This is a genomic window from Pedobacter sp. AC212 (assembly GCF_979258625.1).
Genome location: NZ_OZ409870.1, coordinates 3863990 through 3921660 on the forward strand (window position 1 = coordinate 3863990; position 57671 = coordinate 3921660).

Here is a 57671-nt window from a genome sequence, read left to right on the forward strand (position 1 = left end):
AAGCACCATAAGTTTTGTTTCGGTTTGCGAATACAAGATCGAGCCACTCGGTTTTGTACACATTGATTGAGGAGTTGAACATAGCTATTGATTTTTATAGCATGATGTAGCAAATTTCACAATTCCATAAACAAACTGAAAATTCCATTTTCTTTACGAATAATGAAAAATTCGATTTGAAAAACATTTTTTTATTTCATTTTCAATAAAATTGCGCTAAAACTTACGATTGTTTTATAAAAAACAATAAAATATACTATTTTTGACAAAAAACATAACAAATTAATGAAAAGCTTAAGAACCATCGCATTAAAAGAGGCTCAAAACAGAATTTCGCCAGAAGTAAAATCACCATCTGCAAAAATTTCTGATTTTTTTGGCGCTAATGTATTTGATAAGAAAAAAATGAGAGATTTCTTATCTAAGGACGTGTATGAAAAATTAATCTCATCTATTAATCAAGGTGAATTAATTAATTCTGACGATGCTAACCAGATTGCAACTGCAATGAAAGCATGGGCTATGGCTGCTGGAGCAACACATTACACACACTGGTTCCAACCATTAACAGGTACAACTGCTGAAAAACACGATTCATTTTTTGAGCCTAGTGGCGAAGGTGCTATAGAAAAATTTGCTGGTAGCGCTTTGGTTCAACAAGAACCGGATGCATCAAGTTTCCCTAACGGCGGTATCCGTAATACTTTCGAAGCTCGTGGTTACACTGCCTGGGATCCATCATCTCCAGCCTTCATTATGGAAAGCAAAGCAGGTAAAACCCTTTGTATTCCTACCGTTTTCGTATCCTACACTGGTGAGGCTTTAGATTATAAAGCTCCATTATTAAAAGCATTAGCTGCACTTGATAAAGCTGCTGTTGATGTTTGCCAGTATTTTGATAAAAGCATTACTAAAGTAAATGCTTCTTTAGGTATTGAACAAGAATATTTCTTGGTTGATGAATCATTGTTTAATGCCCGTCCTGATTTATTGTTAACTGGTCGTGCTTTATTCGGACACATGTCTGCTAAAGGCCAACAGTTGGAAGATCATTATTTCGGATCAATTCCTGAGCGTGTTTTCACCTACATGGTCGATTTCGAAAATGAAGCCCTAAAATTAGGTATTCCTTTAAAAACCCGTCACAATGAGGTTGCACCTTCTCAATTCGAATGTGCTCCAATTTATGAAGAAATAAACCTGGCCATCGATCACAATCAATTATTAATGGATTTGATGGAAAAAGTTGCTCGTCGTCACCATTTCCGTGTTTTATTACACGAAAAACCATACGCTGGCATCAACGGTTCAGGTAAACACAACAACTGGTCGTTAATTACTGATACTGGTAAAAACTTATTGGCTCCGGGCAAAACGCCTAAAAACAACTTAATGTTTTTAACTTTCTTCGTAAATACGATTAAAGCAGTGAGCGAACATGCAGATTTATTACGTGCGAGTATTGCTTCGGTAAGTAACGATCACCGTTTAGGTGCTAACGAAGCGCCGCCAGCAATTATCTCCATCTTTTTAGGTTCTCAATTAAACGATGTTTTAGATGAAATTGAGCACTCACGTATCAGCAAAAAAATCAAAGAAGATAACGCACTTTGGTTAGGCATCCCTAAAATTCCACAAATTTTGTTGGATAATACCGACCGTAACCGTACTTCACCATTTGCATTTACAGGTAATAAATTTGAGTTAAGAGCGGTTGGATCTTCAGCTAACTCTTCGGCTCCAATGACGATCTTAAACGCAATTATGGCTGAGCAATTGGTTAAATTCAAAGCTGAAGTTGATAAATTGATCAAAAAAGGTGATAAAAAAGACATCGCTTTATTAACGGTAATCAAAAAATACATCAAAGAATCTAAATCGATTCGTTTTGAAGGTAACGGATACAGCCAGGAGTGGGAAGATGAAGCTGCAACACGTGGTTTATCAAACATCAAAACTACACCGAAAGCTTTAGATGCTTATTTAACTGAGAAATCTGCAAGTTTATTTGAAAGTACAGGAATTTATAGCAAACGTGAAATCCATGCCCGTCATGAAATCATGTTAGAGAATTTCTACAAAAAATTACAAATTGAAGCTCGTGTAATGGGCGAAGTGGCCAATACTGCCATCATTCCTGCTGCTATCGCTTACCAAAATTCTTTAATCGAGAATGTAAAAGGGTTAAAAGAACTTGGCGTAGAAAGTAAATCTTCTCTTGATATCGTTAAAAAACTTTCTGAGCATTTAGATATCGTTAAAACCAATATCGATGCGATGTTAGAAGAACGTAAAGTAACCAACAAAATCGAAGACACTCGTGAGAAAGCAATTGCTTACGATGAGAAAGTTAAATCTTACTTCGATACTATCCGTTACCATGCTGATAAATTAGAGCAAATTGTTGACGATAGCGTTTGGCCTTTACCAAAATTCAGAGAATTGTTATTCATGAAATAGATTTTAAGCCGTAAGGTTTAAGGTATAGGGCGTAAGGTGTAAACTTTACGCCCTTTTTTTGATCATGATTTTTTGGATTTAAGGATTTTAAGATCGTTTTCTTTAACATTGGCGTTTTGTTTAGCCCCCACGTCTTGCTGAACTTGATTCAGCATCTTTCATGTTTTATGCCCAACGCTTGTTCGTGCTATCAAGTTCCTGAAACAAGTTCAGGACGACGACCGTTCATAGTGAGTTAAATCTAAACGAAGAAAATCATTATTTTAAACGCTAAAAACTTCTGACTCCCGACTTCTGACTCCCGACTTTTTCCCTTATCTTTGCGCCAACATGAGTGATAACAGGTACAATCAACGTGGCGTTTCTGCCTCAAAAGAAGATGTGCATAATGCCATCAAAAATATCGACAAAGGAATTTTCCCAAAAGCATTCTGCAAAATCATTCCCGACATTTTAAGTGGCGATGAAGATTTTTGTAATATCATGCATGCCGATGGTGCCGGAACAAAATCATCTTTGGCTTATGTTTATTGGAAAGAAACAGGAGATATCTCTATCTGGAAAGGTATTGCCCAAGATGCAATCATCATGAATATTGATGATTTGATTTGCGTGGGCGCCACTGATCAGATCCTCTTATCATCTACCATCGGACGAAATAAAAATTTAATACCTGGAGAAGTAATTGCTGCTGTAATTAACGGTACAGAAGAAATTCTGGCTGATTTAAGGGAACAAGGAATTTCTATTTATTCTACCGGTGGCGAAACTGCCGATGTTGGCGATTTAGTAAGAACCATTATTGTAGATTCTACGGTAACCTGCCGCATGAAACGTGAAGATGTAATCAGTAACGATAACATTAAACCAGGTGATGTAATAGTAGCTTTAGCCTCTTACGGACAAGCAACCTATGAAACAGAATACAATGGAGGAATGGGTTCTAACGGATTAACCTCTGCTCGTCACGATGTTTTTGAAAAATCTGTTGCCAATAAATATCCTGAAAGTTTCGATCCTGCTGTACCTTTTGATTTGGTTTTTTCAGGTCAAAAGCAGCTAACTGATGAGATTGAAATTGAAGGTTTCGGTAAAACTACTGTTGGTAAGCTCGTTTTATCTCCAACACGTACTTACGCACCTGTGATTAAAAAAATATTAGCACAATATCGTAAACAAATTAATGGAATTGTTCATTGCAGTGGTGGCGCTCAAACAAAAGTGCTCCATTTTATCAACGATGATATCCATGTGATTAAGGACAATTTATTTCCTGTTCCACCCCTATTTAAGCTAATCCAAGAACAATCTGGTACAGATTGGAAAGAGATGTATAAAGTTTTTAATATGGGTCATCGCATGGAATTATATGTTCCACAAGAAATTGCAAAAGATATTATAGAGATTTCTAAAAGCTTTAACATTGATGCGCAAATTATTGGTCACGTTGAAAAAGGAAGCCAAAAACAGGTGACCATCGAAAGTGAAAGAGGAACTTTTATCTATAATTAAGAAATAGCTAAGCATGGCGCTTGAAAAACCAAGCGCCATTTTTGATTTCTTTAGAATTGTAATTTTACATCCATTGATAAATTATAATTCTTATCAAGATTTAAATTGAACTTACCATTAAACTTCCAATTCAAATCCAGCCTCGAATTTTGCATCGTAAACTTTAAAACAAATCAACCATTCATCTTTAACAAGTTGAGGAATAAAATCACGGAAAATCTTTTCAAATGAATGAAATTCGATATTGGGTTTGGCTACAATAAGATACATAGATTCTGATTGAACAATAACTTCCTCTACCCACATTGGCCAACGATCTTTTATCAGTTTGGGTAATTTTAGAAACTGTTGTCCTTTTAAAAATTTGCCGATTGATTGTACAAATTGTTCATCAAGTTTTTGGTCGCTCAGGTTTCGCCAATCTCCGTTAATCAATTCTATCTGACCCAATATTTCATCATCATTTAAAATTAAAAATGATTGCTGGTTTTCTTCTTGTAGCAAGAGATAGGCACAGAAACCTAAACTTTCAGTTGGGTCTTCGTGAATATAATGAAGCTTGATCATAATGAAGGATTAATAATTTTTCTAAAGGTGAGGTTGATTCTGGGTTTCATATATCGTTTAGATTTCGCAATCCGATGATCCCACTTTTGCTGTAAATCACCTTTCATCAAAAGCAATGAGCCATGTTCTAATTTAATAGAATATTTTTCTGAGTGGTTTGCTTTTAGGCGAATATCAAAAGACCTAACCTGTCCAAAAGACAAAGATGCAATCACAGGATGCGAGCCCATTACGGTTTCATTATCGCTGTGCCAGGTTACAGAATCCTGCCCATCTCTATAATAATTAAGCAATACCGAATTAAAGGTGATGCCGGCAGTAGGTTCTACCATAGCTTTTAACTGCAATAGTTCATCAGTCCAACACAATGGAATCGATTTACCTAAGGCTGCATAATCCAACTGTTCTGCATCACCATACCAGGCAGATAACCTGGGAGTAGTAATTTCTTTATCATAATAGCGCACTACTTTTTGTACCCATGGCGTATTCTCTATTAAATGAATCAAAAGTGAATCGCTTTCCCTTTTTCCAATAAAGTTATTTTTATAGGTTAAAATATCCGATGGCAAGCCAATGGATTGTCCTGCTTCAGCAAAAAAACTTAACTGTTCCATAACGTATACAAAGGTGCAAAACTTTTTATAAATTACTAATATTTTTAGCATTATATTTGCCTTTACTAAATTCAAAACAGAAGGTTGATTATGGAAAAGAAATCTAAACAGCACTTAATTGAAGATTTAAAGAAACAAATTTTAGGTTTGCAGGGCTATAGCACATTAAGCATTCAAGAAAATAGTTTACCTAAATTGAGTTTGTTTGCAAATGCATTTCCGAATAAAAATTTCCCACTGGAGGGCATTCATGAATTTATTGCTCTTGAAACCGAAGATACAGCGGCAAGTGTTGGCTTTATAAACGCATTACTTTCTGCATTAATGGAAACCGGTAGTCCATCAATCTGGATTAGCAGTTCCAGAAATCTTTTTCCCCCTGCTATGCAGCGTTTTGCATTAAAACCCGATCAGATTATTTTTATCGATCTCAATCATCAAAAAGAAATATTATGGGTTTTGGAAGAAGCCTTAAAATGTGAAAACTTAAGCGCTGTGGTCGCAGAAATTCCTGAGCTTAGTTTTAGCCAATCTCGCCGGCTACAACTGGTAATTGAAAAAAGCAAAGTACCCGCTTTTATTTTACGAAATAACCCACAGCAGGTCAACAACACCACTTGTTTGGCCCGATGGCAAATTAAGCATTTACCCAGTTTGTTGCCCGATGGCATGCCTGGTGTAGGTCATCCTTCCTGGTCGGTAAATTTACTTAAAGTTAGAAATGCACAGCCTGCAAGTTTTGAGGTGGCCTGGAACGGTACCACATTTCAACACATTAACCAGGTTCAAAAAGTTCTTCAACCTCTTAAAAAACTTCAGGCAAGTTAATATGGAAAAGCGTTTTGCAAGTATATGGTTTCCGTTTTTACTAACGGACTGGCTTTGTATCCGCCGTCCGGAGCTAAAAAAACACGCTTTCGTTTTTACTGCGCCTGTACACGGTCGCGTTATAATTACCGCCTGTAACGCTTTAGCAGCAAGCCAGGGCATACTAGTGGGCATGCCTTTGGCTGATGCCCGGGCACTGGTACATGAGATTGAGGTTTTTGATGATAAACATAACCGAAATATCAAACTTTTAAAAGGACTGGCAGAATGGTTCATCAGGTATACGCCCTGGGTAGCCATTGATGCTCCGGATGGACTTGTGCTTGATATTACCGGATGTGCGCATTTATGGAACAATGAAACGCATTACCTTGCCCAGATAAGTAATCGCCTGCTTGAAATTGGATATACCACTAAATTGGCCATTGCCGATACCATTGGAACTAGCTGGGCAGTTGCTCGTTTTTCAAGCCAGGAAAACATTGTTCCCGCCAGGAAACAATATTATGCTTTATTGCCACTGCCAGCGGCATCCCTCCGGCTGGAGCAACCAACCATAGAGCGTTTGAATAAACTTGGCCTGCAAAAAATAGCGCAATTTATTCAAATGCCGCGAAGTGTGTTGCGCCGCCGGTTTGGAGAAAATTTATTAAATCGCATTGGCCAGGCCATTGGTGATTTACCTGAAGTTTTTGATCCTGTAATAATTATCCCTGAATATGAAGAAAGATTTCCTTGCCTTGAACCCATAAGAACTGCTACCGCGATAGAAATAGCCATTAAAAAGCTACTGGAACAAATTTGTACCCGATTAAAAAACGATGGGCTCGGTTTACGCAAGGCAGAATTAAAAGGTTTCCGTATAGATGGAAAAATTATCCGTACAGCAATTGGAACCCATCAAAGCAGCAACGATGCTGATCATTTATTCAAACTGTTTGCTTTAAACATTGATAAACTGGCGCCAGGTTTAGGCGTAGAACTTTTTACCTTATCAGCAAGCAAAACTGAACCTGTAGTACAGCCACAGGAAAAATTATGGCTTACTAAATCAGGGCTTCAAAGTCCATCACTTTCTGCTTTACTAGATCGGGTAGCCGGAAAAGTGGGACCGAAAGCTATTCGCCGCTTTATTCCTGAAGCCAATTATTGGCCGGAACGTGCTATAAAAAAAGCAGATTCTCTTACTGAAAACAATGATTTACCCTGGCATAATCCATTAGGCAGACCGATCCAATTGCTGCATCAACCAGAACATATTCAGGTTACTGCTCCAATTCCAGATTATCCTCCTTTGTTATTTATTTACAAAGGGAAACGTCATTCCATTAAAAAAGCAGATGGACCTGAGCGGATAGAGCGTTCATGGTGGCTTGAAAGCGGAGAGCACCGCGATTATTATATTGTAGAAGATGATCAGGGTTGCCGTTATTGGCTATTTAGGGCAGGTCATTATTCCGCCCAGAATTCGCGTTGGTTTATTCATGGTTTTTTTGCTTAAATAGTTATGGAATATGCAGAACTTCAAATCACCAGCAATTTTAGCTTTTTAAGAGGTGCTTCACACCCCGAAGAATTGGTAGAAGAAGCCGCAAAAATGGGCTATTCTAAAATTGCCATTACTGATCATAACACGCTGGCCGGTATTGTTAGAGCACATGCCTCAGCTAGAAAATATGAGATCAGTATTATCCCGGCTTGCCGACTGAACCTACAGAATGGCCCAAGTTTGCTTGCGTACCCTACAAACCAGGCAGCCTATGCTAGATTATCAGCACTGCTGAGTCTTGGCAACCTCCGTACCGAAAAAGGAAGCTGTTTGCTTTACAAATCCGATGTGTATCAACATTCATCGGGCATTTTATTTGTCGCCATTCCTCCTGATACTTTATCTGCAAATTTTGATTTTGAAACCGATTTCCAAAATTATTTGGCAGAATATAAACACAACCTCAATGATCAGCTTTATTTAGCTATTTCCAGGAATTATCAGGGCGAAGATCAAAAGCGGATGTTTCGTTTAACAGCGCTTGCTAATCAATTGAAAATTCCTTTAGTGGCAACCAATGATGTGTATTACCATACGCCAGAAAGACGCGAGCTGCAGGATGTGTTAACTTGTGTTCGTGAGAAATGCACTATTCATGCTGCCGGTTTTCATTTGTTTAAAAATGCAGAACGACATCTTAAAACTCAAGAAGAGATGTTAAGGCTTTACCGGCAATATCCACAAGCGCTTCAAAACGCCGTACATATTGCGCAAACATGTCAGTTTAGTTTAGATAGCCTCAAATACGTATATCCTGAGGAGATAACCAATGGAGAGCGTTCTCCTTTTGAAGAATTAACCCATTTAGCGTGGAAAGGTGCGCATGAAATTTTCGGTGAAAATTTGCCCCAAAAAATTGTAGACAACATTACCTATGAACTGAAATTTGTAAAGGAAATGGAATATGCTTCTTATTTTCTTACCGTTTATGACATTGTGAGTTTCGCCCGCGGGCAAAAAATTCTCTGTCAGGGTCGCGGTTCTGCTGCAAATTCTACCATTTGTTATTGCCTGGGCATAACCTCGGTAGACCCAACAAAATTCGATTTGCTTTTTGAACGTTTTGTTTCTTCGGCCAGGAATGAACCACCAGATATAGATGTAGATTTTGAGCATGAACGCCGTGAGGAAGTGATTCAATACATCTATAATAAATATGGCAGAGATCGGGCCGCGATTGTTGCAACCGTTACCCAACAGCGACAAAAAGGAGCCATTAGAGATGTTGGCAAAGTGATGGGCTTGTCTGTTGATACCATTAACCGGCTATCGGCATCCATTTGGGAGTTTACCGATGAATGGTTTGAGGGGAACAGATTAACAGAGCAAGGGCTTAATCCTAATGATCCACTATTAAGAAAAGTACTTTCACTTACCGCACAAATGATGGGTTTCCCTCGTCAGCTGGGGCAACATACAGGCGGCTTTGTAATTACGCAGGGTAAACTGACCGATCTTTGCCCAATATTGAATGCCCGCATGGCTGATCGAACCAATATTGAATGGAATAAAGATGATATTGATACACTGGGTTTTTTAAAAATAGACATACTGGCTTTAGGTATGTTAACCTGCATTAGAAAAGGTTTCGATTTAGCAAAACAACACTACAATCTCGATCTTTCTATGTCTAAAATTAACGAATACGATGATCCGGAAGTCTATAAAATGATTAGCCATGCAGATACCATTGGCGTATTTCAGATAGAAAGCCGGGCCCAACAATCTATGTTACCCAGATTGAAACCAGAATGCTTTTACGATCTGGTAATTGAAGTGGCAATTGTACGTCCTGGTCCTATTCAGGGCGACATGGTTCATCCTTATTTGCGCAGAAGAAATAAAGAAGAAGTGATAGAATATCCTTCAAAAGAACTGGAAGAAATTTTAAATAAAACTTTAGGAGTCCCACTTTTTCAAGAGCAGGCGATGAAAATTGCCATTGTAGCTGCCGGTTTTACCCCTACCGAAGCCGATGAATTGCGAAGAAGCATGGCAACTTTTAAACTGAAAGGTATGGTTACGCAGTTCGAGAAAAAATTAATCTCTGGAATGGTAGCTAAAGGTTACGATGAAGAATTTGCAAAACGAATTTTTAAGCAACTGGAGGGTTTTGGAAGTTATGGATTTCCAGAAAGTCATGCTGCAAGTTTTGCGCTCCTGGTGTATGTTTCCTGCTGGTTAAAATGCTATTACCCCGATGTATTTGCAGCGGCTTTATTAAATAGCATGCCCATGGGATTTTATCAGCCAGCCCAAATAGTAATCGATGCCCGAAAGCACAATGTGGAGGTTCGCCCGATTGATATCAACTACTCTTATTTCGATAATACACTGGAAGAACTGGCAGGGAAATATCACGCTTTGCGTTTAGGTTTCAGGCAAATTAAAGGCATTAGAACAGAAGATATTGAAGCGCTAACCACGCATCGGATAAAGCATTACCAGAATATTCATCAACTGTTGGATGTGGGTGTATCTTTAGCCACAATGGAACGTTTGGCAGATGCTGATGCTTTTCGTTCTTTAGGTTTTGATCGGCGCCAGGCTTTATGGGAAGTTTCCGCCCTGGCCGATAGACCAATTGCACTCTTTAAAGATCAGGCAGCAGAAAGTCAGCTGGAAAAACAAACGTCCCTCCCGCTCATGTCTACCTCCGAACATGTGATTCAGGATTATGCTTCTACTTCACTTTCAATAAAAGCACATCCGGTAAGCTTTGTACGGGAGCAATTGAATTTGTTAAGGGTATCAGCCAATAAAGATTTAGCAGAAATTAAGGATGGAACAACAGTAAAAGTTGCCGGACTCGTATTGGTGAGACAAAGACCTGGAACAGCCGGTGGAGTTTGTTTTATTACTATTGAAGATGAATCAGGATTTTCAAACCTGGTTGTTTTTGAAAGCTTATTTGAAAAATATAGAAAAGAAATTTTACAGGCCAGGTTACTGATGGTAGAAGGAAAATTACAAACAGAAGGTGAAGTGATCCATGTTATTGTAAAACGTTGCTTCGATCTTACCCCGTTATTAAGAAAATTAAGCAAGGAAGAAAACGATCATTCGTCTTTATTAACACTTTCCCGTTCTGATGAAAAAACAGCTCCTTTCCCTGTCGAAAATAAAAGAACTCAGGTACGCAAAACAGAACAGGAAATTTGCATTCCGCAAGCCCGTAATTTTAGATAAGAATAAACGCTCAAAATTTAAGGCAAAAAAAACCTCTACTTGATGGTAGAGGCTTTTACTTACTTTTATTCTCTTTCTACAAACTTATGGAAAGTACTTTCTTCTCCATCAGCCTTCTTTTCCTGATAAAGAAAGTCGAGCTTGTGATCATCAAATACTTTAAAGAAATTCTCCCAGTCGGTTTCTTCCAAATCACTGCTTTTACTATTTTTAGGGAAATGAATTCTTAAAAGTCCTCCGCCTTTTCCATCATCTGTATCTGCAACTACTCCAGGTACGCCATCATGTTTTTCTACCCACTTTTTAATGGTATCGTGGTCATGGGTTTGTTTTGAACTGCTCATATCGTTGTATTTTAGTTTACATTATATGTATATACAATTCTATTGGGTAGAAAAAGTTTTGAATTTTAAAAGTCTTGTAAAAAATAAAGCCCCGACTTTTCAGTCAGGGCTTATAAATTATTATTTAAATTAAGTATTAGTTAAAGTTATAACGAATACCAAATTGCATGTAGTAAGTAGAAGAAATCGTTTGAGAAGTACCAAATGTTTCGCGAACAACATCTCCACTTGAACTCGCTAACCTAAATGTTGGCCTTGTGGTGTTGTTTACAGCACCAGTATTTGTTGGAACTAAAACTGCTGCGTTATTCACGAAATTAACATTACCCCATTTACGGTTTAATAAGTTACCCACATTGAAAACATCAGCGGTAAATTGTACTGAATTTTTTGTTTTACCTACGTTTTTAAAAACTTCTTGAACTAAACGAAGATCAAACTGATTTCTCCAAGGTGAAGTAGCAGCATTACGTTTTGCATACTCACCTCTGTGTGCGCTTAAATATTTATCTTGAGCGATATAGGCTTCAAAAATTTCACTTTGTTGAGCAGCTGTGTAGGTTTTTGCACTTGGTCCACTTCCTACAGTTTGCGCCACGAAAGTAATTTCGCTTGCATCTCTTGGAATATAGATTAAATCATTACCATTAACACCATCACGGTTAATATCTGCACCATAAGTATAAGAGAATCTACCTTGTTGCGCTCCTTCATAAAATACAGAAACAGATGTAGCTAAATTTTTCAAAAATTCTTTACGGTAAGATACACTTGCAATGATACGATCAGGGGTTAAGTTATTCGAATAACTTAATGTAGGCTCATTTGGGTTACCAGATGTTTGTGGAATAGACCATAAGTTACCCAACTGATCACCTGCTCCATCACCATAATTACGTTGATCTGAACGGGTATAAGCAATCATTGCTGATACTCCACTGCTAAATTGTTTTGTTAATTGTGCAGTTGCTTGCCAAGTATAACCACCTTTTGCATTAGTCATTTGGTAAACATTTAATGCACCTGAACCATTAGTAGTTGGAATACCTCCAGCATTAATATCTACAACTTGTCTTGCTGATACCGAATTCGCATATATTGGTCTAGTATCAGGATATCCTGAAATCGCAAGATTTATAGGGTTTTCTAAATTGATGTTTTTAGCTACAGCAACATTCAAATCTCTTCCATAAATACCTTCTAATGTACCTACGATACCCCATGGTAATTTAGCATCAATTGCAAAACTTGATTTCCAAGTTTGGGGGAATTTTAAATCTGGAGACATTACACTAATTGTTCCAGGAATAGTTGTTCCAGCTGGAGGTCTTGTTGCGGTTAACAAATTAGGTGCAATGTTAGGATTAAACAAAGGCACTGTACCACCATTTAGACTTGAATAAACTTGAGAATATTGTAATAATCCAGCATCACTAGATTGAGAAACAATCCATACAAATGGCACACGACCAGTAAATATACCAGTTCCACCGCGTAATTGTAATGAACGATCTCCCAATACATCCCAGTTAAATCCGAAACGTGGGGAGTATGAAAGTCTGTTTTCAGGTAAAACACCAGTATCTACTTTCTGACCGCCTGCAAATGTTTGAGCAGCCACTAAAGGGTGAGTACGAATTTCATCAGCCTCAGGATAAGTAGCCTGTTCAATACGCAAACCAGCTGTTAATTTTAAACGGTCTGTAACCGAAAACTCATCTTGTAAATAAGCTGAATATTGAGCAAATTTAAAGCTCGGGAAAGCTTGTGAACCATCGGCAGTTAATGGATAAGTAACTGAATACTGTAGTGGCATTCTGTTATTCACGAAATCATCCCAAGTTCTGAAAGTATAGAAACCTGTACCAAAACGTTGAAAACCATTTTTTGTGGTACTAAACTCAGCTTGTAAACCTAAAGTAATGTTATGTTTACCTAAAGCTAAACTTAAATCATCACTGTAAGTATAACCCTTCACATCACGTAAGTTTCCGTAAGTAAATGGCTCGTAACCAAAAGTTGTTAACACATTACCTCCTGTACTTCCTGTTTGCGTTCCATCCAAAATATCAACCAAAGGGAATGGAGAACTATCAGAATTTCTAGGATCGTTTTGATGAGAATAAGTTACACGAGCTACGTTTGTAATTTTACTTCCAAAGTTTGAATTTAATTCAGCTACTGCAGAATATAAGTTAGCCGCTTGGTAGTAATTTGAGTTTTCAAATGGCAAACCAGCCTCACGCTGATTTCCAGATCTTGAATTTAGATAGCCTAAGTTACCCGTTGCACCAGAATTGGTAACTGAAGTACTTGCTGAAAATGGTGATTGACTTTCTACTTGGTTATAACGCACACTGAAACGGTGGCTTTTAGAAATATTCCAATCTAAACGGGCGAACATTTTTTCGTTATCACTGATGTTTGAGTAACCTTCATAACCGCCAGTTTGATATCCATATCTTGTATTCAAATACGAAGAAACTTCATTTAAAAACGATGCATCGGCTCTAACTACGTTAGGGTTAGCCGGATCGTAAGGATTAGAAGGAGTAGCAGCTAAACGCTGTGTTCCAGGCTGTTCAGTTCTTTTCTTCTCGTAGTTAACGAAAAAGAATAATTTATCTTTAACAATTGGACCACCTAAACTAAATCCATAATTCTTCTCATCTAAAGGTTGAAGATTTTGAATTCTAAAGCTTTCGCCAATTCTTTTTCCTTGTTGTTCTTCACCACGCATGGTGTAAAAGGCATTACCAGAAAATGAGTTAGTTCCTGAACGAGTTACAGCTGTAACTGAACCACCAGTAAAACCAGTCTGGCGAACATCAAATGGTGTAACATTGATTGAGATTTGCTCTAATGCATCAATTGAGATTGGCGAACCACCTGCAGGAATATTCTGGCCGATACCAAATTGGTTGTTAAAGTTCGCACCATCAACCGTAAAGTTGTTCGAACGGTAATTACCACCACCAATTGATTGTCCATTAGCCTGCGGCGTTAAACGAGTTAAATCATTTACACTACGCGAAATGGTAGGCAATGCTTGAATTTGTTGCTTTCCGATTACAGTTGATGTTCCATTTCTATTTGAATTTAAGATGCTGTTCGTGCTTTGACCAACCACTTTAACTTCAGCTAATGTTGAACTATTATCAACTAACACTAAGTTAAGTAAGTAAGGCTCACCTAATTTCAAATAAATGTCTGATAATTTTGCAGGCTTATAACCCACGAAACTAATTTCAACCGTGTACGGACCACCAACACGCATACCGCCTATGGTAAATCTACCATCAGCGTTTGTAGAAACCGTGTAAACGGAACCTGTTGGCGTGTGTGTAGCTTTAACGCTTGCACCTGGCAAGGCACCACTAGCATCCTTAATTGTTCCTGTCATTGATGATGTGGTTACCTGTGCACTAGCACCGAAAGTAAAACCTACAACTGCAACAATAACGAGTACTAATCTTAAAAGTAAAGATTTGTTCATACTTTGTTTTTTTAAATGTTTTTTGTTTGTTGAATAATAATCGGGGGTGATTTTATTGGCGCAAATGTACTTAATAAAATTTAACACATTTTAACATCCAATGTTAAATTATCGTTAAGCATTCCAAAACTTTTCAACAATTAACATCATTAATAAGTCCTTTAACTTTCACTTTATCAATCGTTTGTAAGCAACATTGAATTTTTCTTAAAGAATCACATATAATCTTGCCATTATCGAATCAAAAAAAGGTCGATTGCTGAATTTCACAAAAAAAGTATTTAAACATTTACACCTTTAGCCCTTTAAATCTTACAAATTGTTGACTAATACCGAATGAAGCGATTAAATTATCCCGAAAAATAATATTCGGACTATGGATTTATTACTTAGCCTTCAAAAGCTCGTTTTTATATGATGATTTAACATTTTAGAGATCTTTTTTAACGATAATTCAACCAGGTTATGAAAGTAATATGTCAAATTCCGAATTTTGACACGGGATCTCATATTCATCAGTGCCAATTAACATTTTTTTTTTAGTTTTGGGGATTATAAGAAACAAAAGTTTTTTAAGTGTAATGCTGATATAATTTATTAAAGCGAGGGAAATCTGTTTCAAAGAGCCTTCTCCTAACCGGGAGATTACCAACAATAAAACAGCTTAAAAGAAATCTTTTTAGATATGAACAGTTCATAATTAAATCGCAAAACATCACTTTGTGATGTTTTAATTATGAAAAGTTCCATCTGACAGATAAAAAATAAAATAAAAAAAACAGATGAATTACGACGTTATTGTTTTAGGCAGCGGCCCAGGTGGCTACGTAGCTGCAATCAGAGCTTCACAATTGGGAATGAAAGTTGCAATTGTAGAGCGTGAATCATTAGGTGGTATTTGTTTAAACTGGGGTTGTATCCCAACGAAAGCATTATTAAAAAGTGCTCAGGTTTTCGAATATATTAACCATGCTGCAGATTACGGAATTACTACAGCGGGTGCTACAGCAGATTTCGCAGCAGTTGTAAAACGTAGCCGCGGCGTAGCCGATGGCATGAGTAAGGGCGTTCAATTTTTAATGAAGAAAAATAAAATTGACGTAGTGATGGGTATCGGTAAATTGAAACCGGGAAATAAATTAGAAGTTAAAGGTGCAGATGGTTCTCAAAAAGAACTTACAGCAAAAAATATCATTATCGCAACTGGTGCTCGCTCAAGAGAATTGCCAAACTTGAAACAAGACGGTAAAAAAATTATCGGCTACCGCCAGGCAATGGTTTTACCAGAATTACCAAAAAGTATGGTTGTGGTGGGTTCAGGCGCTATCGGTGTGGAGTTTGCTTATTTCTATGCTACAATGGGCACAAAAGTAACTATCGTAGAATTTATGGAAAACGTTGTTCCGGTAGAAGACGAAGATGTATCTAAACAATTATTGCGTAGCTTGAAAAAAGTGGGTATCGATGTAATGACCTCAGCTTCGGTTGAATCAGTTGATACTGCTGGCGCTGGCTGTAAAATTTCTGTTAAAACGGCATCAGGCATGCAAACTATTGAGGCTGATATTGTACTTTCTGCAGCTGGTATTGTAGCAAACATCGAGAACATCGGTTTAGAAGAAACCGGAATCAAAACTGAAAAAGGTAAAATCGTTACCGATGAATTTTATAATACCTCAGTAAAAGGATATTATGCTATTGGCGATGTTGTTGGCGGCCAGGCATTGGCACACGTAGCATCTGCCGAAGGCATTATTTGCGTGGAAAAAATTGCTGGTCAGCATGTAGAAGCCTTGGATTACAACAACATTCCAGGTTGTACTTATTGCACTCCAGAAATCGCTTCAGTGGGATATACTGAGAAAGCGGCTAAGGCAGCTGGATACGAATTGAAAATTGGTAAATTCCCATTCTCAGCTTCAGGTAAAGCAAGTGCAGCTGGTGCAAAAGATGGTTTTGTAAAATTAATTTTTGATGCCAAATATGGTGAATTATTAGGCGCACACATGATTGGTGCTAACGTTACTGAAATGATCGCAGAAATTGTGGTTGCCCGTAAATTAGAAACCACTGGTCATGAAATGATAAAATCTGTACATCCTCACCCAACAATGAGTGAGGCCATTATGGAAGCTGCTGCAGATGCTTACGGTGAAGTTATCCACTTGTAAGTCGGGACTCCTTAGTCTTTAGTCTTTAGTCAAAATACGAAAACCCTTTAGTTAGTTCTAAAGGGTTTTTGTATTTTTAAAACTTAATAGCCAACTCACATCTTGATACCAAATACTTGATACTAAATACTAGCAGATGAAACTCCATACTATAAACACAGGTCTATTTAAATTGGATGGCGGCGCCATGTTCGGTGTTGTTCCGAAAGCAATATGGCAAAAAACCAATCCGGCAGATTCGAACAACCTTTGCACATGGGCCATGCGCTGTCTTTTAATTGAGGATGGCAATAGGCTTACCTTGGTTGATACCGGAATTGGCGATAAACAGGATGAAAAATTTTTTAGTCACTATCATTTGCATGGCGATGATTCAATCACGACATCACTGGCTAAATTGGGTTTCGGATTGGATGATATCACCGATGTATTTTTAACACACCTGCACTTTGATCATGTAGGCGGCGCCATTAAGCGGGAGAATGACAAGCTATCCCCTACTTTCAAAAATGCTCAGTATTGGAGTAACGAAAAACATTGGCAATGGGCTGTAGATCCAAATGCCCGCGAAAAAGCATCATTTTTAAAAGAAAATATCCTACCTATTCAAGAAAGTGGTCAACTTCAGTTTGTGGAAGAAAACGAAAATATAGAATGGCAGTCCAACATTAACATCTCTTTTGCTTACGGCCATACCGATGCGATGATGTTGCCGAAAATAAAATATAAGGGAAAAACCATCGTTTACATGGCCGATCTTTTACCATCAGTTGGTCATTTAGCCCTGCCCTATGTGATGGCTTATGATATGTTTCCACTGCAAACATTGACCGAAAAACAGGCTTTTTTAAATGAAGCTGTCAATAACGACTACATTCTTTATTTAGAACATGATCCTTTGAACGAGTGCTGTACTTTACAAAGAACTGAAAAAGGGATACGGGTGGATCAAACATTTAAATTGAGTGAAATTTAGATGATTAGGCCAGCAAAACCAGGTGATGCAGATGCGGTAGTCCCATTAATTGTTTTGGCGATGGATGAACTGGCTGCTAAGTTTGCCAACTCTAGTGATCCAAAAGTGATATTCGAATTATTTAAACATTTCTTTCAGCAGAACGGAAATCAATACAGTTACGAAAACACAATAATATATGTGGAGGAAGACAAAGTTCTTGGTGCATTAAATGCCTACAATGGCGGCGATTTACTTGCATTGCGAAAAGGTTTTCTAGAATATTTGGCAGAGAAGCACAATTTAAAAAACTTTGAACCGGAGCCGGAAACTCAATCAGGAGAGTTTTATTTCGATACCTTGAGCGTTGTTCCAGAAGCACAGGGAAAAGGAATTGGCAAAGCATTAATTCAGTCAGGTATAAACTGGGCCTCGGCGCTCGGACATCAGAAGGTAGGTTTACTGGTAGAAAAACAAAACCTGATTGCACAAAACCTGTATAAAAAGTCTGGCTTTAAAAAGCAGAATACTCAGAAATTTATGGGTGGCGAATACGATCATCTTATTTACGATATTTAAATGAACAGCTTGATGTCAATTCGAAAATTTATTTTTGTTTTTATTTGTATTTAATCTAAATAATGCCAATTTTTGCAATACATGGAAAAAGCTTGTATTGATATTAATGAACTGGTTAACGTATTCTCAAATGCACATGGCTCTGTTTATCAATCAGATAAATTAAATTGCTTTTATGTTGATTTTGGCGGGAAGTTTGCCAAATACAATTGCATGTCGCTACAAAAATTAAAAAAGGTAGTGGAGCAAATCGACATCGAAGAGCTTCTACTAAATACACACCGGGCTGATTTCGAGTTGGTAACTTTTAATGGTTGCGAGCATATTTACCTCTTAAATGCCTTGGAAATTGTTGCTTTAAAAGATTTATTACAAGGCGCATTTACCATGTTCAAACTCAACCACCTGCTTAGCGATTGTCTTTATAGATTAGTTTATTAAATCATTGGCTTAATCGTCAGTGGCTTATTTGTTTTTTATTCATTGAATCAACCGTCTTTAGTATATTTCTGATTAATCAATTGGTGCTTTATATTTATTATACAGTAGTTGATTTTCTTCTTTATTTCTAGCAATTATCTCTTCACATTCTTGCTTAGCTAGTCAATCTCTAATATTCCGACCTCCATTTTTGCGTCTTCATCCTTAACTTTGTTCGTTGCGCTATCGGGCTTTCGCTCAAAATCAAAGCACTATCTCACTGTCTTCCAATCGGTATCCGTTAAACGTTATTCAGCAACACACACCAACAATTGTCATTATTTAAACTCATTACAAATAACTTATTATCAGCAATTTAGACTAATTTCATATAGCAAATAAATAGTATAATTGAACAATTTCGTTTTACATTTGTATTGTTATTAAAGCACAGAAATTATGAAAGATCTAATGCGTATAAAGTGTTTAATATCTCAGGATATCGAAACACTTTTAAATCAGCAAATAAAAAAAGAAGCTCACTCTTCATCACTATATTTATCAATGGCCTCTTGGTGTAACCAACAAGGCTACGATTTCTCGGCAGATTATTTCACAAAACAATCTGAAGAAGAAAGAATGCACCAATTAAAATTGTTCAAATACGTTTTAGATATGGGTGGCAATGCAATCTCTCCGGAAGTTACAGGAATTAAAACTGACTTTGCAGGTTTTAGAGAAGTATTTGAAGATGCACTTGAGGCAGAAATTGCAATTACGCAAAGCTTTAAAAATTTAGCGGCTAGATGCCATAAAGAACAAGATTTCGTAACTATGGAATTCTTGAACTGGTTCTTAAAAGAGCAACGTGAAGAAGAATATAAAGCACGTAGAGCGCTTGAACTATTCGAAGTGATTGGTGAAGAAGGAACTGGAAGATGGGAAATAGACAAACATGTGAACAAAATCACCTATTCGGAAGATTAATAATAACAATCAACAAAACATATCTTTAAAAGACTATCTTGATTAACCTCAAGATGGTCTTTTTTTTTGCGCATTATTCCCGCAACTAAAACCTTATTAAAAAAGAAAGCTTCCAAGTGATCACTTGAAAGCTTCTTTTAGTTTAGTTTGTTTGGTTTTATGTTGATTATGAATAAGTCTGAAGAGTTTTATAAAAAAAGCGCCGTTGCCAGCGCTTTTTTTAAACCAAATATATAATAATAATTAACGAGCATCACAAAAGTACAAACTTTCTTCATATAAGCAAGCAATATTTATAAATAAATTAAATTATTTAATAAAAAACACAAAACATCATCAAAAAACAGATAAAAATATTACCTAAAAACACAACAAAACGTTTAAGTATAATTTTTTTATAACAAAAACACATTTTTTACTTTCAAAATCATACTTTAACAAAATATTTAAGTCAAATGATAGAAAATTTTATAAAAAATTACTTAAATCATCCCCAAACTTATGATGAAATGTTTTTAAATAGTGACACTTACAGAAATCACTATTCAAACTTCATTGATAATTTCTCTAAAGAATCTCTCGAAAACCTAAACAAAAAAGAAGAGTTGGCAAAAAAACTCTTCATGAGCCAGGGTATTACTTTCACCGTGTATGATAGCGGTGAAGGAATTGAAAAGATTTTCCCTTTCGATATCATCCCCCGTATCATCACCTCGAGTGAATGGTCGTTTATTGAAAAAGGAATTAAACAGCGTTTAAAGGCTTTGAATCTTTTCTTAAAAGATGTGTATAGCAATCAATTTATCATCAAGGATCAAACTGTACCTATCAATGTAATTTATTCGTGCCCACACTTTTTAAGAGAGATGCACAATGTAAATGTACTTCACGACATTTATATTCACATTGCTGGCATTGATCTGATCCGGGATCACGACGGCACTTTCTATGTACTTGAAGATAATCTGCGCACCCCATCTGGCGTGAGCTACATGCTGGAAAATAGGGAAATAACGAAAAGATTATTCCCTGATTTGATTCCGCAATGCGGCGTAAGAAGTGTAACCGAATACCCAGCCATCCTTTACAAAAACCTAATGGCGCTTTCGCCAAGAGCGGTATCAAACCCTACAATTGTGCTTTTAAGCCCGGGCATGTACAATTCTGCTTACTACGAACACACTACCCTAGCCCGATTGATGGGTGTTGAATTGGTAGAAGGCCGGGATTTAGTGGTTAAAAACCAGAAAGTTTTCATGAAAACCACTACAGGCCTGCAGCAGGTTGATGTAATTTATCGACGGGTAGATGATGATTACCTCGATCCGCTGGTATTCAACCCGAACAGCGTTCTAGGCGTAGCCGGCTTAATGGGCGCTTATCGAAAAGGCAATGTAGCCATAGTGAATGCTGTTGGAAATGGCGTTGCTGACGATAAAGCAGTTTACACCTACGTGCCGGACATGATTAAATATTATTTGAACGAAGAACCCATACTAAAAAATGTACCCACCTACCAGCTGAGCAATCGCGATGAATTGGATTATGTTTTTCAGAACATCAACACGATGGTGATTAAAAAAACCAATGGAAGTGGCGGTTACGGCATGTTAATGGGGCATGCAGCTTCGGAACAGGAAACAGATGATTACAAACTAGAGATCCTAAAAGATCCACGCAATTTCATCGCTCAGCCAACAATAAGCCTGTCATCTGCCCCCTGCTTTATTAACGGAAAACTGGCACCAAGAAGAATCGATTTACGTCCTTTTGCACTAAATGGACCGGATGGAATTTCCATTGTTCCCGGTGGATTAACTCGGGTGGCCCTGAAAGAAGGCTCTTTGGTGGTAAATAGTTCGCAAGGTGGCGGCAGTAAAGATACATGGGTTTTAACTTCTTAGAATAAAAATATGTTAAGTAGAGTAGCATCAAGCTTATATTGGTTGAGCAGGTATGTGGAGCGTAGCGATGGTATGCTTCGCATGCTAAAAATAAATTATGCCTCATCGCAAGATACCATCCAGGAATTTACCTGGAAACCCGTGATCAGGATTTTTTCTGCTGATGATGAAAACGAACTGTTAAATATTCAGCACGATAGTAGAGCCGTTATTGAATATCTATTGTTAAACCGTGAAAACCCAAATTCGATTTTAAATATTGTAACGCTGGCCAGAGAAAATGCAAGAAGCGTACAAGAGCACATTCCGAAAGATTTATGGCAATGTTTAAACGAATACTATCACACCGTTAAAGACGAAAAGCTATTGTGGTATGTACAAAAAGATGATCCAATTACAGCCCTGGATATTTTGATTAAGCAGGTAATGCTTTACCACGGAACGGCAGATAGCGCTATGGAACGTGGCGAAAGTCGAAGTTTCATGAAAATCGGGAAACATTTGGAAAGAAGTATTCAATCTGTTGATATTTTGGACATTAAATTTAGCTCCATTAGCGACAATCCCGATTTGTTAACGGATATCGCTTACTGGAAACATTTACTTTTATCTTTAGGTGGTTATGAGCTTTATTTGAAAACCTATCGACAAGGATTTGACGCTAAAAATATTATCGAATTGGTGATGTTAAATAACGATTTTCCTCGATCGGCGCTTTACTCTATGCATAATATCGAGCGGTATTTTAACAGGTTAAAAAGCGAAAGCAATATTGAGCATTACAATAACTTGTCGTTTAAAATAGGTCGGTTGAAAAGTATGATTACCTATAGTTCGGTTAACACAATGGAAGAAGAGCAGTTGCATGATTATTTAACTGAAATCCGGGCTGAACTTTTTGGCATCGGAAACCTTTTAAACGAATATTATTTCGCAAATTCATAGTATTAAATAATCATCCCGATAGATAATAATAACCAACATCACTATGCCAATTTTTAAAATTAAACATATCACCAATTACAAATACGAGTCGCCAGTTCGGGATAGCGCCAATCAGATCATTTTGTTTCCTATAAAAGACGATTTCCAGAAGGTGGTTAAACACGACCTTAATATTTCAGGTAGCCCGGAGATTGAAATTTTTATAGATTATTATGGAAACGAGGTGGGAACTTTTACTCAAAATGAACCCCACACACAGTTGAAAATATTTTCAAAGGTTAGTGTAGAAACTTTCGCTAAACCATTGCCTCAAGATGACATGTTTAGCAGCGAACAGTGGAATAGTCTAGAGACCATCAAATACGAAGTGCCTTATATTGATTATCTGAGGCAAGAATCTTTTAAAGGAATAACTCAACTGAAAGAAACCGCTTTATCCATTAAAGCAGCAGAAGATACGCCATATCAAACGGCAGTTAAATACTGTGCACACGTTTTCAGCAACTTCGAATACATTAAAGGAATTACTGCGGTAGATACCACCATTGAAGAAATTCTGAAATTAAAAGCCGGTGTTTGCCAGGATTTTGCGCATGTGCTTACTGCTATGCTAAGGTTAACGGGTATCCCATCGCGATATGTAAGTGGATACATTTGCCCGAACAGAGACGGCATGCGTGGTGAAGGCGCAACCCATGCCTGGGCAGAAGCTTATTTGCCAGAATATGGCTGGCTAGGCCTCGACCCTACCAACAATTGCATCACCAATGAAAATCATGTTCGTTTGGCAGTTGGCCGAAATTTTGCCGATTGCTCACCTGTAAAAGGGGTTTATAAAGGTGGTTTTGAGCATATTATGGAGGTAAATGTATCGGTAGGTTATAACGATGAAGATTTTAACGACAATGAGAATTACTTCCAACCCAAAGAAGTAAATTATACCAAACCATCAGGATTAGCAACTACCGTTAGAAAGCAAAACAGCTACCAGCAATATATGGAAGCCATGCAGCAACAGCAGCAACAGTAGGGATCAGGATTTTCAAGATTTAAGGACAAGGCAGGATCGACAGCATAAAACAATTTGTTCATCTGATTGATCTCTGCGTTTTAGACGTATTCATCCGATGAATTCATATAATTAAATCTTTGTTTTGCTTGCATTGAAATACCATCATTAATGAGTCATTAGAGGAATATCGGCAATTTGCTTATATTCATCCGATGACTTTTTTATTAATCGAAAAATAATATGAGCAAAATTAAAATATTAAGCTTAGCTGCATTGGGAATCGCTCTCATTTTCGGCTGTAAAGAAGAAAAAAAATCTACAAGCTTAGGCCCCATAAGTCCAGAAACGATAAAACAGCACATTGCTGTTTTAGCTGATGATTCACTGCAAGGCAGGCGCCCATTCACGGTCGGAGAAACTAAAACTGTAAATTATATTTCGTCGGCACTAAAAACAGCCGGGGTAGAACCTGGCAACAATGGCAGTTACATTCAAAAAGTGCCCATGGTCGAAATTACTTCTACCACATCAGAAAGAATGGAAATAACTGGCGGGAAGGAAAAACTGACATTTAAAGCGGTTGATGATTTCGTTGCATTTACCAGACGAGAACAGGATACCATTCAATTGAAAAATTCGCCGCTTGTTTTTGCCGGCTTCGGTATTGTGGCACCAGAATTTAACTGGAACGACTACAAAGATCTGGATGTGAAGGGTAAAACTGTCGTGGTATTAATCAGTGATCCTGGTTTTAACGCAAAAGATAAAATGTATTTTAGGGGCGACACCATGACTTATTATGGCCGATGGATGTACAAATATGAAGAAGCTGCAAGGCAAGGCGCTGCTGGAGTAATCATTATACATCAAACGGAACCCGCTAGCTACGGCTGGTCAGTGATTACCAATAGCAATACGGGTGCAAGGTTATATCTCCAGGCTGCCGACAAACACAAATCAAGATGTAAACTTGAAGGCTGGATGACGGAACAAGCGGCAACAAAGTTACTGGCTAATGCTGGAATCACCGGAGATATTCGTGAGTATGGCCGAAAAAAGGATTTTAAAGCTGTTCCGCTAAACCAAACGATAACTGTAACTTTAAACAATAAATACAAATATTCCACTTCGCAAAATGTGATCGGAATTATTAAAGGAAGTAAGCGACCAGAAGAAACGATTATTTACTCCGCGCATTGGGATCATTTCGGCATCGGACCGAAAGTTAATGGCGACTCTATGTACAATGGCGCTGTAGATAATGCAAGCGGTGTTGCAGCCATGCTGTCTATCGCCAAAGCTTTTCAGGAATCAACAGAAAAGCCAGAACGATCTGTTGTATTTTTAGCAGTGACTGGTGAAGAACAAGGTTTGCTAGGGTCAGAATATTATGCCTTAAACCCAATCTATCCATTAAATAAAACGGTAGCCAACTTAAATATGGATGCGCTAGGTTTCTATGGCGAAACCAAAGACATTTCTATTAAAGGAAAAGGTCAAAACGAAGTGGAAGACTATATCGTCAACTTACTCAATGATAATAATTTGGAAGCAGTGGGCGACACCCGCCCAAGTGCCGGAAGCTACTATCGTTCTGATCATTTTAATTTTGCAAAAGTGGGTGTACCTGCAATCGATATTGTGAATGGTTTCAATAGCAAGGAACATGGCGCTAAATGGGGACAAGAACAAAGACTGGGCTATAATGAAAAACATTACCACCAACCTTCAGATGCTTACTCGCCACAAATGAACACGAAAGGCTTTGCGCAAATTGCCAACATCCTATTTACTGTAGGTTACAAATTAAGCAACGAGACTACTTTTCCGCAATGGAAAGCCGGATCAGAATTTAAAGCAGCAAGAGATAAGTCAATTAACAGTTTGTAGTTCGCAGTTTCAATAACTGAAAATTGGATACTGCTAATTGTTAACTGATACTTTTTTCTTAAATTTGCGCCTTTTACAAATAACAATATGATTAAGAGACAGCAAATTAAAGATTTATTAAAGTCGACAGCATTTGACACAGAAGTAACGGTTATGGGATGGGTTAGAACCTTCCGAAATAATCAATTCATTGCCTTAAATGATGGATCTTGCATGGGCAATATCCAGGTTGTAGTTGATTTTAATAATTTACCAGAAGAGCTGTTAAAAAGAATAACCACCGGTGCAGCTATCTCTGCAACTGGTAAATTGGTCGAGTCGTTAGGAAAGGGCCAATCGGTTGAAATCAAAGCAACAACGGTTGAGATTTTGGGAGATAGTGATCCTGAAAAATTTCCATTGCAACCAAAAAAACACAGCTTGGAGTTTTTACGTGAAATTGCCCACTTGCGTTTCCGTACCAACACTTTTAATGCCGTATTCAAAGTTCGTCATGCTTTGGCTTTTGCGATACACCAGTTTTACAACGAGCGTGGCTTTGTTTATATGCACACGCCGGTTATTACTGCCAGTGATGCAGAAGGTGCGGGAGAAATGTTTAAAGTAACCACTTTAGATTTCGACAACACTCCTCGTACTGATGAAGGGAAAGTCGATTTTTCACAGGATTTCTTCGCCCGTGCCACTAACTTAACCGTTTCTGGTCAGCTGGAAGGCGAGTTGGCGGCAATGGCGTTCGGACAGATTTACACCTTCGGTCCTACTTTTAGAGCAGAAAACTCAAATACTACCCGCCACCTGGCTGAGTTTTGGATGATTGAGCCTGAAGTGGCTTTCGCTGATTTGGAAGATAACATGCAACTTGCAGAAGACATGATGAAGTATGTAATTAAATATGCTTTGGATAACTGCAAAGAAGAGCTCGAATTTTTAAACACACGTTTAGCTGAAGAGGATAAACAAAAACCTCAGAATGAGCGCAGTGAATTTAGTTTGTTGGAAAAATTGGATTTCTGTTTAGCTAACGAATTCGAACGTTTAACTTATACAGAAGCGATTAGAATTTTAAAATCATCTAAACCAAACCAAAAGAAACAGTTCAAGTATTTAATTGATGAGTGGGGAGCTGATTTACAAAGTGAACACGAAAGATATTTGGTGGAGAAACATTTCAAAAAACCAGTGATCTTAACCGATTACCCAGCTGATATTAAATCTTTTTACATGCGTCAGAATGAACCAGATGCTGAAGGCAGAAAGACTGTAGCAGCTATGGATATTTTGTTCCCGGGCATTGGAGAAATGATTGGTGGTTCGCAACGGGAAGAACGTTTAGATCGTTTAACAAAACGTATGGAAGACATGAATATCCCACAGGATGAGTTGTGGTGGTATTTGGATACCCGTCGTTTTGGATCGGCACCACATGCAGGTTTCGGTTTGGGCTTCGAACGTTTGGTATTGTTCGTTACCGGGATGACAAACATCCGCGACGTGATCGCATTCCCTCGTTTCCCTAAAAACGCAGAGTTTTAATTGAAGCTTAAAGGATAAAAGCATAAATCCATTGATGTGAAAAATCCGTTTGAAATGTTCAAACGGATTTTTTTTTACTACTATCAATTATCAATGGAGCGCAGCGGAAGGGAGAAATCTTTGTACCTGGAAACTCTTATTTAAAAGATTTCTCCGCTTCGGTCGAAATGACGACGGATAGGATAAATTAACTTTTCTGGTCGTAGCATCTCGCTAAGACCTAACATTAAATACCGAACAATCATACTTTTGAGTCTTAGCGAGATGCAAATAATCAGAACAATAGCATCAATCCCATCTATGGCATCCGTCATTTCGAATGGAGCGCAGCGAAACTGAGAAATCTTTGTACCTAGCAAGTCCTATTTAAAAGATTTCTCCACTTCGGTCGAAATGACGACGGATAGAAAGACTTAACTTTTCTGGTCGTAGCGTCTCGCTAAGACCTAACTTTAAATCCCAAACTATCATACTTTTAAGTCTTAGCGAGAGGCTAAGACTGGAATGAGAAACAGTAGCATCACTGCCTTCCATCGCTTTCGTCATTTCGAATGCAGCGCAGAGGAACTGAGAAATCTTTGTACTTGGCAAGTCCTATTTAAAAGATTTCTCCGCTTCGGTCGAAATGACGACGGATAGCAAGCTAATTTATCTTCATCCATCAAAACGCTATTCGACAAAAACCATCAAAAACAAAAAAAGCCAAGTTTTAAAAACTTGGCTCCCTATTAAATTCAAATATATAGCTAAACTATATCCCTTCTTCACTCATGGTATCATTATAAGAATTAGCATGTTGATAATCAACAGCAGAAACTTTATAATCGGTTGGTGCAAAACTTTTTGATGTGCTCAGTGCCATACCCAATTCAAATCGTGTAGGATAAGGGGTTTGCAGCAAACTTCCGGCAGGAATATAGGGGAATGTCTCCAAATAAGACTGCATCACATTCTGGCTTACCCTCCTGTTAATATAGGCACGACTTAACTGAGAAGGTTCGCGAAGTCCTGCAGCGCCTAACAATTCGACCGCACTGGCTACGGTTAGGTTATGAAAGTTTTTCACCCTTACAGTTTTGTCTTCTACAACCAAACCTTTCATTAAACTTTGATCTTGCGTGGCCACACCAGTTGGGCAAGTATTGCTGTTACACTCCAAAGCCTGAATACAACCCAAAGCAAACATCATTCCGCGGGCAGCATTACACATATCTGCACCTAATGCGATGTTTTTAACCAAATCAAATCCGGAAGAAACCTTTCCTGAAGCAATAATTTTAATGTGCTTTTTAAGGTCAAAACCATTCAACACATCATAAACAAAAGCCACACCCTCTCTCAATGGCATACCTACCGAGTTAGAAAACTCTTGTGGCGCAGCACCTGTTCCACCTTCACCCCCATCCACGGTAATAAAATCTGGATAAATACCAGTTTCAATCATCGCTTTGCAAATGGAATAAAACTCGCTCTTGCGCCCAATACACAATTTAAATCCAACAGGCTTTCCACCAGAAAGATCTCTTAACGTTTTTACGAATTCTAAGAGCCCGATTGGGGTATTGAATGCGGAGTGAGCTGGCGGTGACAATATATCTTTACCCTGTGGAACCAAACGAATCCGTGCGACCTCTGGTGTAACCTTTTTTGCTGGCAACATCCCGCCATGGCCTGGCTTCGCACCTTGTGATAATTTAATCTCCACCATTTTTACCTGGTCAGTTACCGCTCTTTCGGCATAGGCTTCATAATTAAAAGTACCATCCTGATGGCGACAGCCAAAATATCCTGTTCCTATTTGCCAGATCAGATCGCCACCTGGCTGGCGATGGTAGTCGCTGATTCCGCCTTCACCTGTATTGTGTGCAAAGTTGCCCATTTTGGCACCACCATTCAATGCTAAAATCGCATTCTGGCTTAAAGAACCGAAACTCATTGCCGATATATTATAGATACTTGCTGAATATGGTTTCTTACAATCAGGTCCACCCACCAGCACACGTGGATCAGAATTAAGCTCGTGATGAGAAATTGCAGCAATACTATGGCTTAACCATTCGTAACCATTATCATAAACGTTAAGCTGCGTTCCAAATGGAATAGTATCGTTGTCTTTTTTAGCACGTTGATAAATCAAAGACCTGTTTAGCCTGTTATAAGGCGTGCCATTCGTATCACTTTCCACAAAGTATTGATAAACTTTTGGTCTTAATTCTTCCATGAAATACCTCAACCGCCCAAATACCGGGTAATTTCTTACAATACTATGTTTGGGTTGATATAAATCATAAACACCGAGGATTACAAAAGGACCGGTGAAAAGGAAAGTCCACCATAAAAACGGATGATAAAGGCCCAACATAATGGTAAGGGCAACTAAAAATGCTGCAATAGCAACGAAAGCTTTTCTCATGTCTTGTTCAAATTAGGTATAATATCTACACTGCAGAATAATAATAGCTGAATTTTCTACCTTGTAAACCAATCTATGTTCTAAATTTATTCTTCGAGACCACCAACTCGAGTAATGATGTTTTAATGGTTCAGGCTTTCCTGTGCCTTCAAATGGTGTACGTTCAATTTCTTTTAATAATGCATTGATTTTTTTCAGAATAGCTTTATCAACCTTTTGCCAATACAGATAATCCTCCCATGCAACATCAAGAAATAATTTATTCATCATCAAGCAATTCTTGTGGTTTGGCTAAGCCTTTTTCATAGTCTCTTAAACCCTGCTCTAATCGCAAAGCATTTTTTGGACTTCTTAATAAGTAAAAAGTTTCCTGCATGCTATCATAATCTGCTTTTGATAATACAACCACATCTTCGCCCTTTGCACGTGTTACAAACAAAGGAGTGTGATCAGAAAAAACTTTATCAAGGTAGGTTTTTAAACTTTGCCTAAATGAGGTATAGTTTGTGATTTCCATTTTTATTCTTTAATGCATCAAAATTAAAAATAATAAAATGGCTGTACAAATTTTTGTACATATTTAGAACTTTTATGATTAGACCATCTTGTAAACAACTAACGTCATTATTTGTTATTTTTACGCTATGCTTATTAAGATCTATCCAGAAAATCCAAATGAAAAGGCCATCGAACAAGTGGTTGAAGTGCTTAAAAAAGGTGGTTTGATTATCTATCCTACGGATACCATTTACGGTTTAGGTTGTGATATTACCAATCCTAAAGCGATCGAAAAAATCGCCAGGATAAGAGGTATCAAACCAGAGAAAGCTAATTTTTCTTTTATTTGCCATGACCTGAAACACATTTCTGATTACATTAAACCGATTGACAACACGACGTTTAGGGTATTGAAAAAAGCGTTACCTGGCCCCTTTACATTTATTTTCAATGCCAATAATAATGTACCCAAGTTATTAAGCTCTAACAAAAAAACCGTTGGTATTCGGGTGCCAGATAATAATATCGCTCGCTGCATTGTAAAGGAACTGGGCAACCCCATTTTATCAACCTCAATTAAAGATGATGACGACGTGGTTGAATATTCAACAGATCCTGAATTGATCCATGAGAAATATGAGAACTTAGTTGATTTGGTAATTGATGGAGGCTTTGGAGACAACGAAGCTTCAACAGTAATTGATTGTACCAACGGCGAATTTGAAGTTATTCGTGAAGGCAAAGGCAACATTGAAGATTTTCTATAAACAACATTTCGATCTGAGCGTAACGTATTAAGCAGACATAAATTATTCCATATAAAATCTATTTTTCCACATTCTAGCGAATTAACATTAAATTAAACTGACTATTAGGCTTTTGCATATACATTTGTTCTAAACAAAACAAACTATATGAAAAGACCTTTACTTCTCATTTTATTCCTTTTATTTTCCTTTCCAATTTTCGCTCAGGTAACTTTGACAACATCTCCGTATGTTGAAAATTTTAATGGAATTGGAGCTGGATTACCTAATGGTTTCAGCATTAGATTGAGCTCTAATGCAACGAGTTTGGGTACAGCAGTGGCATTAACTACTGCTCCGACTGCCTGGAATAACGCAACAGGCGCCTTTAAAAATTTTGCTTCAGCAACTGGCTTAACTCCAGCAAGTAGCACCACAGATCAAAATGCTGCAACAAACCGCAGCTTGGGAGTTAGGCAAACAGGTGCTATTGGCGACCCGGGAGCAGCATTTGTATTTCAGATTGCAAACACCACAGGGAAATCGGCACTCAAATTAAGTTTCGATTTACAATCTTTAGATAGTTCTTCGCCAAGAGCTGCAGCCTGGGTGATAGATTACGGTTTTGGAACAAGCCCAACAACCTTCACCCCTGCTACGAGTACCGGAACATTAATTACCGGCGGAAGTACATTTTCAAGCAATGCCATCACAGTAGATTTTGGTGCAGCTTTAGACAATAATGCCGGGCCAGTTTGGATCAGGATTATTACGCTTAATGCAACTACCGGATCTGGAAACAGACCTTCGTCCGCAATAGATAATTTTAACCTCACATTTACTTCAGGTGGTGCAGTGGTACCAACACTTGCCGCTAATCCAAATAATATTTCATTTGGCAATCAAAACGTAGGTTCAGTTTCTGCATCCCAATCTTACACCTTAAGCGGAGCCAATTTAACAGGAAACGTTGGTGTGAGTGCGACTGCTCCATTTTCCATCTCGAAAGACAATAGCAACTTCAGTAACTCGCTTAGCTATACCGCTGCAGAAGTTAGTGCATCTCCGTTAGTTTATGCAAGATACAGCCCTACAGTGGGCGGTAGTACAACTGGCAATATCGTAAATACAAGTACTGGCGCATCAACCGTTAATGTTGCGGTAACTGGAACTGGGCAAACATCAATTTTAACTGTTGATAAAACCTCATTGGACTTTGGCAACCAGAATGCAGGTACAAATTCTGCTCCGCAAACCTTTGTTTTAAGCGCTGCAGGCTTGACTGATGCAGTAAATCTGACTGCAACTGCACCTTTTACCTTATCAAAAGACAATGTAAGCTTTAGCGCTGGCATTAGTTATTCGGTATCAGAATTATCTACAAGTAAAACAGTTTATGCTCGTTTTAGTCCCACAGCAGCAGTGCTTTCAAATGAAAATATTTCGGTTTCAAGCACAGGTGCTGGCACGCAAACTATCTCGGTAACCGGAACGGGAACAACACCGCCGGCCGCCCCCACCCATGTTGTGATTTCGGAGGTATATGGTGGCGGAGGAAACGCAGGTGCAACTTATAAAAATGATTTTATCGAACTCTATAATCCAGGCAATGCGGCAGTAAGTTTGGCTGGCTGGAGCGTACAATATGGTGCTGCAACTGGAACATCATGGCAGGTTACGCCATTAACAGGCAGTATTCCAGCTAAAGGATTTTTCTTAATTCAACAGGCAGCTGGTGCTGGTGGAACAACTAATTTGCCAAGCCCCGATGTAACGGGAACCATTAATATGGCTGGAGCGGCGTTCAAAGTAATTTTGAGTAACGCGACTGCACCTTTAGCAGGCGCAAATCCTTCCGGCACAGCCGTTGTAGATAAAATTGGTGTCGGTCCTACTGCAACCGGATTCGAAGCCACTCCTACTGCCGTACTGACTAATACCACATCAGCAGAAAGGAAAGCGACCGCAACGTCTACTGCAGCTACTTTGGCACTTGGTGGCCCAGAAGAATTTGATGGAAACGGATTTGACTCAGACAATAACAGCACCGATTTTGTCATTACAGCACCAAATCCTCAAAACTCAAGTGTAAAAGAACCGACGGGCGCTAATCATGTGGTGATTTCTGAAATTTACGGTGGCGGAGGTAATTCGGGTGCCATTTACAAGAATGATTTTATCGAACTATATAATCCAACTTTATCAGCAGTAAATTTAACTGGCTGGTCTGTTCAATATGCAAGTTCAACAGGTACAAGCTGGCAGCTAACCACACTTGCGGGAAGCATTGCCCCGAAAAGTTTTTATCTCATTCAGCAAGGTGCTGGAAGTGGCGGCACGACGAATTTGCCCACACCTGACCGTATTGGTACCATTAACATGGCTGGTGCCGCCGGCAAAGTTTTATTAAGCAATGTATCCACGGCGCAAACCGGCGCAAGCCCTACCGGAACACAAATTGTTGATTTTGTAGGTTTTGGAACGGCTAATGCCTTTGAAGGTTCTGGTCCAACAACTGCTCCATCAAATACTGCATCCATTGAACGCAAGGCAACGGCAACTTCTGATGCGACAACATTGGGCATTGGAGGAACCGAAGAATTTGCTGGTAACGGTTTTGATAGTGATGATAATGCCTTTGATTTTGTGGCGAAAGTGGCGAATCCTCAAAATTCGACGGTAACCGAACCCGCTTCAACTTCTGGCCCTTACTTAATCACTACGCCGAAAACCCTGGCATTTAGTAATCAGGCAATTAATACAATTTCAGCATCAAAAAGCTATGTTTTATCTGCCGGAAATTTAACTGCCGCAACTACACTTACCACAAGCGCACCTTATGCGATCTCAAAAAACAACATCACTTTTACGAATACCTTATCTTACACTGCGGCTGAATTAACTGCCAACCAAACGGTTTATGTGAGGTTTAACCCAACGGTTGCCGGCAATACCACTGGGGCAATTTTGCACACCAGCTCGGGTGCTACCGCTGTTTCTTTGGCACTTTCAGGACCGGCGATTGATCCAAATCAAACCGTTTTTAATTTCGAAAATTGCACAACAGTTGGAAGTGCTGCATTATCTGACGGTTTTTACCAATATAGCGTTACGGGACCACAAACCTGGGGCTGTACAACTACTTTCGGTCACGATGCAAATGATGCTACCGGTACGGCAAGCGCTGGAAATGCCTTGCAAATAAATGGTTTTGCCAGTGGAAATATCCTGAATGAAGATTGGTTGATTTCTCCAGCACTTAATTTATCAACTATGAATTATGCGGTGCTTTCCTTCTGGACAAGATCGGCCTTCGCAGGAGATAAATTCCAGCTAAAAGTTTCTACCAATTACACTGGAAGTGGAAATCCTGCTTTGGCGACGTGGATTAATTTAGATGGCAAGTTCCCGGAAACAGGTTCTGATATCTGGACAAGATCAGGAAACATCGATCTTTCAGCCTACAAAGCTACTCCGGTATATGTGGCTTTTGTTTACAATTCTACCACTTCATCGGCAAGCCGCTGGACAGTTGATGATTTTGCAGTGGTTAGTTCAAATGCTCCTCCACCGGTAGATATCACCACTTCGACAACGAGTGTTAATTTTGGTTTCCAGGCTGCAGGCACAACCTCGACAGAGAAATCATTTACATTTTCTGCAGGTAACTTAACGGGAGATGTTACGGTTACTGCTCCGGCCAACTTTAGTATTGCAAACAGCAGTAATGGTACTTTCGGCTCAACATTAACCTATAATAGGGCCGCAATTAACAACACTTCGCCTACTGTTTACGCCAAATTTTCGCCTACAGCGTTTAACACCACTTATTCTGCCAATGTAAATATCACTACATCAGGTTCGGCTACGAAAATGGTTAACCTGGCTGGAAATACTTTCGATGTGGCAAATACTTTAGAAGTAGTGAACTGGAACATTGAATGGTTCGGTAGTCCGGCACAAGATCCGGCAAACGATACACAACAGGCAGCGAATGTGAAGACAATAGTCAATAATATCAATGCAGATGTTTATGGCTTCGCCGAAGTGGTGGATACCACTTTATTTAGAAATACCGTTTTGCCTGCCGGATATAACGTTGTTTTCAGCTCGTTCGGTTCTTATGCTGATAATAAACAAGATATTGATTATCCGTTGGCACAAAAGCTGGCTTTTATGTACCGTACCGATCTGTTAAAACCGATTAGAACCTTTGGTGTACTGGAAGACACCTACAATCCTTCTATCCCATCAACGAGTGTAGATGGAACACCTTACAAAAACTGGTCATCTGGTCGTTTTCCTTTCGCAATGGAAGCTGAGGTAACCATTAACGGCAAAAAGGAAACGGTTTATTTTATTGAAATCCATGCAAAGGCGAACACAGGAACTCCGGCCGAACAAATTGATTCTTACAACAGAAGAAAAGGTGGAAACCTGCAATTGAAAAACTGGATCGATGCTAATTTGGCTGGCAAAAAGGTAATCATTTTAGGCGATTTTAATGATGTACTTAATCCAGATAAAACCATCGCACCTATGCCAGCTGGAACAGGAACTTCGTATTCTGATTTTACCCTGGATGCCGCCAATTATTTTCCTATTACCTTGCCTTTGAGTTTAGCCGGCAAACAATCTACCGCAGGTTTCAATACAGTGATAGATAATGTAATCCTCACAAAAAGCCTGAATTTAAATTATATACAAGGAACGGCAGAAGTTTTGGATGCCGTTAAAAATTTAGTAACCAATTATAGTTCAACCACAACGGATCATTATCCAATCAAATCAAGGTATCTTTTCGGGAACGGCGCTCCTACCCTGAGCCCAATTGCCAACCAATCATCTTGTTTCACCACAACGAACAAAACAATTGAAGTAGGCGGAATATCTGCTGGTCCGGAAACTACACAAACTACCACGCTAAGCATCGCTTCTGATAACCCAAGTTTATTCGATGTGTTAACAATTGCGGCCAGTGGAGTGGATAAAGGAACCATCACTTATCGTTTTAAAAATAATGTAAATGGTTCGGCGAATATTATAGTGACCGTAACAGATAATGGAGGAACCGACTATGACGGCATCAATACAGTAAGCAGAACGTTTAAGTTGACTGAGCTTCCTGCAGCTACAGCTACCATTTCCGGCAATACTGCAGTTTGTTTAAATGGCACTTCACCAGCAATTACATTTACGGGTGCAAATGGTACAGCACCTTACACCTTTACTTATAATCTAAACGGTGGCGCAAGCAGAACGGTGAGCACTACCGGAACAAATGCTTCTGTTACGGTATCGGTTCCAGTGAATACAGCCGGAAGCTTTGCCTATAATTTATTAAATGTTACTGATGTAAACTGTGGTCAGGCGCAAACGGGAACAGCTACCGTAGTGGTAAATCCGCTACCAGTAGTTGCTATCACAGCGAATAAAGCGCTTTCTATTTCTAAAGGTGATGCTTTAATTCTTAGTGCAAATGGTGGAAACCAATACAGCTGGACAGGTGCCGATATCATCAGCGGTCAGGCGAGTTCATCCGTAACGGTACGCCCTAGGCAAACAGGAATCTACAGAGTAACCGCTACCAATTCAAGCGGTTGTGTGAGTGATCAAACCATCACTATCACGGTTGTAGATGATTATAAACTGGAAGCCAGCACAGTAGTTACCCCTAATGGCGATGGATATAATGATAAGTTTATCGTGAAAAACATCGATTATTATCCAAATAACACGGTTAAGATTTTTGACAAAGCGGGTCGCATTTTATACACTAAACAAGCCTATGCCAATGATTGGGATGGAACAGTAAACGGAAGTCCGCTGGAGGAAGGAACTTATTACTACATTATTGATTTAGGTTCTGGAATCGGCACTTTTAAAGGTTACATCAATATTATTAGAGACTAATTACAGACATGAAAGCAATTACAAAAAACATAAAGCAAATGCGTCTCGTAACGTTTCTATTTGCAACTGGTTTATTTATTTTCAGCACAGCGAAGGCTCAGATTTTACCTTTAAATGCTCAGTATTTTCAAAACCGCTACCTGGTAAATCCATCAATGGCAGGTATTAACGAAGGTTTTAATATTAACGGGAGTTTCCGCAAACAGTGGTCGAACATTCCTGGCGCACCCCTCACGCAGAGCGTAACTTTAGATCAGCAAGTTGGTAAAGTAGGTTGGGGTGTTAACGTTTATAACGAAAAATCTGGCGGTTTACAACGCACAAAGGCCGTTGGAACTTTTGCCTATCACTTGCCACTAAGCGACAACGAACAGCAACTGAATTTTGGTGTTTCCTTTGGAGTAAGCAGAGATCGATTAGATTTAAGCAGTATCAGAAATAGCGATATTAACGATCCATCAATTGCCCGTTTCAACGATCGTGGCTCTTACCTCGATGGAGATTTCGGCGTTTCCTATACCTCCAAAGGATTAACAGTAGAAGGTGCCGTTCCAAATATGCGCTCTGTTTTTAGAAAGGATGATTTAAACTATGCCAATAAACCTACTTTCTATTCAGCTATAGGATATAAATTCAGCCTTGGTGAAGGAATGAACGGCATCAGTCTGGAGCCAAAAGGGGTTTTCAGAGGAATTAAAAACTATAAGAATTTGTGGGATGCGGGTGTAAATGCCAACTTCGCAAACGATAAACTGTATGTAATGGCCATGTATCATAACACACAAAATGCAACGGTCGGCTTCGGCGTAAACTACAAATCGTCTCTATATTTTATGGCCTATTACAACACAGCAACTTCAGCGATTAGCGGCTACACCGATGGCGATTTTGAGGTGAACATTCGGGTAAATATCGGAAAGAAAAAATAAGTAGAATAGTATAAACAAAAATTTTAGCCACAGATTCGCAGATTTAAATCTAAGAATTTGTGGCTTTTTTAGTTTATTCTTTGCCAGTGAAAGGTAGAAGGAACCAGGAACTTTTCGCTAAAAGGAACCCTTACAAAGCAGACTCCTCTACTCCTCGCTATTGCCATCCTGCTTTGCGGCATAGGAAATGATGGAAAGAGAAGCAGGTGAAACTTTTGCCCAAACGTTCAAAATCCGAATGACTAAAACAGAGGTCAGTTCTATTCTTCATCGAACCTAATCCGCTGTTGCAATTAAAGTTTCGCATGGCTTATCCGACATCAGTTCCAAGCCTTGATTTTTTTGTTAATTTTTGATCAAGCAAAAAAATAAAACCTTCTGTTTCAAACCGAAGCAAGATTTAGTACGAGCAAGCTTCAATCCCCTTGTCAACCCTTTATTTTTAGAATAACTTTTTTCAATTAAGCTTACCAATGGAGACACAGTGAACACAGGATTACAATACCCTGAAAAACTGATTGTTACAAAATTTTATTATATTTATTTCCTATTAACTATCCAGTTATGAAAAAAATAATTCTTCTAAGTTCAGTGGCAATAGCATGTGGAGTCTTGTTTGCAAACATCTTTAATTCGATGGTTATTGCGGCTGCCACCGACGGTGATATTCCAAATTCTGTTCTGGCTGCGAAAGCATTTTTTAAGACTGTAAATCCTGGAAATTTTTTCAAAATATTTTCACCTGCAAGTCAGTTGCTGACTTTACTATCACTCCTCATCTATTGGAAAAATTCAAAAAATATGAGATTACTTCTTGGAATCGCTTTGATTTTCTATGTTTCAGGAGATATTTTTGCTTTTACTTATTTCCACCCGAGAACCGATATAATGATGTCGCAGCCAACTCCAGACACTGAAACACTTAAAAGATTATCCTCTGAATGGAGCAGCATGAACTGGGTGAGATCAACTGTACTTCTTATAGGCGTTATATTCTCTTTTGCAGCGGTCGATAAGTTTTACTCTTTGAAAAATAAGTTTCCTAATCCTTAAATCATATCTTTTTACGATTTCGTTAAGATTGAATAACATTTCAAATAAAGATTGTTCAGGCTTTAATTGTATCTCTATTTACATAATTGCTATTTTTTCAAATAAATCGAAAACTACTCACGCAATAATTAGCTTTGCTATTACAGCACCACTATGGCAAAGAATAGAAATACAATACCCCTTGAAAATATAACTTTTAAAGAACGCCTTTCATCGTTAAAAAATCTACCAAGTTTGTTTAAGCTGGTTTGGCAAAGCAGTCCGAGTAAGACAATCATTAGTTTCATCCTTCGGATATTTCGTTCGGCCATGCCAGTTGCCCTGCTTTATGTTGGCAAACTCATTATAGATGAAGTGGTAGCGTTAAGTACCAGCGCCGCAAACGGCGATATGCAATTGCTTTGGGAACTGGTAGGATTACAATTTTTACTGGCGATTTTGAACGATGCACTGGGCAGAATGATTAATCTAACGGATAGCTTGCTTGGCGACCAGTTTTCGAATTATACTTCCATTAAAATAATGGAGCATGCAGCTACGCTCGATCTGGATCAATTTGAAGATTCGGTATTTTACGATAAGCTTGAACGGGCAAGGCAGCAAACAGTGGGGAGAAGTGTGATGCTTTCTCAAGTGATGAGCCAGATACAGGATTTAATCTCAATGGCTTTTCTTTTAACCGGTTTAATTGCTTTTAACCCCTGGTTAATTCTTCTTTTAGTGCTTGCAATTATCCCTTCCTTTCTTGGTGAATCTTATTTTAATAGCAAGAATTATGCATTGTCTCGCAGTCAGACACCAGAGCGCAGGGAACTCGATTATGTACGTTACCTGGGTGCAAGCGATGAAACGGCAAAGGAAGTAAAGATTTTTGGCCTCGCTGATTTCATTATCGACAGATTCAAAACTTTGTCTGATAAATTTTATCAGGACAACAGCAAGTTAGCGGTGCGCAGATCTATTTGGGGCACATTTTTCTCCATCTTAGGCACTATTGGTTATTATGCGGCCTATGGATTTATTGTTTACGAAACTGTTACCGGAAAATCGACGGTGGGTAACCTTACTTTCCTGGCAGGTTCATTTCGCCAACTGAGCAGCTTGATGGAAACGATGCTTTCCAGATTTACAATGGTTTCTCAAGGCGCCATTTATTTACAGGATTTCATTGATTTTTTTGAGATCAAGCCGAAAATTACCAAACCAGAAGCGGCGCTGCCTTTTCCAAACCCCATAAAATCAGGTTTTGTATTTGAAAATGTAGGGTTCCAATACCACAATAGCGATAGATGGGCGAACAGAAATTTAAGCTTTGAGCTCAAACCCGACGAAAAATTGGCCCTGGTTGGAGAGAATGGTGCAGGAAAAACGACCTTGGTTAAACTCCTGGCCAGACTGTACGATCCTAGCGAAGGTCGTATTTTATTGGATGGAAAGGATTTGAAGGCTTATGATTTAGACGACTTAAGGCATAACCTCGGCATCATTTTCCAGGATTACATCCGCTATCAAATGACTTTTTATCAAAACATTGCGGTCGGCAATATTAAGGAAATTGAAAATGAACAGTTGGTCAAAAATGCTGCGCAACTTAGTTTGGCAGATGAGCTTGCAAAGAAGCTGCCGGGAGCTTATCAGCAATGGCTAGGCAGGAAATTTAACGATGGAGTTGAACTCTCGGGCGGCGAATGGCAAAAGGTTGCGCTTGCCCGGGCATACATGAAAGATGCGCAAGTATTAATTTTAGATGAGCCGACCTCTGCATTGGATGCACGTGCAGAATATGAAGTCTTCCAACGTTTTGCACAACTTACTACAGGAAAATCAGCGGTTTTAATTTCACATCGTTTCTCTACTGCAAGGTTAGCTGACCGGATTTTAGTGTTAGAGAAGGGAACGTTGCTCGAGTCGGGAACGCACGAGCAACTCTTGAAAGCGGGAGGCAAGTATGCGGAACTGTTTAATTTACAGGCCTCAGGTTATAAATAAATCCAAAGAGTTTGCCAGTAAAACAAGAACTTATATTTTCATTTAAATCAAATTATTCCATAGCCAGAAACTAAGTTTTCCTTATTTTTGTCATCATGCCGAAACTAATCAACCTAGCCGTATTTCAACGTTTTTTCCGCTCCGGACAAGTTGGCGGTTTCTTATTGCTAATTTGTGTAGCCATCTCCTTACTGATCGCCAACACAGCATCGAAGGAAAGTTTTGAAGCTTTTTTAGAAACCAAGCTCGGGTTTGGCCATGTTAATTACAGCATTCTTGCCTGGATTAATGATGCTTTAATGGCCATATTCTTTTTACTTGTGGGGCTGGAAATTAAACGTGAACTCGTAGAAGGCGAACTATCTTCATTAAAAAACGCAGCACTTCCGGTAATTGCTGCGTTAGGCGGCATGCTGGTTCCAGCTGCAATTTATGCAGTATTTAACAAAGGAGCCGAAACTGCTAGCGGTTGGGGCATCCCTATGGCCACGGACATTGCATTTGCGCTGGCCATAATAGCCATGCTTGGCAAAAACGTACCCGCTAGCTTGAAGATATTTTTAGCGGCTTTGGCTATTGTTGACGATTTAGGCGCAATCTTAGTAATTGCCATATTTTACACCAACCAAATTCATTTTGAATACTTGGCTATGGCCGGCGGAATTTTAGTATTATTAAGTTTAATGAATTATTTCGGTGTAAAAAGCCTGATCTTCTATCTTATCCCAGGAATCTTTCTTTGGTACTTTATCCACCACTCCGGCATTCATGCTACCATCGCTGGAGTACTTTTAGCATTCACCATCCCTACAAACGAAACGGATGTTTTATCTCCTTTAGAAAAGTTAGAGCACGCCTTAAGCGTTCCGGTAAATTACCTGATCATGCCAATCTTTGCCCTGGCAAACACCAACATCACCTTCGAAAAAGAGATGATTAAAGGACTAGTTTCGCCTTTAGGCCTGGGCATTATAGTGGGTTTATTTGCGGGAAAAACCATCGGCGTGACGTTATTTTCCTGGCTGGCCGTAAAACTTAACTTTGCCGATTTACCCACCGGAGCAGGCTGGAAACATGTTTTAGGTTTAGGCATGTTGGCAGGCATCGGTTTTACAATGTCGATATTTATCGCACTGTTATCTTTTAGCGATGCCTTGCATGTATCAGAAGCGAAGTTCGCCATATTAACCGCTTCGGTTTTATCAGGCGTAGTGGGTTTTGTGTTTTTGAAATCGTTGAAGAAAAGTGAAGACTAAGCCGAAGGAAATAATCAGCGTTTAAATCGCTTTAAGATCCCCGCCTACGCGAGGATGACGATTCGTAGAAAGATTTCTCAATCGAAAAGCTCATTTCGCCTGCCTGCTGCAGGCAGGAAATGACGAGTGAGCGAATGAAGTACTAAGAACTTCGACGTCTGCTATTGATCTTCCACCCGGCTATCCGGCATAGGAGACAATGAAAGGAGAAAACGTCAAAGCTTTTGCACAAACTTTCAATACCCACCTTGACAAGGCATCGCGTATTCTGCGATTCTTCATCGCAGCTTGTTATGCCGCAAATTAAGCTTTTACGAATTTATCCGACATTGGATCCAGGCCTTGATTTTTCGCTTCTTTGTTATCAAGGACAAAGAAGTAGGCCGCCGCCAATGAGGCGAAGAAAATCAAAGGCGAAGCCTTTACATCATTTTAGTATCCTTCAACTACGCTCAGGATGACGATGAAGGGACAGATTTCTCAATCGCGAAAAGCTCATTTCGCCTGCCTGCTGCAGGCAGGAAATGACGAGTGAGCGAATGAAGTACTAAGAACTTCGACGTCTGCTATTGATGTTCCACCATGCTATCTGGCATAGGAGACAATGGATAGATAAAACGTCAAAGCTTTTGCACCAACTTCCAATACCCACCTTACCAAGGCATCGCGTATTCTGCGATTCTTCATCGCAGCTTGTGATGCCGCCAATTAAGCTTTGACGAATTTATCCGACATTGTCTCCAAGCCTTGATTTTTTGCTTCTTTGTTATCAAGAACAAAGAAGGAGGCCGCCGCCGATGAGGCGAAAGAAAATCAAAGGCGAAGCCTTTGGATCGCTTTAAGATCCCCGCCTACGCGAGGATGACGATGGATAGAAAGATTTCTCAGTCGCGAAAAGCTCATTTCGCCTGCCTGCTACAGGCAGGAAATGACGGACGAGCGAGTTTATCTTAGGGTAGAAAACGTCAAAGCCTTTACATCGCTTTAAGATCCCCGCCTACGTGAGGATGAAGATGAAGAGACAGATTACTCAATCGCGAAAAGCTCATTTCGCCTACCTGCTGCAGGCAGGAAATGACGACCTAATTTATTATAAACATGCGCTGTAGCACGGAGGGTTTAATTCCACCCCCCGCCTAAAGCATGATAAATATTCACCACCGCATTTAGCTGCTGTTTCTTGGTTTCTATCAATTCCAATTTAGATTGCAACGCATCCCTTTGGGTCATCAAAACCTCGAAATAATCAGCTCTGGCCGCTCTAAATAAATCATTTGAAATCTCTATGGATTGCGTCAATGCCACAACCTGTTTTGATTTTAAATCGTAGCTTTTCTGAAGATTCGAAATATTGGAAATTTGATTTGCCACCTCGATATATCCATTTAAGATGGTTTTTTCATAATTGAAAACAGCTTGTAATTGTTTAGCATTTGCTGTTAAATACTCTGCCTTAATCGCATTGCGATTGATAAGCGGACCCGCTAAATCTCCGGCAAGGGAGTAAATCAACGATTCGGGTGTACGTAATAAATAAGAAGGATTAAATGCCTGATAACCGATGCTCGCAGAAATCCCCAATGAAGGATAGAATTGTGCCTTCGCCACTTTAACATCTAACTTTGCTGCTTCCAAATCGTATTCGGCTTGTTTAATATCAGGTCGGTTAGCCAGTAACTGAGCCGGTAAGCCCGCCTGAATAGTAGGTGGAACCAATAAACTAAAAGCATTTCGATCTCTAACAATTGGCTGTGGAAAACGGCCCAATAGATAATTGATTTTATTTTCACTTTCGGTAATATCTTGCTGAATGTCGAATTCTAAACTTTTGGAACTCAACACTTCGGCTTCAAATTTACGTACGGCAAGTTCAGTAACTCTTGTAGCTTGTTTTTGAATTTTCATCAGTTCAAGCGCATTGCTTTGAAGGGCAATATTTTGCTTAACAATTTCCAGCTGATTATCCTGTGCTAGCAATTCGTAATAGGTATTGGCTATTTCTGCAATCAAATTGGTGATGACGAAATTCTTTCCTTCAACCGTAGACAGATAGCGGTCGACTGCGGCTTTCTTGGAATTGCGAAGCTTATGCCAGATGTCGGCCTCCCAATTGGCCTGTAAACCAAATGCATAATCGGGCAGCACTTCTGGTACTCCTTTACCCGGAGTAATTTCCGTTGAGGCATCGCCGGCACCAGAACTGGTGTATCGGCCAACTTTATCTAAACCAGCACCTACCCGATAACCAACTGTAGGAAACAATTCACCTTTTTTGGCCTTAATTTCATTTTTAGCCACTTCAATCTCCTGCAGGGTGATATTTAGTTCCTGGTTATTTTTAAGGGCGGTATCGATCAGGCTTACCAGATTTGGATCGGTAAAAAAACTACGCCACTGTACCGCTCCTGTATTGGTACTATCTAAGGATGTATTAAAACTAGCCGGTGTATTTTTATTCTCATTACGTTGGGCAAAATCTGGCACTTTACAAGCGTTGTAAGTGGCAACAGTGATAGCTAACCCAAGTATTTTATAAATTTTTTGCTTAAACATTATCTTCAATTTCTTCAGTTAACGGATGTTCTTCTTCAATTTTAATTAACTTGTGTTTGGCTGCGATGGTACCGAAAATGTAGTATAATCCTGGAATTACGATCACGCCGAATATGGTTCCGAACAACATCCCTCCTGCTGCTGCAGAACCAATGGTTCTATTTCCAATTTTACCTGGGCCGGAAGCAATCATCAAAGGAATCAAACCTGCAATAAATGCAAAAGAAGTCATCAAAATAGGTCTGAAACGTACGCTTGCACCTTCCAAAGCGGCTTTCAAAACGGTTGCACCCTGACTATGCCGCTGCGTAGCAAACTCTACAATCAAGACTGCATTTTTCCCCAACAATCCGATCAGCATCACCATGGCTACCTGAGCATAAATGTTATTTTCTAACCCCAACAATTGCAGGAACAGAAACGCTCCGAAAATACCAGCAGGCAAAGATAAAATTACCGAAAGCGGCAAAATGAAGCTTTCGTATTGTGCGGCAAGGACAAGGTAAACAAAGCCTAAACAGATCAAAAAGATATACACCGCTTCATTACCTCTGGAAACCTGATCTTTGGAAATCCCAGCCCAATCGATACCGAAGCCCCTTGGAAGCGTTTTAGCAGCAACTTCAGTGATGGCATTAATTGCCTGACCCGAACTGTAGCCGGGTGCAGATTGTCCACTAATTTCGGAAGCATTGTACATATTGTGACGCGTAATTTCAGATAATCCATACACTTTTTCCATCTTCATAAAAGCCGAAAACGGAACCATTTCATCACGATCGTTTTTCACAGAAAGCTTCAAGATATCTGCTGGCAACGCTCTGTATTGTGGCAAAGCCTGAACCATCACTTTATATTGGCGGTCATATTTAATGAAACTGGTTTCGTAATTACTCCCCACGAAAGTAGAAAGGGTATTCATTGCATTATCAATCGTTACGCCCTTTTGCTGCGCTATTTCATTATCAATGTTCAACATATACTGAGGAAAACTTGCGCTGTAGAAAGTAAATACCGATGACAGTTCTTTCCTTTTATTAAGCTCTTTTACAAAATCATTTCCAACCGTTTCCATGCGTTTGTAATCGCCACTTCCCGCTTTATCTAATAAGCGAAGTTCGAACCCTCCTGCGGCTCCGTATCCTGGAACTGCCGGCGGCTGGAAAAATTCAATAGTAGCACCAGGAATAGACTTTGCTTTTTCTTCCAGTTCTTTTATAATTTCTGATGCAGAGTGTTTACGGTCATTCCAATCTTTAAGGTTGATTAAACAGGTTCCGGAATTAGAGCCAGTACCTTCCGTTAAAATTTCGTAGCCTGCCAGCGATGAAACTGATTTTACACCATCTATATCTTCACATAGTTTTTGCAGGCGTTCTGCAATCTGGTCGGTACGTTCAAGCGTTGATCCTGGTGGCGTTTGAATAATCGCATAAACCATCCCCTGATCTTCATTTGGAATAAATCCTGAAGGTACGGTTCCGCTTAGTCCCCAAATCCCAAAGCAAAAAGCCACAAGAATTCCGAAGGTTAATAACCGGCGCCCCACCACTTTGCTCAGTATAATTTCATACTTACCAGATAACTTATTGAAACCATTATTAAAGCCATCTAAAAACCGGTCAACAGCTGTTTTCTTTTTCGGTTTCCCATGGTTGTTTTTCAACATAATGGCACACAAAGCTGGTGTTAATGTTAGCGCAACAATACCCGAAAGAATAATTGCTGTTGCCATAGTGATGGAAAACTGACGGTAGAAAATACCAACCGGACCAGACATGAAAGTTACCGGGATAAACACCGAAGCCATTAAAAAAGTGATGGCGATAATAGCCCCACTGATTTCTTTCATGGCTTGTTGCGTGGCTTTTAATACCGATAAACGCCGGTCGTTTTCCATCTTCGCATGTACAGCCTCAATCACCACAATGGCATCATCTACTACCACCCCAATGGCCAAAACCAAAGCAAATAGGGTAATTAAATTGAGCGTAATGCCAAACATAGACATGAAAACAAAAGTTCCGATGAGGGAAACCGGTACCGCTATGGCCGGAATAACGGTAGAACGCCAATCTCCAAGGAATAAGAATACCACCAAACCCACTAAAATGAAGGCTTCGATTAAGGTGTGTATTACCTTTTCGATAGAGGCATCAAGAAACTTGGAAACATCATAGCTGATTTCATAATTAAATCCCTTTGGAAAAGAAGTTGACTTAATTTCAGCCATTTTGGCTTTCACATCTTTGATTACCTGACTGGCATTACTTCCATACGATTGTTTTAAAACAATCGCCGCAGATGGTCTGCCGTTCAAATTAGAATACAAATTATAGGCTGCACTGCTGAAATCAACATCAGCCACATCTTTTAAACGCAACATTTCCCCATTCGGATTTGCCCTTAAAATGATGTTTTCGTAACCCTCTTTCGTATTAAAACGGCCAGAATATTTTAACACATATTCAAAAGCTTGCGAACGCTTGCCCGAACTTTCTCCCGTTTTACCTGGTGAAGCTTCCAGACTTTGTTCATCAAGCGATTTCATCACTTCATCTACAGAGATTTTATAAGCCTGCATTCTATCGGGCTTTAACCAAATGCGCATGGCATAATCCCGATCGCCCAAAATATCAGCAAAACCTACCCCATCAATCCTTTTTAATTCGGAAAGTAAATTGATATCGGCGAAGTTGTAAAGGAAATTCTCATTCAACTTTGGATCTGTGCTATACAAATTAATGTACATCAACATATTGGATTCTTCACGACTGATCTTCACGCCTTCACGAACCACCAACGGCGGAAGTTTGTTGGTTACCGCAGCCACCCGGTTCTGCACATTTAAGGAAGCCTGATTGGGATCAGTGCCTAAATTAAATACCACCTGGATGGAAGCTTCACCATCATTACCAGCATCTGAAGCGATATATTTCATCCCCGGAACACCGTTTAAGGCTCGCTCCAACGGGATAACTACTGATTTAATTAACAACTCGTTATTTGCTCCAGGATATTCTGCCGTGATATTAACTTTCGGTGGCGAAATAGAGGGAAATTGGGTAACGGGAAGATAGGAAACCGATAATGCGCCTAGAAATAAAATAATAAGCGATACGACTATAGAAAGGACGGGCCTTTGTATGAACTTGCTAAACATAAAAAATTATTGCTGGAGTTATTCGGTTTTTAATCTTAACTGTTTGATTACCTCTTGAGGATTTTGGAATTTGAAAGTGATTTTATCATCATCTTTCACTTTTTGTACGCCTTCAAGTAAAATCTTATCTCCTATTGATAATCCGCTTCCTACCACATATAGGTCGGGCATTTCGCCGCTAATCGTGATGTTGCGTGAGTGTACCATATTGCGATTATCGACCACAAAAACATAAGTTTTATCCTGGATTTCGTAAGTGGCTTTTTGAGGAATAACCAACGCCTTTTTAAGGGGAACAACCATTTGAATTTTTCCGGTTTCCCCGTTCCGAAGCAAATTGTCAGCATTGTTAAAACGAGCCCTGAAAGCAATGTTTCCGGTTTCATTGTTAAACTCACTTTCGATAACTTCTACTTTCCCTTTGGATTTTAATAGCTCGTTATTGGCTAAAAGCAAACTCACTTCTTGCTGCGTTTTTGCTTTGGCAGCCGCCTGGTAATTTAAATATTCGGGTTCGGAAACATTGAAATAAGCAAACACCTGACTGTTATCAGACAGGCTGGTTAAGAGTGCGCCTTCATCTACAAGACTTCCCAACTTCAAGGGAATCCGATCGATGGTGCCATTAAATGGTGCCCTGATTTCGGTATTAGATAAATGATATTTCGCTAAAGACGTTTCTGCATTAGCTTGTTGCAGTTTCGCTTTAGCCATGGCAAGCTCATTTTTCGAAACCACATTTTTATCAGAAAGCAATTTGGTATTTTCTACCTCTAATTCTGCTGCTTTGGTTTCGGCCTGGGCTTTCAAAACTTCTGCCTGTGCCATCCGAGGCATAATTTTAAATAAAACCTGCCCGGCATGTACCTGCTGCCCTTCATCAACATAAATATTTTGAAGATATCCCTTTTCCTGAGCACGTACTTCAATGTTGCGAACGGATTTAATTTGCGATACATATTCCTTCGTGAAGGAAGTATCGATGGTTACCGGAGAGGTTACGGCATAAGTAATTGCTTCTTCTTTTTCTTCCTTTTGCTGATTACAACCTGCTGCAGAGAGCAAAGCACACAGGCCAAAATACATGAAACTTCTGTTCATCTTTTTACTGAATTTATCTGATTTAATTCTTTCAATAGAATTAGAAGTAGAAAATCGATATATTCAGCAATCATTACATTTACCAAATAAAGCCGACTTCCCCTTAATTCCGATGCGAAATAAGGGTAGAATTATGAAGTTATAATGAAGTTGATTTCCTGACAGATCATTTCAGCATTTAGAAGATTACTGCTGATCAGTCTTATTTAAAAACATTTTTATCTTCATGCTGTTTAATCCTCAAATCGGAACAACCATTTATGATGAATAATATACCTCTAACTGTAAAGCGATCAATAGAATTACTGGGTTTAATGGCACTTGTAGCCGTTTTAGTAATTGGTCGCGATATTATTATGCCTATTCTGATGGCATTTTTTATCAGCATTATGCTGTTACCTATTTATCGGTTCCTAAAAAGAAAAAAAGTTCCGGAAACCTTTTCAATCATCCTGCCCATTTTACTGGTTGCCATATTCGTGGCGCTCATTGTATGGTTTTTCTCCAACCAAATCGGAATATTGGTTAAAGATTTCCCTCAAATTAAAAATAACGTTACGCAGCATATTAATTCTTTAAGCGATTGGATTAGTAGAATTTCGCAATATGATGCTAAAGAACAAAAGGCCTTTATTCAGGATAAAAGTGATGACATGATGAATATGGGTACCTCATTGGCAGGTGGTGCAGCGGTTACTTTGAGCGGCATTTTCGTGTTTATCGGTCTGTTACCCATCTATATTTATCTGATGCTTTTTTATAAAGACATTTTATTGCGTTTCATCTTTATGTGGTTCAAGCCAGATCATCACCCAAAAGTGAAAGAGGCTATTTACGAAACCGAATCGATCATTAAAAGCTACCTGGTTGGTTTATTAATCCAGGTGACCTATATGACGGTTTTACTGGGTGGAATTTTAATGCTAATTGGTATTGAACACGCACTGCTCATTGGAGTAGTTTTCGCAATATTAAATTTGATTCCTTATGTGGGTGCTTTAATTGGGAATGTGATCGGTGTATTGTTAACCTTGGCTTCTTCGCAAGAATTATGGCCTGTAATTACAGTTTTGGGTGTTATCGCTGGGGTTCAGTTTTTAGATAACAATATCCTAATGCCACGAATTGTGGGTTCAAAAGTTAAAATTAATGCCTTATTCTCTATTCTTGGAGTATTTATTGGAGGTAGCGTTGCTGGAATCTCCGGGATGTTCTTAGCTTTACCAATTGTTGCGGTATTGAAAATTATTTTCGATCGTACAGAAATGTTTAAACAATGGGGTGTTTTATTGGGCGATGAACGTCCTGCCAGAAGCCCGATGACGTTTCCATCTTTCCGGAAAAAGAAACCCGTTCCGGTTAAAGGCGGCACAGAAAAAGAATAGTTAACAATTATTATAAATGAGAAAATTAAGTACAATCCTATGCGTGAGCACTATGATATTAGCCGCTTGCAGTTCTTCCAATCAACAGTCTGATCAGAAGAAAACAGACACCATGACTGTAAATGAAACAGCCAATACTCCGGCAGATGCGATAACCGGAAAAATGGCACTTTTATCGACATCAAAAATCGGTCAGCCGATTAATATAAAATTTACCGTTTACAACAATGCAGATACCGCTGCAAAATTCTGTAAATGGCATACCCCTTTCGAAAACCTGATGAGTAAATATGTTGATGTTACCATGGAAGATGGAACGGAGGCAGCATATAAAGGTGCGATGGCCAAAAGGGTAATGCCACCTCCGGCTGATAGTTACATCACTTTAAAACCTGGTGATAGCACCAGTGTCGATTTCGACTTAAATAATGCTTTTACCATTGACAAAAGCGGTAAGTACACCGTTAAATATAATTCGGCTAATATCAGTGGGATAGTGATTAAAGACAGTTTACAACTCAACATTGTAAAATAATTTTAATTCGTTGTAATTAAAACCATTGCTGTTAGTCAAATGTTATATTGATAAATTAAATCGAAAATAAAATGGGACTATTAAAAACAGCGATAATTGGTGCCGCAGTATATGCAGGCTTTAAATATGTGACGAAAAAGGATCCAATTACAGGTAAATCTATTGTAGATGACTTGAAAGATCAGGCACCTGAATGGGTAGAAAAAGCAAAAGGCTACAAACGTGAATTCGAAACACGTGCAGATTATGCTAAAGAAGATCTTGGGATCTAGTTATTAGTCATTAGGATGAAATGCAAAAAGCACCGCTGGTTTAGCCAAGCGGTGCTTTTTTTTTAAATCTTCTTTTTATTAGCAGGTTTCCGCTCCTCCAGATAGTAATGCCAAATCATCATTAATCCTACGGTGCGAAAAGGTTTCCAGTCTGCTATCACATTTAACAACTCATCTTTAGTTGTATCTTTTGAGAGTTTCTTTAAACTTTTCAAAGCATTGACTGCAGCTAAATCACCAGTAGGAAAAACATCGGTATGATGCAAAATGAAAATCAGATAAATATCTACAGTCCAATCGCCTATACCTTTGACTTTTTTCAGCTGATCTCTAATTTCTTCATCAGGAAGTTTTTCTAATTGTGAAAGATCCAACTGGCCGCTACCAATCTTTTCGGCAAGATCACGTACATAAACGGTCTTCTGCCGACTGAAATAACAAGCCTTCAATTCCTGGTCGTTGAGTTTAAGGAAATTCGCAGGAGTGATTGCCCCTATTTTAGCTTTAAGCTTTTGCATAGCCGCAAGCGCAGACGCCAAAGATACCTGCTGCTCTAAAATAATATGAGCCAACGATTCAAAAGTGTTGGGCCTCGTCCAAAAGGGTGGATAACCATATTTTGCTAAAACGTTGGCCAATTCCTCATCTTTGCTGGCCAGGTAGTCGCACAACTCATAAAAATTATGTTGATTAAAAGTTTCGAACATAAAGCAAATTACCGCAAAAGAATATCATACGCAAACCTCAATATCGTCCCGAAAACTACAATTAAGAAAAATATGCGTACAAATTTATTTCCTTTTAGCAACGCCAGCTTTGTGCCAAAATAAGCACCGCCCAAATTAAAAATAGCCATTGGTATGGCATATTGAAAGAGGATATGACCGGTAGAACTAAAATAAATTATAGCCGCCAAATTGGTTGCAATATTTACAATCTTGGCATGAGCACTGGCGCCAATAAAATCAAAACCTAAAACTGCAATAAAAACCAAAATCAAGAAAGAACCTGTGCCAGGGCCAATTAAACCATCATAAAAGCCAATAAGCAACCCAAAAATAGCTGCCATTAAAACCTGCTGTTTAACAGTATGGTTTTTCTCCTGATGGATACCAAATTGTTTGTTAAAATAGGTATATAGTGCAACAAGAACCAGCACCACCAAAATAATGGGTTTGATAACCGAATTATCAATCCGGCTGACTAAAAAGGCCCCAAGCAGTGCGGCAAAAAAAGCAGTGCTAGCACAGGCCGCCAATACTTTCAAATTAAATTTTACCTGTTTTGAATACTTGAAAGCTGCTAAAGTGGTGCCTGCGATCGATGGAATTTTAGTTGTTCCGAGTAATGTAGCTACAGGATAATGGGGCAAAATAAGTAAGGTAGCTGGAGTTTGTAATAACCCACCGCCACCTACAATAGCATCTATAAACCCTGCTGCAAAAGCAACCAGGCAAAGCAATACCAGTTCATTAATCATTGATCAGGATTAAGGGATTTAAGGATTTTAAGATCATATTGCTTATTGATTCTTATATCTCAATTTCCAATTCCCTATTTTCTATTTCTTAATTTTATTCCCTATTTCCCATTCTCAATTCCCTGTTCTCTATTTACTTACCTACATTCTTTCCGGCGAAGTAATCCCTAAAATCAGCATCCCTGAATGAATAATATCAGCTGTTTTCTTGCTTAAGTTCAAACGGAATTGTTTAGTTTCTCCTGCTTCGGTTTTAACAATTGGAGGCACTTCGTGATAAAATTTGTTAAATAACTTCGCCAGTTCATATAAATAATTAGCCAAACTCGCCGGACTATAAGCTTTAGCAGCAATCTCAATTTCTGCCGGATATTTTGCCAACAAAAGAATCATTTCCAATTCCACAGGCAACATTTCTCCATACTTCGGGCTTGCTGACTTAGCGGCATATTCTGCTTTAGCTAGTAAAGATTTAATCCTCGCATGCGTATATTGAATAAATGGACCAGTATTTCCCTGGAAATCGATACTTTCCGCAGGATTAAATAATAAGCGCTTTTTAGGTTCTACTTTTAGAAGGAAATATTTTAAGGCGCCTAAACCAATATTCTGATATAAAGACGCCTTATCTTCTTCACTGAAATCATTTGTTTTACCCAGTTCTTCGGTCTTTTCGCGAGCAGTGGTCACCATGCTTTCAATTAATTCATCAGCATCCACCACCGTTCCCTCACGACTTTTCATTTTACCGTTTGGTAAGTCGACCATACCGTACGATAGGTGATAAAGCCCCTTAGCCCAGCTTTTACCTAATTTCTCCAAGATTAAAAATAATACCTTAAAGTGATAATCCTGCTCATTACCAACCACATAAATCGACTCATCCATATTGAAATCGTCGTGTTTCATCTCTGCAGTTCCTAAATCCTGGGTAATGTAAACAGAAGTCCCATCAGCACGTAAAACCAATTTCTGATCTAAACCATCAGCCGTTAAATCAATCCAAACTGAACCATCTTCTTTCTTGAAGAAAACACCTTTCGCCAGTCCTTCATCAACGGTATCTTTCCCTAAAAGATAGGTATTACTTTCGTAATAAAACTTGTCGAAATCTACACCAAGGTTTTTATAAGTTACGTTGAAGCCTGCATAAACCCACTCGTTCATGGTTTTCCAAAGTGTAACCACCGCCTCATCGCCTTGCTCCCATTTCAAAAGCATTTGTTGTGCTTCTTTAATCAATGGTGCATTTTTCTTCGCCTCTTCCTCGGTTTGTCCTTCTGCTTTTAAAGCTTCAATTTCTTTTTTGTATTCCTTATCGAAAATCACATAGTATTTTCCGACTAAATGATCGCCCTTTAAACCAGAACTTTCAGGCGTTTCTCCATCACCCCATTTTTGCCAGGCCAGCATTGATTTGCAAATGTGAATGCCGCGATCGTTAACCAGGTTAACTTTTACTACATCGTAACCATAGGCTTTTAGCAATTCGGAAACCGAATAACCCAATAAATTATTACGAACATGCCCCAGGTGAAGTGGCTTATTGGTATTTGGCGAAGAATATTCTACCATTACCTTTTTACCATTAGATGGATAAACGCCAAAATCAGGCGCTAAAATTTCATTATTAAACTGATTTAAAAAGTAGCTTTCAGCGATGCTTAAATTCAGAAAACCCTTCACCACGTTAAATTTGGTTACATTTTCTACGTTAGCCACCAGATATTCACCAATTTCGTTAGCAGTTTGCTCAGGCGATTTTTTAGATATCTTAGTAATCGGAAAAACAACTATGGTTACCTGGCCTTCAAATTCTTTGCGGGTTTCTTGTATATTGATCAGGCTTTCAGCAACTTCTTCCTTGTAAAGTTCAAGGATGGCTTTCTGCGCTTCGGAAATAATAAAATTCATGGCGTAAAAATAGGTATTAAAGCGGAAAGCTGAAAGACCAAAGCAGAAAGCATTGTGTGAGAAAATATTTTTAAAAATTTGGAAAGGTGCTATTCTGCTAATCGGTTAACACAGCCCTCCTTTTCCTTGGTCGTCCGGCAGGCGGGCGCTGTAGTCCCGATTGATTTCGATAAAAAATCGAAAATCGGGAGCTGCCGCTGCAATGAGGTTTTAGCTGTCAGGTTTTCGCAAGAAACAATCTTCTCTATGGAAGCGGCTACCAAATCTCTCCTCTCCATTCTCATATCTAAATTTTTCTAATAGATTTGCAATAACTAACTTATTTATGAGCGAGCAGAATCCAAATTTTAAAGTGAGCGTGAATACCGAAATCGGCAGATTGCGTAAATTGTTAATTCATAGTCCAGATAGCGGATTGGGAAAAGTGGTTCCATCGAAAGCGCAAGATTGGCTTTTTGAAGATATTGTCCACCTCGATACCATCCGAAAGGGCGAATACGACTACTACATTAAACTCCTGATGTATTTCTTAGATCCTGAAAAAATCAAGGGAAAGCTCGCTCTAATAGATTCGGAAGAAGGAAACAGAAATTTTTACAAACCCAACCATCCCGATTTTCACAACTCAAATTCAGTAATAGAAATTCAAAATCTATTAAGTGAAATGTTGGAAAACGAATCTATCCGCAAAAAATTAGTGGCTGCTGTTTGTGCCATTGAAGGTTGTACTTATAAGGTGCAAATGCAATTAACCAATACTGATCCGAAGGAACTGGCGGAGATTTTTATTTCCGGAACTTTGGCCAACGACACGATGATTTTTGCGCCAATTCCGAACTTGATTTTCACTCGAGATGTAGGTACAACGATCAATAACCACATTTTATTAAACAAACCGGCAAAAAAAGCCCGCGTTCGTGAAACGCTTTTAATGCGTTATATTTTCTTCAACCATCCCTTATTTGCCGACTATCAAAATAAGGTTCTCGAAATTCCTGATGTTACCATGCATTTCCTGCGTCCGGGCGATGAACCCGCTTTTAGCACTACCCTGGAGGGTGGCGATGTGATGATGGTGAGTGAAAACCATGTGTTGATCGGTTGCAGCGAGCGTACCTCTGAGCATGGCGCAAACGAGGCGATAAAATTATTGTTTGATAATGATGTAGTAGAAAAAGTGACGGTGGTAAAAATCCCAAGCAAACGCGATTACATGCACTTAGACACCGTTTTTACGCAAGTTAAACGCAATACCTGGGTTATCCTGAACTCTATTGCCCATTCACCAAAATACAATCCATACGAACCGATAAATTTTTTAAAGGAGCCCGAAAAATTGGAAGCCACAACTGCTATCCAGTTCACAAAAGCAAATCCACAGGAGCCAAAACACTTTGAACACGTGGAAGCTTTGTTGAATGATATTAGTCAGAACGATTTAAAGAGCAGTGAGCCAACCAAAATTATTTATAGCGGCAATAACCAATTCCCATACGATTCCAGAGAGCAATGGACGGATTCCTGTAATCTGCTGGCCATAAAAGAAGGTGTTGTTTTGGGTTACGATAGAAACGATAAAACTGTAGAAGCATTTAAAGCTGCTGGTTTTGATGTAGTTGATGTGAAAGATCTGATTCAGGATTTGGAAAGTGGAAAAGTAAATGCAGAAACTATCACCGATACTTTAATTTTAATGCCATCTGCAGAACTTTCTCGTGCCCGTGGAGGTTTCCACTGTATGAGTTTACCGATATTGAGAGACCGTTTAAGTTGAAAGTAAAAAGTTCAAAGTAAAACACTACGTCGAGATTCTTTAAACTTTTAACTTTACAATTTAACTCCTATGCAGACAACCAATCACCTCCTAATGATTCGCCCGGTTGATTTTAAATTCAATGAGCAAACTGCGGGCAATAATAAATTTCAGGTAGCCTCAACTGAAAGTGATGTACAAAGCCAGGCTTTAAAAGAGTTTGATGGTTTTGTAGATCTGTTGAGAAAAAACGATGTTGATGTTACCGTTGTAGATGATAGTTTGCAACCTGAAACACCTGATTCTATCTTCCCTAATAATTGGGTTTCTTTTCATGATGATGGTACGATTTATCTTTATCCAATGTTTTCTGAAAACCGGAGATTGGAGCGCAGAAAAGAAATATTAGATGGCTTGACAGAAAAATTTCAGGTAAATAATGTAAATGATTTAAGTTTCTACGAAACTGCGAATATTTTTCTTGAGGGTACAGGTAGCATGGTTTTGGATCGTGCTAACAAAATTGCATACGCTTGCCTGAGCATTCGTACGGAAGTAGAAGCATTTAACAATTTTTGTCAGTTAGCTGGGTATAAATCAGTTATATTTAACGCTCTTGATTCGAGCGGATTTCCGATATACCATACCAACGTAATGATGTGCATTGGAGATCGTTTCGCTGTTATTTGCTTTGATTCAATTGCAAATTTGTATGAACGCGATTTTGTACGCAAAGTACTCACATTAACTAACAAGGAAATTATTACCATTAGTTATGATCAAATGAATCACTTTGCTGGAAACATGTTACAGGTATCTAACGCACAAGGCGAAAGTCTATTGGTAATGTCAGAGCAAGCCTATTTGTCATTAACAAAGGATCAAATCAGTGCCTTAGAAAAATACTCCCGAATTATTTATGCACCGATATACACCATTGAAAAAAATGGTGGCGGCAGCGCAAGGTGTATGTTAGCAGAAATTCATTTACCGGAGAAATCACAATAGGTTTTCCGCTTAATTCATTTCCCGCTCACCTCCACGTCATTGCGAGGTACGAAGCAATCATAATGCGACAAAAGGCAAACTTGTTGTTATAAGATTGCTTCGTTCCTCGCAATGACGACCGCCTTAAACTATAGCTTATTTTCGCATGATTATCTCCCGCTGATTACGGAGATTTACGCAGATCACTGTATTATCTGCGTAAATCATTTTAATCTGCGGGCTAATCTCACCTCCACATCATTGCGAGGTACGAAGCAATCCCAATGCGACAGAAAGGCAAACCATAGTTGTAAGATTGCTTCGTACCTCGCAATGACGACCGCCTTAAACTAAAATTAATTTTCGCTTAATTCATTTCCCGCTCACCTCCACGTCATTGCGAGGCACGAAGCAATCCCAATGCGACAGAAAGGCAAACCATAGTTGTAAGATTGCTTCGTACCTCGCAATGACGACCGCCTTAAACTATAATTAATTTTCGCTTAATTTATTTCCCGTTGATTACGGAGATTTACGCAGATCGCTGTATTATCTGCGTAAATTATTTAAATCTGCGGGCTAATCTCTAACCTACACGTCATTGCGAGGTACGAAGCAATCCCAATGCGACAGAAAGACAAAACTTTAGTTGTAAGATTGCTTCGTACCTCGCAATGACGACCGCATTTAAAACGCTATCAGCTGGTGTCTTCACCAGCCGAAATACAATGCAGTTCATACCACAATTTATTACAGATAGTTTTAGTACT

General features: G+C 38.9%; 40 protein-coding genes (1 of these 40 cut by a window edge). 26 read left to right on the top strand and 14 right to left on the bottom strand.

Annotated elements, in window-relative coordinates; genetic code table 11:
- Nucleotides 1-82, bottom strand: partial view of an energy transducer TonB gene (locus ACZZZC_RS16410; protein ID WP_463483137.1) — the 5' portion only. It extends 758 nt beyond the left edge of the window; the window shows 82 of its 840 coding nt (coding positions 1-82); its start codon is at nt 80-82; its stop codon lies off the left edge, out of view.
- Nucleotides 83-285: 203 nt separating this feature from the next.
- Here ACZZZC_RS16410 and ACZZZC_RS16415 point away from each other — a divergent pair, with 203 nt between their 5' ends.
- On the top strand, nt 286-2460 hold the full coding sequence (locus ACZZZC_RS16415; RefSeq protein WP_056849881.1) for a glutamine synthetase III family protein: 2175 nt from the start codon (nt 286-288) through the stop codon (nt 2458-2460).
- Nucleotides 2461-2790: 330 nt separating this feature from the next.
- The gene (locus ACZZZC_RS16420) at nt 2791-3972 is read left to right on the top strand and encodes an AIR synthase related protein (protein WP_463483138.1); all 1182 of its coding nucleotides are present in this window, start codon (nt 2791-2793) and stop codon (nt 3970-3972) included.
- Between the two features lie 117 nt (nt 3973-4089).
- Here the strand turns inward: ACZZZC_RS16420 and ACZZZC_RS16425 are convergent, their stop codons facing one another.
- Together ACZZZC_RS16425 and ACZZZC_RS16430 are read right to left on the bottom strand one after the other, a co-directional pair.
- Complete coding sequence (locus tag ACZZZC_RS16425) at nt 4090-4539, bottom strand: hypothetical protein (protein ID WP_463483139.1); 450 nt, start codon at nt 4537-4539, stop codon at nt 4090-4092.
- Entirely contained in the window at nt 4536-5207 is a 672-nt protein-coding gene (locus ACZZZC_RS16430) for an alpha-ketoglutarate-dependent dioxygenase AlkB family protein (protein WP_463487694.1), read from the bottom strand. Before ACZZZC_RS16430 ends, ACZZZC_RS16425 begins: the two co-directional genes overlap by 4 nt.
- Before the next feature lie 39 nt (nt 5208-5246).
- Between ACZZZC_RS16430 and ACZZZC_RS16435 the strand changes: the two genes are divergently transcribed.
- Genes ACZZZC_RS16435 through ACZZZC_RS16445 form a run of 3 tightly spaced genes read left to right on the top strand, consistent with a single transcriptional unit; the run spans nt 5247 to nt 10722 of the window.
- Nucleotides 5247-5984, top strand: coding sequence for an ImuA family protein (locus ACZZZC_RS16435; RefSeq protein ID WP_463483141.1), 738 nt, complete (start codon nt 5247-5249; stop codon nt 5982-5984).
- Between the two features lies 1 nt (nt 5985).
- Nucleotides 5986-7485, top strand: coding sequence for a Y-family DNA polymerase (locus ACZZZC_RS16440; protein WP_463483142.1), 1500 nt, complete (start codon nt 5986-5988; stop codon nt 7483-7485).
- Between the two features lie 6 nt (nt 7486-7491).
- Nucleotides 7492-10722: an error-prone DNA polymerase gene (locus ACZZZC_RS16445; protein ID WP_463487695.1), complete on the top strand. Its 3231-nt coding sequence runs from the start codon at nt 7492-7494 to the stop codon at nt 10720-10722.
- Nucleotides 10723-10787: 65 nt separating this feature from the next.
- Here ACZZZC_RS16445 and ACZZZC_RS16450 read toward each other — a convergent pair whose 3' ends face one another.
- Together ACZZZC_RS16450 and ACZZZC_RS16455 are read right to left on the bottom strand one after the other, a co-directional pair.
- Complete coding sequence (locus tag ACZZZC_RS16450; RefSeq protein ID WP_463483144.1) at nt 10788-11066, bottom strand: hypothetical protein; 279 nt, start codon at nt 11064-11066, stop codon at nt 10788-10790.
- Between the two features lie 136 nt (nt 11067-11202).
- On the bottom strand, nt 11203-14562 hold the full coding sequence (locus tag ACZZZC_RS16455) for a TonB-dependent receptor (RefSeq protein ID WP_463483145.1): 3360 nt from the start codon (nt 14560-14562) through the stop codon (nt 11203-11205).
- Nucleotides 14563-15344: 782 nt separating this feature from the next.
- On the opposite strand from ACZZZC_RS16455, the gene lpdA reads away from it, so the two are divergent.
- The 10 genes from lpdA to asnS all read left to right on the top strand — a co-directional run bounded on the left by lpdA (nt 15345) and on the right by asnS (nt 26961).
- The gene (gene lpdA / locus ACZZZC_RS16460) at nt 15345-16733 is read left to right on the top strand and encodes a dihydrolipoyl dehydrogenase (protein WP_463483146.1); all 1389 of its coding nucleotides are present in this window, start codon (nt 15345-15347) and stop codon (nt 16731-16733) included.
- Nucleotides 16734-16869: 136 nt separating this feature from the next.
- Nucleotides 16870-17709 carry an MBL fold metallo-hydrolase gene (locus tag ACZZZC_RS16465; RefSeq protein WP_463483147.1) on the top strand — a complete coding sequence of 280 codons (840 nt, stop codon included), beginning with the start codon at nt 16870-16872 and terminating at the stop codon, nt 17707-17709.
- A complete protein-coding gene (locus ACZZZC_RS16470) occupies nt 17710-18267 on the top strand; it encodes a GNAT family N-acetyltransferase (protein WP_463483148.1) in 558 nt (185 codons plus the stop codon).
- Nucleotides 18268-18348: 81 nt separating this feature from the next.
- Nucleotides 18349-18708: a hypothetical protein gene (locus ACZZZC_RS16475; protein WP_463483149.1), complete on the top strand. Its 360-nt coding sequence runs from the start codon at nt 18349-18351 to the stop codon at nt 18706-18708.
- A gap of 438 nt (nt 18709-19146) precedes the next feature.
- Nucleotides 19147-19674 (top strand): ferritin, encoded by a 528-nt coding sequence (locus ACZZZC_RS16480; RefSeq protein WP_056849867.1) that lies wholly within the window; start codon nt 19147-19149, stop codon nt 19672-19674.
- A gap of 455 nt (nt 19675-20129) precedes the next feature.
- The gene (locus tag ACZZZC_RS16485) at nt 20130-21578 is read left to right on the top strand and encodes a circularly permuted type 2 ATP-grasp protein (RefSeq protein ID WP_463487696.1); all 1449 of its coding nucleotides are present in this window, start codon (nt 20130-20132) and stop codon (nt 21576-21578) included.
- A gap of 9 nt (nt 21579-21587) precedes the next feature.
- Nucleotides 21588-22523 carry an alpha-E domain-containing protein gene (locus ACZZZC_RS16490; protein WP_463483151.1) on the top strand — a complete coding sequence of 312 codons (936 nt, stop codon included), beginning with the start codon at nt 21588-21590 and terminating at the stop codon, nt 22521-22523.
- Nucleotides 22524-22566: 43 nt separating this feature from the next.
- Entirely contained in the window at nt 22567-23553 is a 987-nt protein-coding gene (locus ACZZZC_RS16495) for a transglutaminase family protein (protein ID WP_463483152.1), read from the top strand.
- A 222-nt stretch (nt 23554-23775) separates the two neighbouring features.
- Nucleotides 23776-25425 carry a M28 family metallopeptidase gene (locus ACZZZC_RS16500; RefSeq protein WP_463487697.1) on the top strand — a complete coding sequence of 550 codons (1650 nt, stop codon included), beginning with the start codon at nt 23776-23778 and terminating at the stop codon, nt 25423-25425.
- Nucleotides 25426-25512: 87 nt separating this feature from the next.
- Complete coding sequence (asnS, locus tag ACZZZC_RS16505; RefSeq protein WP_463487698.1) at nt 25513-26961, top strand: asparagine--tRNA ligase; 1449 nt, start codon at nt 25513-25515, stop codon at nt 26959-26961.
- Nucleotides 26962-27712: 751 nt separating this feature from the next.
- Here asnS and ACZZZC_RS16510 read toward each other — a convergent pair.
- From ACZZZC_RS16510 to ACZZZC_RS16520, 3 genes are read right to left on the bottom strand one after another with little or no spacing between them, the layout of a single operon-like run.
- Nucleotides 27713-29374, bottom strand: a complete 1662-nt coding sequence (locus ACZZZC_RS16510; protein WP_463487699.1) for an FMN-binding glutamate synthase family protein — start codon at nt 29372-29374, stop codon at nt 27713-27715.
- 12 nt (nt 29375-29386) lie between these two features.
- Nucleotides 29387-29644, bottom strand: coding sequence for a Txe/YoeB family addiction module toxin (locus tag ACZZZC_RS16515; protein WP_463487700.1), 258 nt, complete (start codon nt 29642-29644; stop codon nt 29387-29389).
- On the bottom strand, nt 29634-29891 hold the full coding sequence (locus ACZZZC_RS16520) for a type II toxin-antitoxin system Phd/YefM family antitoxin (RefSeq protein WP_463487701.1): 258 nt from the start codon (nt 29889-29891) through the stop codon (nt 29634-29636). Before ACZZZC_RS16520 ends, ACZZZC_RS16515 begins: the two co-directional genes overlap by 11 nt.
- 127 nt (nt 29892-30018) lie before the next feature.
- Between ACZZZC_RS16520 and ACZZZC_RS16525 the strand changes: the two genes are divergently transcribed.
- From ACZZZC_RS16525 to nhaA, 6 genes are all read left to right on the top strand, one after another.
- Nucleotides 30019-30639 carry an L-threonylcarbamoyladenylate synthase gene (locus tag ACZZZC_RS16525; protein ID WP_265799104.1) on the top strand — a complete coding sequence of 207 codons (621 nt, stop codon included), beginning with the start codon at nt 30019-30021 and terminating at the stop codon, nt 30637-30639.
- A 147-nt stretch (nt 30640-30786) separates the two neighbouring features.
- The gene (locus ACZZZC_RS16530) at nt 30787-36531 is read left to right on the top strand and encodes a lamin tail domain-containing protein (protein ID WP_463487702.1); all 5745 of its coding nucleotides are present in this window, start codon (nt 30787-30789) and stop codon (nt 36529-36531) included.
- 8 nt (nt 36532-36539) lie between these two features.
- The gene (locus tag ACZZZC_RS16535; protein ID WP_463487703.1) at nt 36540-37460 is read left to right on the top strand and encodes a PorP/SprF family type IX secretion system membrane protein; all 921 of its coding nucleotides are present in this window, start codon (nt 36540-36542) and stop codon (nt 37458-37460) included.
- Between the two features lie 564 nt (nt 37461-38024).
- Nucleotides 38025-38513, top strand: a complete 489-nt coding sequence (locus ACZZZC_RS16540) for an anthrone oxygenase family protein (RefSeq protein ID WP_463487704.1) — start codon at nt 38025-38027, stop codon at nt 38511-38513.
- A gap of 153 nt (nt 38514-38666) precedes the next feature.
- Nucleotides 38667-40502, top strand: coding sequence for an ABC transporter ATP-binding protein (locus ACZZZC_RS16545; RefSeq protein ID WP_463487705.1), 1836 nt, complete (start codon nt 38667-38669; stop codon nt 40500-40502).
- A 95-nt stretch (nt 40503-40597) separates the two neighbouring features.
- Nucleotides 40598-41758 (top strand): Na+/H+ antiporter NhaA, encoded by a 1161-nt coding sequence (gene nhaA, locus ACZZZC_RS16550; protein WP_463487706.1) that lies wholly within the window; start codon nt 40598-40600, stop codon nt 41756-41758.
- A 1119-nt stretch (nt 41759-42877) separates the two neighbouring features.
- On the opposite strand, the gene ACZZZC_RS16555 is transcribed toward nhaA, so the two are convergent.
- Genes ACZZZC_RS16555 through ACZZZC_RS16565 form a run of 3 tightly spaced genes read right to left on the bottom strand, consistent with a single transcriptional unit; the run spans nt 42878 to nt 48575 of the window.
- The gene (locus tag ACZZZC_RS16555) at nt 42878-44311 is read right to left on the bottom strand and encodes a TolC family protein (RefSeq protein ID WP_463487707.1); all 1434 of its coding nucleotides are present in this window, start codon (nt 44309-44311) and stop codon (nt 42878-42880) included.
- Nucleotides 44304-47474, bottom strand: a complete 3171-nt coding sequence (locus ACZZZC_RS16560) for an efflux RND transporter permease subunit (RefSeq protein ID WP_463487708.1) — start codon at nt 47472-47474, stop codon at nt 44304-44306. The genes ACZZZC_RS16555 and ACZZZC_RS16560 overlap by 8 nt, the downstream gene beginning before the upstream one ends.
- An 18-nt stretch (nt 47475-47492) precedes the next feature.
- Complete coding sequence (locus tag ACZZZC_RS16565) at nt 47493-48575, bottom strand: efflux RND transporter periplasmic adaptor subunit (protein ID WP_463487709.1); 1083 nt, start codon at nt 48573-48575, stop codon at nt 47493-47495.
- A 260-nt stretch (nt 48576-48835) separates the two neighbouring features.
- Between ACZZZC_RS16565 and ACZZZC_RS16570 the strand changes: the two genes are divergently transcribed.
- The 3 genes from ACZZZC_RS16570 to ACZZZC_RS16580 all read left to right on the top strand — a co-directional run bounded on the left by ACZZZC_RS16570 (nt 48836) and on the right by ACZZZC_RS16580 (nt 50767).
- Entirely contained in the window at nt 48836-49960 is a 1125-nt protein-coding gene (locus tag ACZZZC_RS16570) for an AI-2E family transporter (protein ID WP_463483166.1), read from the top strand.
- Nucleotides 49961-49976: 16 nt separating this feature from the next.
- Entirely contained in the window at nt 49977-50495 is a 519-nt protein-coding gene (locus ACZZZC_RS16575; protein WP_463487710.1) for a protease, read from the top strand.
- Between the two features lie 71 nt (nt 50496-50566).
- Nucleotides 50567-50767 carry a hypothetical protein gene (locus ACZZZC_RS16580; RefSeq protein ID WP_056849847.1) on the top strand — a complete coding sequence of 67 codons (201 nt, stop codon included), beginning with the start codon at nt 50567-50569 and terminating at the stop codon, nt 50765-50767.
- A 62-nt stretch (nt 50768-50829) separates the two neighbouring features.
- Here ACZZZC_RS16580 and ACZZZC_RS16585 read toward each other — a convergent pair whose 3' ends face one another.
- From ACZZZC_RS16585 to argS, 3 genes are all read right to left on the bottom strand, one after another.
- Nucleotides 50830-51474, bottom strand: a complete 645-nt coding sequence (locus ACZZZC_RS16585) for a DNA-3-methyladenine glycosylase family protein (protein ID WP_463487711.1) — start codon at nt 51472-51474, stop codon at nt 50830-50832.
- An 8-nt stretch (nt 51475-51482) separates the two neighbouring features.
- A complete protein-coding gene (locus tag ACZZZC_RS16590) occupies nt 51483-52247 on the bottom strand; it encodes a sulfite exporter TauE/SafE family protein (protein WP_463487712.1) in 765 nt (254 codons plus the stop codon).
- 141 nt (nt 52248-52388) lie between these two features.
- Nucleotides 52389-54161: an arginine--tRNA ligase gene (gene argS, locus ACZZZC_RS16595; protein ID WP_463487713.1), complete on the bottom strand. Its 1773-nt coding sequence runs from the start codon at nt 54159-54161 to the stop codon at nt 52389-52391.
- 325 nt (nt 54162-54486) lie between these two features.
- Here argS and ACZZZC_RS16600 point away from each other — a divergent pair, with 325 nt between their 5' ends.
- Both ACZZZC_RS16600 and ctlX read left to right on the top strand, forming a co-directional pair.
- On the top strand, nt 54487-55935 hold the full coding sequence (locus ACZZZC_RS16600; protein ID WP_463487714.1) for an arginine deiminase family protein: 1449 nt from the start codon (nt 54487-54489) through the stop codon (nt 55933-55935).
- A gap of 69 nt (nt 55936-56004) precedes the next feature.
- The gene (gene ctlX, locus ACZZZC_RS16605; RefSeq protein WP_463487715.1) at nt 56005-56922 is read left to right on the top strand and encodes a citrulline utilization hydrolase CtlX; all 918 of its coding nucleotides are present in this window, start codon (nt 56005-56007) and stop codon (nt 56920-56922) included.
- Nucleotides 56923-57671: the final 749 nt, after the last annotated feature.

What these genes read in the sequence shown, in the direction of transcription:
- ACZZZC_RS16530 (WP_463487702.1), top strand. Translation starts at nt 30,787, where the DNA reads ATGAAAAGACCTTTACTTCTCATTTTATTCCTTTTATTTTCCTTTCCA.
- ACZZZC_RS16565 (WP_463487709.1), bottom strand. Translation starts at nt 48,575, where the DNA reads ATGAACAGAAGTTTCATGTATTTTGGCCTGTGTGCTTTGCTCTCTGCA.
- ACZZZC_RS16515 (WP_463487700.1), bottom strand. Translation starts at nt 29,644, where the DNA reads ATGATGAATAAATTATTTCTTGATGTTGCATGGGAGGATTATCTGTAT.
- ACZZZC_RS16465 (WP_463483147.1), top strand. Translation starts at nt 16,870, where the DNA reads ATGAAACTCCATACTATAAACACAGGTCTATTTAAATTGGATGGCGGC.
- ACZZZC_RS16485 (WP_463487696.1), top strand. Translation starts at nt 20,130, where the DNA reads ATGATAGAAAATTTTATAAAAAATTACTTAAATCATCCCCAAACTTAT.
- ACZZZC_RS16540 (WP_463487704.1), top strand. Translation starts at nt 38,025, where the DNA reads ATGAAAAAAATAATTCTTCTAAGTTCAGTGGCAATAGCATGTGGAGTC.
- ACZZZC_RS16590 (WP_463487712.1), bottom strand. Translation starts at nt 52,247, where the DNA reads ATGATTAATGAACTGGTATTGCTTTGCCTGGTTGCTTTTGCAGCAGGG.
- ACZZZC_RS16525 (WP_265799104.1), top strand. Translation starts at nt 30,019, where the DNA reads ATGCTTATTAAGATCTATCCAGAAAATCCAAATGAAAAGGCCATCGAA.
- ctlX (WP_463487715.1), top strand. Translation starts at nt 56,005, where the DNA reads ATGCAGACAACCAATCACCTCCTAATGATTCGCCCGGTTGATTTTAAA.
- lpdA (WP_463483146.1), top strand. Translation starts at nt 15,345, where the DNA reads ATGAATTACGACGTTATTGTTTTAGGCAGCGGCCCAGGTGGCTACGTA.
- ACZZZC_RS16570 (WP_463483166.1), top strand. Translation starts at nt 48,836, where the DNA reads ATGATGAATAATATACCTCTAACTGTAAAGCGATCAATAGAATTACTG.
- ACZZZC_RS16490 (WP_463483151.1), top strand. Translation starts at nt 21,588, where the DNA reads ATGTTAAGTAGAGTAGCATCAAGCTTATATTGGTTGAGCAGGTATGTG.
- ACZZZC_RS16450 (WP_463483144.1), bottom strand. Translation starts at nt 11,066, where the DNA reads ATGAGCAGTTCAAAACAAACCCATGACCACGATACCATTAAAAAGTGG.
- ACZZZC_RS16470 (WP_463483148.1), top strand. Translation starts at nt 17,710, where the DNA reads ATGATTAGGCCAGCAAAACCAGGTGATGCAGATGCGGTAGTCCCATTA.
- ACZZZC_RS16555 (WP_463487707.1), bottom strand. Translation starts at nt 44,311, where the DNA reads ATGTTTAAGCAAAAAATTTATAAAATACTTGGGTTAGCTATCACTGTT.
- ACZZZC_RS16600 (WP_463487714.1), top strand. Translation starts at nt 54,487, where the DNA reads ATGAGCGAGCAGAATCCAAATTTTAAAGTGAGCGTGAATACCGAAATC.
- argS (WP_463487713.1), bottom strand. Translation starts at nt 54,161, where the DNA reads ATGAATTTTATTATTTCCGAAGCGCAGAAAGCCATCCTTGAACTTTAC.
- asnS (WP_463487698.1), top strand. Translation starts at nt 25,513, where the DNA reads ATGATTAAGAGACAGCAAATTAAAGATTTATTAAAGTCGACAGCATTT.
- ACZZZC_RS16420 (WP_463483138.1), top strand. Translation starts at nt 2,791, where the DNA reads ATGAGTGATAACAGGTACAATCAACGTGGCGTTTCTGCCTCAAAAGAA.
- nhaA (WP_463487706.1), top strand. Translation starts at nt 40,598, where the DNA reads ATGCCGAAACTAATCAACCTAGCCGTATTTCAACGTTTTTTCCGCTCC.
- ACZZZC_RS16455 (WP_463483145.1), bottom strand. Translation starts at nt 14,562, where the DNA reads ATGAACAAATCTTTACTTTTAAGATTAGTACTCGTTATTGTTGCAGTT.
- ACZZZC_RS16580 (WP_056849847.1), top strand. Translation starts at nt 50,567, where the DNA reads ATGGGACTATTAAAAACAGCGATAATTGGTGCCGCAGTATATGCAGGC.
- ACZZZC_RS16480 (WP_056849867.1), top strand. Translation starts at nt 19,147, where the DNA reads ATGAAAGATCTAATGCGTATAAAGTGTTTAATATCTCAGGATATCGAA.
- ACZZZC_RS16495 (WP_463483152.1), top strand. Translation starts at nt 22,567, where the DNA reads ATGCCAATTTTTAAAATTAAACATATCACCAATTACAAATACGAGTCG.
- ACZZZC_RS16440 (WP_463483142.1), top strand. Translation starts at nt 5,986, where the DNA reads ATGGAAAAGCGTTTTGCAAGTATATGGTTTCCGTTTTTACTAACGGAC.
- ACZZZC_RS16435 (WP_463483141.1), top strand. Translation starts at nt 5,247, where the DNA reads ATGGAAAAGAAATCTAAACAGCACTTAATTGAAGATTTAAAGAAACAA.
- ACZZZC_RS16560 (WP_463487708.1), bottom strand. Translation starts at nt 47,474, where the DNA reads ATGTTTAGCAAGTTCATACAAAGGCCCGTCCTTTCTATAGTCGTATCG.
- ACZZZC_RS16445 (WP_463487695.1), top strand. Translation starts at nt 7,492, where the DNA reads ATGGAATATGCAGAACTTCAAATCACCAGCAATTTTAGCTTTTTAAGA.
- ACZZZC_RS16545 (WP_463487705.1), top strand. Translation starts at nt 38,667, where the DNA reads ATGGCAAAGAATAGAAATACAATACCCCTTGAAAATATAACTTTTAAA.
- ACZZZC_RS16430 (WP_463487694.1), bottom strand. Translation starts at nt 5,207, where the DNA reads ATGCTAAAAATATTAGTAATTTATAAAAAGTTTTGCACCTTTGTATAC.
- ACZZZC_RS16585 (WP_463487711.1), bottom strand. Translation starts at nt 51,474, where the DNA reads ATGTTCGAAACTTTTAATCAACATAATTTTTATGAGTTGTGCGACTAC.
- ACZZZC_RS16535 (WP_463487703.1), top strand. Translation starts at nt 36,540, where the DNA reads ATGAAAGCAATTACAAAAAACATAAAGCAAATGCGTCTCGTAACGTTT.
- ACZZZC_RS16500 (WP_463487697.1), top strand. Translation starts at nt 23,776, where the DNA reads ATGAGCAAAATTAAAATATTAAGCTTAGCTGCATTGGGAATCGCTCTC.
- ACZZZC_RS16575 (WP_463487710.1), top strand. Translation starts at nt 49,977, where the DNA reads ATGAGAAAATTAAGTACAATCCTATGCGTGAGCACTATGATATTAGCC.
- ACZZZC_RS16510 (WP_463487699.1), bottom strand. Translation starts at nt 29,374, where the DNA reads ATGAGAAAAGCTTTCGTTGCTATTGCAGCATTTTTAGTTGCCCTTACC.
- ACZZZC_RS16475 (WP_463483149.1), top strand. Translation starts at nt 18,349, where the DNA reads ATGGAAAAAGCTTGTATTGATATTAATGAACTGGTTAACGTATTCTCA.
- ACZZZC_RS16415 (WP_056849881.1), top strand. Translation starts at nt 286, where the DNA reads ATGAAAAGCTTAAGAACCATCGCATTAAAAGAGGCTCAAAACAGAATT.
- ACZZZC_RS16425 (WP_463483139.1), bottom strand. Translation starts at nt 4,539, where the DNA reads ATGATCAAGCTTCATTATATTCACGAAGACCCAACTGAAAGTTTAGGT.
- ACZZZC_RS16520 (WP_463487701.1), bottom strand. Translation starts at nt 29,891, where the DNA reads ATGGAAATCACAAACTATACCTCATTTAGGCAAAGTTTAAAAACCTAC.